Source organism: Actinoplanes lobatus (assembly GCF_014205215.1).
In the GTDB taxonomy this organism is placed as follows: Bacteria; Actinomycetota; Actinomycetes; order Mycobacteriales; family Micromonosporaceae; genus Actinoplanes; species Actinoplanes lobatus.
On sequence record NZ_JACHNC010000001.1, the window covers coordinates 1,379,506 to 1,435,249 of the forward strand.

Below are 55,744 nucleotides of genomic sequence, written 5' to 3' on the forward strand. Positions count from 1 at the left end.
CCGCAGCACCTTGTCGGCGTCACCGCCGGGCGGCAGGTGGGCCTGGAGAAGCAGCGCGGTGGGGTTGCGCACCTGGTACTCGTCGCCCATGAAGCCGATGTAGCCGCCCAGGGTGGTGGCCGTCCGGTCCCGCTGGACCAGGCGCTCCACGAGCCGGGAGGCGTCACCGTCGGTGAGCACCTCGGCGAGCACCACGAACGGCAGGTAGTCGTCGAAGGTGGCGATCGGGTCCGGCACACGCCAGCCGCCGGCCACCGCGGGCAGCGGGGCGATGCGATCGACGTACGACTCCCGGCGCTCCGCCGTCAGGTCCGGCTCGAAGAAGTCGGGCAGCCGCGGGGCGGGACGGGCGGGCACGTCACCGAAGTGCCGCTCGATCATGGCGGTCGCCTCGGCCACGTCGAAGTCGCCGGCCACCGACAGCACCGCGTTGCCGCAGGCGTAGTAGCGGTCGAAGAACCCCCGCGCGTCCTCGACCGTGGCGCTCTCCAGGTCCTCGAACGAGCCGTATCCGTCGTGCGCGTTCGGGAAGGTCTCGAACATCACCGGCGGCAACTTGAGCCACGGGAACCCGCCGTACGGCCGGTTCAGCACGTTGACCCGGATCTCCTCCTTGACCACGTCGACCTGGTTGCGCAGGTTCTCCTCGGTGAGCCGGGGGCCGCGCATGCGGTCGGCCTCGAGGAAGAGCGCGCGCTCGAGGCCGCCGGAGGGCAGCACCTCGAAGTAGTCGGTGTAGTCCAGGTGGGTGGAGCCGTTGAAACTGCCGCCCGCGCCCTGCACGTGGCGGAAGTGCGCCAGCTTCTCCAGGTTCTCCGAGCCCTGGAACATCAGGTGCTCGAAGAGGTGGGCGAACCCGGTGCGGCCTTCCGGCTCGCTGCGGATGCCGACGTCGTAGACGACTGCCACACCGACGACAGGGGCGCTGCGATCCGGGGAGAGGACCACGCGCAGACCGTTGCCGAGGGTGAACCGTTCGACCGGGTATTTCGTCGCGGGGATCTTGATTCTGGGCGCCACGTTACGAATCTAGCGGACGCTGCTCCGTAGTCGAGTGGCGACGCCGGGTAAATACATCAATATCCGTTGCTGATCTTCTGCCGCGAATCGGACGGGTGACGTCACCCTGGGATGGGCTTGACGCATCAACCCCACATGGCCCAGTATTCCCATCCATCAGATAGGTGAACACGGGAAAGGGGGCGCGCGTCGTGTATGTCTCTGCACGCACGGACTACGCCGTACGCGCGATGCTCGCGGTCACCGCGGAACACCCGCACCTGGTCAAGGCCGCCGGACTGGCGGCCGCCCAGGAGATCCCGCTGAGCTTCCTCCAAGGCATCCTGCTCGATCTGCGCCGCGCCGGGCTGCTGCACAGCCATCGCGGGGTGGACGGTGGATACGCGCTGGCCCGCCCGGCCGAGGAGATCACCGTCGGCGACGTCGTACGCGCCGTCGGCGGAGCCCTCACCACGGTTCGCGGCCTGCCCACATCCACGGCGATCTACCACGGTGCGGCGACGGCGCTGCATGACGTGTGGGTCGCCGTCGAGGCGGCCATCGAGGGTGTGGTCGACCACAAGACCCTGGCCGAACTCTCCAGCATCTCAGTGAAACGAAACTAGGAGTGAGCATGAGCTCCCGCACGATACGCGCGCTCGCCTTCGCCACCGCCGCCGTTCTGGCCTCGACCGCTCTCGCCGCCTGCGGTTCGGACGAGGACACCCCAGCCGCGGCCGGCTCCGGCGCCGCCGAGGCCGAAACCATCCGTCTGGGTTACTTCCCGAACATCACCCACGCGCCGGCCCTGGTCGGTGTCAACAAGGGCTTCTTCACCGAGGCCCTGGGCAGCACCAAGCTGGAGGAGAAGACCTTCAACGCCGGCCCGGCCGCGATCGAGGCGCTCTTCTCCGGCGCGATCGACGCGACCTACATCGGCCCGAACCCGGCGATCAACGGCTGGTCCGAGTCCAAGGGCCAGGCGCTGAAGATCGTCGCCGGCAGCACCTCGGGTGGCGCCGGCCTGGTGGTCAAGGAGGGCATCAACACTCCGGCCGACCTCAAGGGCAAGAAGATCGCCACCCCGCAGCTGGGCAACACCCAGGACGTCGCGCTGCGCGCCTGGCTGAAGCAGAACGGCCTGAACGCCGACAAGCAGGGTGGCGGCGACGTCTCGGTGCTGCCGCAGGACAACGCGACCGCGCTCCAGGCCTTCGCCCAGGGCGCGATCGACGGCGCATGGGTGCCCGAGCCCAACCTGAGCCGGCTGATCCTCGAGTCCAAGGGCAAGCTGCTCGTCGACGAGAAGACCCTGTGGCCGAACGGCGAGTTCGTCACCACCCACCTGATCGTCAGCCAGGAGTTCCTGAAGAAGTACCCGGGCACGGTCAAGAAGCTGATCCAGGGCCACGTCAAGTCGGTCAAGTTCATCGGGACCAACAACGCCGAGGCGCAGACCGCCGCGAACGCCCAGATCGAGAAGCTGTCCGGCAAGGCGCTCAAGCCGGAGATCCTCACGGCCGCGTTCAAGAACCTGAAGTTCACCCACGACCCGATCGCCTCCTCGCTGTACACCAGCGCGAAGAACGCCGAGTCGGTGGACCTGCTGGAGCCGGTCGACCTCAAGGGCATCTACGACCTGACTCTGCTCAACGAGGTACTCAAGGCCGAGGGCCAGTCCGCGGTCAGCGACGCCGCAGCCTGACGGACTGACTCCGAGTGATGGGAGGGCGAGCATGAGCACGGTAGTGCGGATCGACGACGTCACCAAACAGTACGGTTCGGGCGGCAATGCGCTGCTCGCCCTCGACCATGTCTCACTCACCGTCGACAAGGGCGAGTTCGTCTGCCTCCTCGGCGCGTCCGGGTGCGGCAAGAGCACGCTGCTGTCCCTGGTCGCGGGCCTGGACAAAATCACCGGCGGGACCCTGGAGATCAACGGCAAGCACGTCGCCCTGATGTTCCAGGAGGCCGCCCTCTTCCCCTGGCTGTCGGTGGCCGGCAACGTCGAGCTGGCGCTGCGCCTACAGGGCGTCGGCCGGGCCGACCGCCGCAAGCGGGCCCAGGAACTGCTGGAGATCGTCCGGCTCGGCGGTTTCGGCGGCAAGCGGCCGCACGAACTCTCCGGCGGCATGCGGCAGCGGGTGGCGCTGGCCCGGGCCCTCGCCCAGAACGCCGACATCCTGCTGATGGACGAGCCGTTCGGCGCCCTGGACGCGATGACCCGCGACATCCTGCACGACGAGCTGGAGCGGATCTGGCGCGAGCAGGAGCTCACCGTCCTCTTCGTGACGCACAACGTCCGGGAGGCGGTCCGGCTCGGGGACCGGGTCGTCCTGCTGAGCAGCCGGCCGGGCCGGGTCCTGGAGGACTTCAAGATCGATCACCCGCGCCCGCGGCGTATCGACTCGACCGAGGTGGCCGCCCAGGCCGCCGAGATCACCGACCGGCTTCGTGCGGAGGTCGCCCGTCATGCCAACTGAGGTCATCACCGCCGACAAGGCGGCCGACGAGGTCAGCGGCCTCGACGCGCTGGAGCTCGCACCACGTCCGGACAAGGGCGACCGCGGCCGGCGGATCTGGAACAGCGCCTGGCCCAAACTGCTGGCCGTCGCCATCGCGATCGCCGTCTGGCAGCTCGTGGTGCTCTCCGAGTGGAAGCCCACCTACGTGCTGCCCGGCCCGGTCGACGTGTTCGCCGATCTGAAGGAGCTGGCCACCACGCCCGACTTCTGGGACGGCGTACGGCTGACCCTGACGCGCGCCTTCACCGGCTTCCTGCTCGCGGTCGCCATCGGCACCGTGATCGGCGCGGCGGTCTCCCGGTTCGCCCCGCTGCGGGCCGCGATCGGCTCGCTCATCACCGGCCTGCAGACCATGCCGTCGATCATGTGGTTCCCGCTGGCCATCCTGCTCTTCCAGCTCAGCGAGAGCGCCATCATGTTCGTGGTGGTCATCGGCGCCGCGCCCTCGGTGGCGAACGGCCTGATCAGCGGCATCGACTACGTGCCGCGGACCTGGCTGCGGGTGGGCCAGGTGCTGGGCATGACGGGCCTGTCCAAATACCGGCACCTGATCCTGCCCGCGTCGCTGCCGTCCTTCATCTCCGGGCTCAAGCAGGGCTGGGCGTTCTCCTGGCGCAGCCTGATGGCCGGTGAGCTGCTGGTCATCGTGCCGGGCGCGCTGTCCGTCGGCGCCCGCATGCAGAACGCGCGGGACCTGCACGAGGCCTCGCTGGTGATCAGCTACATCATCGTCGTACTGATCATCGGCATTCTGATCGACATCCTGTTCAACACGGCGGACAACGCCCTGCGCAAGCGCTGGGGCCTGACCGGCAACTGAGCTGAATGGCTCCGCTTCGCTCCGCGGACGATCACCGCCGGTGAGCGTCAGAGGGGCCGGACCGACTCGAGCACCTCGTCGATGACGTGGTCGAACTGCTTGTGGGTGCCGGGCACCGAGACGTACAGGATCGCGGCCGCCGGTTTTCCGACGTCGATGACCGCCACCGCGGACAGCTCCTCGGTGGCGGTCAGCCCGGCTTCGGAGAAGTGCAGCCGGAACTCGCTCACCCAGGCGGGCCGCCCGCCCAGCGTCGTCACCTCGTCGCGCAGCGGCTCCATCCGGTTCGGCTGCGGGTAGTACTCGGCCCGCACGTCCGCCGCGACCTGCCGCCCGACGCACTCCAGATCCAGCGTGACGGCGTCGTTGTCGGCCGCCGGCACCGCCGCCGACAGGATCGAGGCGTGGTAGCTGCCACCGCGGTAGACCTCGGTCACGAAATGCTGCCCGACCCGGTAGGGCACCCGCAGCGTCCCCGCCTCCCAGACGTCGGTCCAGGTCTCCCAGGGGGCGCCGTACCGCTGGTAGGAGATGCCGGCGACGTCGTCGACGGTGCGCTCCCCGGCGGCCGGCGGCGGCGCGCTCGGCACGGCCGTGGGGGCGGCGCTCGGTGCGACGGTGGGCGCCGGGCAGGCCTGCGCCAGCGGCGGCCGCACATCGGCCGGTGGGCCGGCCTTCGAGCCGAACGGATGGCCGTCGCCGCCGACGATCACGATCAGCAGGACGGTGAGGCCGATCGCCACGATCGCCCCGGCGACGCCACCGAAGATCATCAACTGCCGCCGGCGCCGTCGTGGCCCGTCCGGCGGAGGCGGCGCGGGCGCTTGCGGTGGAGACTGCGCGGGTACGCCGTACGCGGTGACCATCCCCGATGCCCATGGGGACGGATCAGGACGCGCATCGGTCATGACTCCAGTGAACACCACGGGCGCCGACATCCCCCGAGCCGGTAGGCCCGCCGGGTTTGTCCGGCCGACCTACGCCGATCCCGGAAACGTCGGCTACCGTGCTGCCATGGAACTGGTGTATCCCCCGGTCGTCGCCCTTGCCAAGACGATGTTCCGCGCGCTCGACAACAAGATCGAAGTCGAGGGCGCCGAGCACATCCCGACGAGCGGCGGGGCGGTGCTGGCCAGTAACCACTCCAGCTACCTGGACTTCATCTACTGCGGCCTGGGCTGCCAGCCCGCCAAGCGGCTGGTCCGGTTCATGGCGAAGAAGCAGGTCTTCGACCACAAGATCAGTGGTCCGCTGATGCGCGGCATGCGGCACATCCCGGTGGACCGCAAGGCCGGCACCGCCGCCTTCAAGCACGCCATCGAGTCGCTGCGCGGCGGCGAGATCGTCGGCGTCTTCCCGGAGGCGACGATCAGCGAGTCCTTCACCGTGAAGACGCTGAAGTCGGGTGCCGCCCGGATGGCCCAGGAGGCCGGGGTGCCGCTCATCCCGATGGCCGTCTGGGGTCCGCACCGGCTCTGGACCAAGGGCCGCAAGAAGGAGCTGACCAAGCGGCACGTGCCGGTCCTCATCAAGATCGGCGAAGCGATCGAGGTCACCGCGGACGCCAGCCCCGAGGCGATCACCGCGGTCCTGAAGGAGCGGCTCACCGAGCTGCTCGACGCGGTCCAGCGGGCCTACCCGGCGAAGCCCTCCGGCCCGGACGACCGCTGGTGGCTGCCGGCCCACCTGGGCGGCACCGCCCCGCTGCCCAGCGGCACGGCCGCCTGAGCCACCCACCTGGCCGAAAACGACCATCGAGGGCTTCCGGCGCGCCGGGGGCCCTCGATGTGTGAAAGGCCCCGGAACCGCATCGGCGCCGCACCCGAACCGGGTGCGGCGCCGATCTCACTCGGTGCCGGCCGCTATCCGCGGCCAAGGCTCAGCGTGAATCAGACAGAGCGGATGTTGGCCGCCTGCGGACCCTTCTGGCCCTGGGTCACCTCGAACTCCACCCGCTGGTTCTCCTCCAGGGAGCGGTAGCCCGACATCTGGATCGCGGAGAAGTGGGCGAAGACGTCGGCGCCGCCGTCGTCCGGGGTGATGAACCCGAAGCCCTTGTCCGCGTTGAACCACTTCACAACACCGGTAACCATGCTCGTCTCCTCGACGATCGATCATTCCCGACCATTATGGACGGGAACGAGGTAATAAGACCCGCATTCTGTGGGTCTCGTGCTGTCGTACTGATCGCCCGACCGGAGAAACCCGGGTTACGACAAAGAGCGCCTGGGGCAGACTTCCCCACAGGCGCTCCTGAGTACTTGGGAACCAAACTGACAACGTGGGCCAGCGTAGCACGGGAAGAGGGGTCGCGAAGTGCTCGGCGTACAAGTGGCGCGGCAGCTCAAGGCCGCCGGACTGGCCTGGAAGCCACAGCTCGGCGACCGCTTCGCCGTCCCGGACCGGGATCTGGACGACGAGCTGTTCGTGCTGAGCAACATGCTGATCCAGGTGCACGACCGTCCCGAAGGACGAATCATCGCCTTCAACGGCACCACCGAGTGGGCGCTCGACGACGTCGATCTGGGCGAGGCGCTCTGGCTACCGCGCGAGGACCAGCTCCGGGAGCTGCTCGGCGGCGCCTTCCGCGAACTGCGCCGCGAGCCCGGCGGCCACCTGGTCCGCATCGAGCTGCTCGGCCACGAGCACACCTTCACGGCCGCCCGCGCCGAGGAGGCCTACGCGGCCGCCCTCCTGCACGTGCTGGCCGCGGCCCTTTAACCCCTTTTCCGGTACGGACGTGCCCGCACCCACCGAAACCACCCCGTCCCGCCGGCTCCACGCGGCCGCCTGCCCGGGCACGGCCGCGGCGCGCCCATCCGGCGTGTGGCGACGGGTCACCCTCCGGGCCGCCCCGTCCTCACCGCGAGTCGGCCGGGATCTCCTCGATCAGGGCGGCCAGCCCGGCGGCCTCCATCAGGTCGGTGGGACGGACCGTGACCTGCTCCCGGACGTAGTGGAACCCGGCGCGCACCCGGCGCACCGGCACCCCGGCCAGCGATGCCCAGGCGATCCGGTAGGCGGACAGCTGCACCGCCGCCGCCTCGGCCTCCGCACCGCCCGGCCGCCGCCCGGTCTTCCAGTCGATCACGTCGAACCGGCCGCCCGGATCGGCGAAGACCGCGTCCATCCGCCCCCGGATCACCACCCCGGCGACGGTTGTGGCGAACGGCACCTCCACCTCGACCGGCGTCCGCTCCGCCCACTCCCCGGTCAGGAACGCCTCCTGGAGCAGGGCCATCTCGTCGTCGCCGGCCGCGTCGTCGTCGGCCGCACCCGGCAGCTCGTCGATGTCGATCAGCCGCGCCGACCCGAACCGCTGCTCCAGCCAGGCGTGGAAGGCCGTGCCCCGGCGGGCGTGCGGGGCGGGCCGCTGCGGCAACGGACGGCGCAACGAGCGGGCCAGGGCCTGCGGATCCCGGCGCAGCACCACGAGCTGGGACACCGACAGGTGCGGGGGCACCACCACCTCGATCGGGCCCTCCTCGCGGGTGCGCTCGGCCCGCTCGGCCAGCAGCAGCCGCGCCTCGTGCCGCCACCGGGCGATGTCCGGATCCCCGGCCTCCGCCGCCCGGTCGGCCGCCTCCAGGGCGGCCACCACCTCCGCCCGCTCACGCCCGTCCGCCACGGCCCCTTCCGCGCCCGGCCCGGCGCCGTCGGCCCCACTGGCGCTGGGCACGCCGTCGGCCACTTCGGCCGATGCGGCGGCTGACTGATCAATTTCGGTCGCGGCCACTTCCGGGGTCGCCGCACCGGCGCTGTCGTCCGGGTGAGGGCCGGAATCGCCCTCGCTCCGGCGTACCCCCGATTCGGGTTTTTTGTCTGGTGAGCGGGGTGAGGGAGGCGACCAGGCGGCGCCCTCCCCGGCAAGGCCGACGAGGTCGGCCGCCAGGCCGGCCCGGGCCGCGACCTCCGGATCCGCGGCGGCCAGGTCGGCGAACGCCTCGGCCGCGGAGGCGTCCGGGCTCTCGACCATGCGGCGGATCAGGTCGGCGGCGGCCGCCATCGCCGGGCGGCGCAGGCCGAGCGGATCGGCCGGCCACTCGGCGGTCGCCACCACCTGATCGCTCGGATTGGTGTCGCCGGGCGCCGGCTCCGGCGTCCAGACGTCCACCACCCCCGCACCGTCGGCGCAGGCCGCGCGGATCTCGTCGAGGAAGACCGACGGGCCGCGCGGGCGCTTCACCCCGTCACCCCACCAGTAGCCGGAACAGAGAAGCAGGCGTCGCGGCCGGGTCACCGCGACATAGGCCAGACGGCGTTCCTCCCGCTCGTCGTGCTCCCGCCAGGCACGACCGAAATCGGTCACCGCGGCGGCGATGCCCTTCTGCTCCACCGCGTCGCCGAGATCCAGCACCGGAAGCCCCGACGAGTCGCCGCGCAGCGGGAACGGCAGCACCCCGATGCCGCCCAGGTAGTGGTCGGAGGAGCGGACCAGGCCCGGCCAGACACCCCGGCACAGGCCGGCGACCGAGACCACGTCCCACTCCAGGCCCTTCGCCGCGTGCGCGGTCAGGATCTGCACCGCGCCCTCGACCACGTCCACCTGGCCCGGCTCCAGACCGCGTTCCTCCTCCTCGGCGGCCGCCAGGAAAGCCAGGAACCCGGCCGAAGTCCCGGTCTCGTTCTCGGTGATGTAGCGGGTCGCCGCCTCGCCCAGCGCGTCCAGGTGGCCGCGGGCCAGCCCGGCGTCACCGGCCGCCCAGCCGCGCACCGCCACCTCCACGTCCAGGCCGATGGTGCGCTCGATGTCGGCGAGCAGGTCGGGCAGTGGCTGGTCCAGGCGGCGGCGCAGCGCGGCCAGCTCACGGCCGTAGTCCCGCACCCGGCGGTAGCCCTCCTCCGAGTACTGCCGGGGAGAACCCGGGTCGGCCAGCGCCTCCACCAGCGTGGCGTCGTCCAGACGGTCGGTGTTGATCTCCTCGGGGTCGTCGCCGGCCCGCCCCGAGGCGGCCGCCCGTGCCGCCGCGATCGCCCGGGCCCGCCGGTGCAGGGCCACCAGATCACGCGGGCCGATCCGCCAGCGCGCCCCGGTGAGCAGCCGCAACAGCGACGCGCCGTCCGCCGGGTCGGCCAGCACCCGCAGCGTGCAGACCACGTCCCGGACCTCCGGGGTGTCCAGCAGACCGCCCAGGCCGACCACCTCGACCGGCAGGCCCCGGGACCGCAGCGCCTCCTCCAGCACCGGGATCTGGCTGCGCACCCGCACCAGGACGGCGCTGGTCGGGCGCTGTTCCAGCGGGATCTCGGCGGCCGGGACGCTCGGCATCCCGGCGACCAGGCGCCAGGCGGTCAGCATCGAATCGGCGATCCAGGCGGCCTCGTCGGCGTACGTCGGCAGCAGCGCGCACGTCACCGTCCGCCCGCCGACCGCCGCGGCCACCCGGTCGGCCGACTGCAACTGGTGCACGTGGGCGCGCAGCGGGGCGGAGATCGTGTTCGCCACCCGCAGGATCTCCGGCCGGTTGCGCCAGCTCCGGGTCAGCGTGCGCTCCCAGGCCGGCCGGTCCCCGGAATCCCGGAACTCCTCCGGGAACCGCTCCAGCGTCCCCGCGGACGCGCCCCGCCACCCGTAGATCGACTGGCAGGGGTCGCCCACCGCGGTCACCGGATGGCCGCCGCCGAACAGGTTGTTCAACATCGTCACCTGGGCGTGACTGGTGTCCTGGTACTCGTCGAGCAGCACGATCCGGAACCGGCCGCGCTCGATCTCGCCGACCTCCGGATGATCGCGGGCGACCAGTGCGGCACGGGCCATCTGGTCCCCGAAGTCCATCGCCTCCAGGTCGAGTTTGCGCTGTTCGTACGCCCGGACCAGGGGCAGCAGGGTGAGCCGGCCCTGCTGGCGGCGCAGCACCTCGGAGACGTCCTTGTACATCCGGCCGGGGAACTCCTGCACCTCGGCGAAGAACCGGCCGGTCCAGGCCGCCAGGTCGCCCGGCGTGACCAGGTGCTCGGACAGCTCGGCGGAGAGTGCCAGGACGTCGTCGGTGACCGTGCCGGGCGCGCGGTTCAGCCCCGTCATCTCACCGGTGTAGGTGCGCACCAGCGAGTCGACGATCTGCCAGCGGGCCGCCTCGGTGAGCAGGCGCGCGGACGGCTCGTACCCGGCGCGGAGCCCGTGCTCGGTGACGACCCGGGCCGCATAGGCGTGGTACGTCGAGATGGTGGCCTCACCGGCGAACGCGTCGTCCCGGCCCAGCCTGCGGACCAGCTGGCCCAGCCGGGTCCGGACACGGTGCGACAGCTCGCCGGCCGCCTTGCGGGTGAAGGTCAGGCCGAGAATCTCGCCGGGGTGCGCGTACCCGTTCGCGACCAGCCAGACCACCCGCGACGCCATCGTCTCGGTCTTGCCGGAGCCGGCGCCCGCCACCACGAGCAGCGGCTGCACCGGCGCCGCGATGATCGCCTCCTGCTCGGTGGTCGGCTCCGGCAGGCGCAGCAGCCGGGCCAGCTCGCGGGGCGTGTAGCGGGGCCCCGAGTCGGCGGCGCGGCGGCGCGGCGGCGGCCCCTCGGCGAACAGCGTCGGCTGCGTCATCGATCAGTTTCCGGTCGTCTCGAATCCAGCGTCACGGTCAGTGGTCCTCCGGGGTCGGCTCGACGACCTGGCGGCCCTTGCCGGAGATCGGGCAGCTGGTCCGGACCGGGCACACCCGGCAGCGGCTGTTCGCCACCGCGGAGAAGGTGGCGGCGGCCATCGTCTCGGCGGTGCGGCGGACCATCGCGTACGCCCACTGCGGGTCGGCGGCGTCGGTGATCGGCACCTGGAGCTGCTCGCGGGCGTCCTTACCGGGCCCCAGCTGCACCAGCGCCGCCCCGCCGCTGTCCGATCCGTAATCCGCGAAAGCCCCCGCCGCGATCGCCGCCTGATAGCCGCCGAGCTGCGGATTCTCGGCCACGTCAGCGGACGAGACGGCGGTGGTCTTCCCGGTCTTCAAGTCGATGACGACGAGCCGCCCCTCCTCGTCCACCTCGAGCCGGTCCACCCGGCCGGTCAACTGGATCGGCCGGCGCTCGTCCTCCAACCGGACCGTGAACTCGTGCTCGATCGCCAGCAGCCGCCGCGGGTTGACCGCCAGCCAGCGCAGCAGCTTGTCGACCATCGCCTGGGCACGCTCCTGCTCCGAACCGGCCAGCCACTGTGCGGCCAGCTCGATCGAGTCGAACCGGGCCGACACGTACTCGACCAGCTTCTCCCGGTCCGCGTTCGCGTCCTCGGCCAGCATCGCCGCGGCGTGCACCAGGTTGCCGATGCCCTGCGCGGGCCCGGCCGGGGCCGCGCCGCCGTGCCGCTCCAGCAGCCAGCGCAGGCTGCACCGCAGCGCGCTCTCCATCGACGACGGCGTCACCTTGACCGCCTCGCCCTCGTCGACGAGCGGCCGGCCGTCGGAGAGCGGCCGCAGACCCCACCACTCGTCCGGATGCGCCCCCGGCACCCCCGCCGCCGCCAGACGGGCCAGCTCGGCCGCCGCGGCGCGCCGCCGGCTGGGCGTCTCCGCACTGCCCACCACGACGGTACGAAGCTCGGCCACCAGCGAGGCCAGGGTCAGCGCCCGGGGCGGCCGCCCCATCGGGATCTCGACCTCGGCGTCGCCCTCCTCCGGCACCTCTCCGCCGGAGTCGCCGTGCCCCGCGCCCGCACCGCTCTCATCGCCGCCCGCCGGCTCGGTGTCCTTGCCGGCCTGGTCCCCCGCAGCAGGCCGTGCGGCACTTCTCCCCACCGTCCCAGTGGGGTCGCCGGGATCCGGCGACCCACCACGATCGGACGGGCCGGACGGGCCGGACGGGCCGGACGGGCCGGACGGGGGTTGGGGAGGGCCGGTGTCCCAGGGGCCGGGATCGGGTGGGGGATCGCCGCCGCCGAGGCGGCGGACCGGGGTGGCCAGCTCGGCGAGGAAGCGGCTCGGCTGTTCCTCCCCGATGGCACCGCCCACACTCGCCGACGAGACAGCGGTGACGACCAGGCGGCGGCGGGCCCTCGTGACCGCCACGTAGAAGAGCCGCCGCTCCTCGTCGAGCAGGGCCGACGTCTCGGCGATCACCGCGGCCGGGCCCGAGGCGGGGCGGCCGGCCAGCACGTCGACGAGGCGTTCCGAGCCGAGCAGGCTGCCGCGCAGGCGCAGGTCGGGCCAGATGCCCTCCTGCACCCCGGCGAGGATCACGACGTCCCATTCGAGGCCCTTCGCCGCGTGCGCGGTGAGAAGCCGGACGGCCTCGCCACGGTCGGCGCTCGGGGCGATCGAGTCGGCGGGCAGCTCCTGGCCGAGAACGTGGTCGAGGAAGACCGACACCCCCGCGCCGGGCAGCCGGTCCACGAACCGGGCGGCCGCGTCGAAGAGGACCACCATGGCGTCCAGGTCGCGGTCGGCGGCCTCGGAGCGCCACTGCCGGGCACGGCCGGAGTCACGCTGGTCGGGCATCGGGATGTTGCCGGTGCTCATCGCGAACCACCGGTCGTGCAGGCCGCTCTCCCGCCACACGGTCCAGAGCACCTGTTCGGCGGAGACGCCGGGGGTGGCGGCCTCCTCCCGGGCGACGGTGATCAGGCGGGCGATCATCTGTGCCGGGCGGGCCCAGCGCCGCTCGACCAGGTCCAGCCCGGCCGGGTCGCGGATCGCGTCGACCAGCAGCTCACCCGAGGGCCGCCGGTCACCGGCGGCCACGGCCAGCGCCCGCAACCCCTGGCGCAACCGGCGCTCGGCCAGCGGATCGGCCCCGCCGAGCGGCGAGTGCAGCAGAGCGACGGCCGCCTCCTCGTCGAGGGCCGCCGGATCCACCGCACAGCGCAGGAGCAGCAGGAACGGCGCCACCGCCGGTTGCAGGTGCAACGGCAGGTCCTCGGCGTGGATGACGGTCGGCACCCCGGCCGCGGCCAGCGCCCGCTGCACCGACGGCTGTTGCAGCATCGTGGATCGCATCAGCACCGCCATCCGCGACCACGGCACCCCGTGCAGCAGGTGAGCTTCCCGCAGCGCGTGCGCAATGTAGGCCGTCTCCGCGGCGGTGGACCGGAACGTCCGGACCACCGCCTCCGGTCGCGGCCCCCACTCCACTCCGCTCACCGCGGAGACCCCACCATCAACCGGCGACGACTCTCCGCGCCGCGCCGCCGAGGACTCCGCACCCGAAGGCTCCGCGGGCACGCCCAGCGTGGAACCGGACCTGGAGGCGGCCGTGGGCGCGGCAGGCGCCGCGGGCGTGGAGCCGGTGGCGGCGGGAGTGGGGTCGGCCGGGGCGGGTGGGTGCATGGGGCGGTGCCCGATCGGGCCGCGCATGCGGCGGGCGACCCGGCCGGTCGCGCTGAGCAGGGGTGGGGCGGCCCGGTAGTTGGTGTGCAGGACGACCGTCTCGGCCGGGGTGCCGGAGGCGGCACGGAAGGTGGCCGGGAAGGTGCCGACGACGCCGGGGTCGGCGCCCCGGAAGCCGTAGACGGACGAGTCGGGGTCGGCGAAGGCGACCAGCGGCTTGCCGCCGCCGGCGACCAGGTCGAGCAGCTCGATCTGGGCCGGGTCGGTCTCGGCCAGCTCGTCGACGTAGACGAACGCCAGGCGGCGGCGCTCGGCCTCGAGGAGGTCGGGCTCGTCGGAGAGGAGGCCGGCGGCGGCGCGGACCAGTTCGGCCGGATCGTACGCCGCCGATCCCCTGGTGGTGACGTCGCGCAGGGCGAGGACCGCCACATACTCCCGGAGGAAGCGGGCGGCGGCGGGCCAGTCGTCGCGGCCCAGGCGCTCGCCGAGGCGGGCCAGCTCGACCGGGCCGACGCCGCGCTCGGCGGCGCGCTGCATGAGGTCGCGCAGCTGCTGGGCGAAGGCACGGGTGGGCAGCGCCGGGCGGAGAGCCTCGGGCCAGCCGATGTCGCCGGTGGCCTCCGGATCGGCGACGGCGGCCAGCAGCTCCCGGATGATCAGGTCCTGTTCCGGGCCGGTGAGCAGGCGTGGGGACGGTTCGCCACGCTCGGCGGCGGCCCGGCGGAGCAGGCCGAACGCGTACGCATGGAAGGTCCTGACCAGCGGCTCGTGCACGATGCGGCCGGGCTGGTCGGCGATCCGTGCCTCGATGCGGTCGCGCAGCGCGGCCGCCGCGCGGCGGCCGAAGGTGAGCACCAGGATGCGCTCGGGGTCGGCGCCCTCGGCGATCCGGGCGGCGACCGACTCGACCAGCATCGACGTCTTGCCCGTGCCGGGGCCGCCGACGACCAGGAGCGGCCCGGCGGTGTGCTGGATGACGCCGCGCTGCACCGGGTCGGCGGGAAGGGCGGCCGCGACCGGGCGGGGACGCCGGACCAGACGGTAGGTGGACCGGCGCACCGGGGGAAGGGATACCGGCGTGCTCACGGCATCTATGAGAGCACGCCGGTACGACGTTATTCCGGAGCAGGAGGGGTCAGGCGCCTTCGGCGGGGCTGGCCGTCCCGGAGGCCGTGCCGGACGGCGCGTCACGCGGGCCGGCCAGCGCGTTCTCGATCAGGTCGACGGCCTCCGGCACGGTACGCGCGACGAGCAGCAGCTCCATGGCGGCCGGCCGGACGAACTTCTGGTCGACGAGCCCACCGAGCCAGCGGGTCAGCCCGTCGTAGAACCCGTCCGGGTCGAGCAGCACGATCGGCTTGCGGTGCACGTCGAGGGTGGCCGTGGTCCAGACCTCGAACAGCTCGTCGAGGGTGCCGAGCCCGCCGGGCAGCGTGATGAACGCGTCCGACCGGTCGATCATGAGGGTCTTGCGGGTGCCCATGTCCCCGGTGACGAGGAGCTCGTCGGAGTCGTGGTCGGCGACCTCCAGGTCGACGAGGCACTGCGCGATGATGCCGAGGGTGTGCCCGCCGGCGGCCCGGGCGCCGTCGCCGACGGTGCCCATCATGCCGACCGAGCCGCCGCCGGAGACGAGTGTGTGCCCGCGTTCGGCGAGGATCCGGCCGGTCTCGGTGGCGAGGTCGAGCCAGCGTTGTTCGAGGGCGGTGGAGGAGGCGCAGAAGACGCAGATGTTCGCCACGTCAGCAGGGCTCGTGCGTCTCGGCGAGGATCGCCTCGGAGTCGATGATGATCCGGACGGCTTCGGCGACGTCGTCGGTGAGCTGGATGAGATCGAGGTCCATGGTGGATATCTTGCCCTCGCCGAGCATCCGGTCCTTCACCCAGTCGAGAAGCCCGCCCCAGTAGTCGGTGCCCATCAGGATCACCGGGAACCGGGTGACCTTCTTCGTCTGGACCAGGGTGATCGCCTCGAACAGCTCGTCCAGGGTGCCGAAGCCGCCGGGCAGGACCACGAAGGCCTGCGCGTACTTGACGAACATGGTCTTGCGGACGAAGAAGTAGCGGAAGTCGATGCCGACGTCGACCGAGTCGTTGAGGCCCTGTTCGAAGGGCAGCTCGATGCCGAGCCCCACGGACATGCCGCCGGCTTCGGTGGCGCCCCGGTTGGCCGCCTCCATGACGCCCGGCCCACCGCCGGTGATGACCGCGTACCCCGCTTCGGCGAGCGCCGCGCCGAGGCTCTCGGCGAGCTCGCTCTCGTAGCTGCCGGGGGTGCTGCGGGCCGAGCCGAAGACGCTCACCGCGGGCGGCAGGTCGGCCAGGGTGTCGAAGCCCTCGACGAACTCGGAGAGGATCCGCAGCGCCCGCCAGGCGTCCTTGGTCTTCCACTCACCGCGGTGCGGGGAGTCGAGGAGTTTCTGGTCGGCCGTGCTCGGTGGGATGGAGTCGCGGCGCAGGGTGACGGCTCCGCGATGCCGTTCGGGGGCCGGTCGCGGTCGCCCGTTGGTGCTGTCCGTCATGCCACAAAGGTAGTGCGGACGGTCAGCACCCGGTGAATAACCGGGCGCGTTTCGGCAAGAGGATTGCGACCCGCAGACCTTTTTGCCAGATTGAAGCAACCGACAGTGACTCTGACGCGTCTGTACTGTTACCGACCTGGCATCACCGGGCTCCCGGCGAAGGAGCAGCCACCATGACGAACCGACACGAGCGCCTCAGGATGCAGCGCCGGATCCGCCTGGTGCTGGAGGAGCGGCGGGCGGCTTTCGCGGCGCGCGACGCGGAGCCGGCCGTCGACCCGGAGGCGACGATGGAGATCCCGCCACCGCAGCGTGCGGTGGGCCGGGTGACCGTGGAGTACTAACGGGCGAGCCACCGGTAGAGGGTGGCCGCCCCGTCACGGATCTTGCCGATCTCGACGTGCTCGTCCGGCGCGTGGGCCAGCGCCGGATCGCCGGGACCGTAGTTGAGGGCCGGGATGCCGAGGGCCGCGAACCGGGCCACGTCGGTCCAGCCCAGCTTGGCGGCGGGTTCGATGCCGACGGCGGCGAGGAATTCGCGGGCCGGGGCGGCGTCGAGCCCGGGCCGGGCGCCGGGCGCCGAGTCGGTGATCTCCAGCTCAAACCCGTCGAAGACCTCGCGCAGGTGCTCGTGGGCCTGCTTCTCCGAGCGGTCCGGGGCGAACCGCAGGTTGACCTCGACACCGCACTCGTCCGGTACGACGTTGCCGGCCACACCCCCGAAGATCCGCACCGCGTTGAGGCCCTCCCGGTAGGTGCAGCCGTCGATGGTCACGGCCCGCGGGTGGTACGCCTCCAGCCGCCGCAGCACCTCACCGGCCGCGTGGATGGCGTTGACCCCGCGCCAGGCCCGGGCGGTGTGCGCGCGCCGGCCCCGCAGGCTGACCTGCGCCGAGACCGTGCCCTGGCACCCGGCCTCCACCGTCCCGTACGTCGGTTCGAGCAGCACCGCGAGGTCGGCCTGGAGCCATTTGGGGTGCGCTCGGGCGACCAGGTTGAGCCCGTTGTACTCGGACTCGATCTCCTCGGACTCGTAGAACAGGTAGGTGACGTCGTACCGGGGATCGGGCAGGGTGACGGCGAGGTGGAGGGCGAGGGCGACGCCGCCCTTCATGTCCGAGGTGCCGCAGCCGTAGATCAGGTCGTCGACGACGGTGGACGGCAGGTTGTCGTCGACCGGCACGGTGTCGAGGTGCCCGGCGAGGATGACCCGCTGGTCGCGGCCCAGCTTGGTCCGGGCCATCACGGTGTTGCCCACCCGGCGCACGGACAGGTGCCCGGCCTTGCGGAGGGCGTCCTCCACGCAGTCGGCGATCACCTTCTCGTCGCGGGACACCGACTCGACGTCGACCAGTGCACGGGTCAGCACCACCGGGTCGACCAGCACGTCCGGGGTGAGCGGGTTGGCCATGTGCGCACCATACCGGGGTGGCGCGAGGCTCCTGGTGGCTCATGTAGGTCCGGTAGGGTTTCGCTCGTGGAAACCCCGATCTCGACTTCGCCCGCCTGGGGCATCGGCCTCGCCACCGTCACCGCCGAGGGACAGGTTCTGGACACCTGGTTCCCGGCCGGGCACCTGGGTCTCGGCGAGGAGCCGGCCGACGTTCCGAAGCTGCCGGCCGGGCTGACCGGCCCGAAGCTGCTGCCCGGACTGAGCACCGTCGAGGTGCGGGTGGCGGTCAAGTCGCTGGCCGACCCGATCGCCGACGCCTCCGACGCGTACCTGCGACTGCACCTGCTGTCGCACCGGCTGGTCCGGCCCAACGAGCTGAACCTGGACGGCATCTTCGGCAAGCTGGCCAACGTCGCCTGGACCTCGGCCGGCCCGTGCCCGCCGGAGCGGGTGGACGAGCTGCGTTTCCTGGAGCGCGCCGCCGGCCGTCAGCTGACCGTCTTCGGGGTGGACAAGTTCCCGCGGATGACCGACTACGTGGTGCCCTCGGGTGTCCGGATCGCCGACTCCGACCGGGTGCGCCTCGGCGCCCACCTGGCCTCCGGGACGACGATCATGCAGGAGGGTTTCGTCAACTTCAACGCGGGCACGCTCGGGACCTCGATGGTCGAGGGCCGGATCGTGCAGGGCGTGGTGGTCGGCGACGGCTCGGACATCGGCGGCGGTTCGTCGATCATGGGCACGCTCTCCGGTGGCGGCAAGGAGAAGGTGCGGATCGGCGAGCGCAGCCTGCTGGGCGCGAACGCGGGTGTCGGCATCTCGCTCGGTGACGACTGCGTGGTGGAGGCGGGTGTCTACATCACCGCCGCTTCCAAGATCTCGCTGCCCGACGGTCGCGTGGTGAAGGCCATCGAGCTGTCCGGTGTGAACAATCTCCTGTTCTGGCGCAACTCGGTCTCCGGCGCCCTGGAGGCCCGGCCCCGCAAGGGCACCGGCATCGAGCTGAACTCGGCTCTGCACGCCAACGACTAATCGCTGATCAGTGCTTGGGCGGCCGCCGTGTGAACGGCGGCCGTCAGTGTGTCCAGGGCTTTCGAGGAGAGCCGCCAGCACTGCCAGTAGAGCGGGACGTCCAGGTGCCGGCCGGGCCGGACCTCGACCAGGCGGCCCGCGTCGAGGTGCGCCCGTGCCTCCTGCTCGTAGAGCATCCCCCAGCCCAGGCCGAGCAGCAGGGCCTGGTTGAAGCTCGCGGTGGCCGGGATGTAGTGGACCGGTGGGTCGTACCGGGCGGTCAGGAAGCGGTGCTGGCTCCGGTCCTTGCGGTTGAAGGCGAGCAGTGGCGTCCGGTTCAGGTCGGTGGTGTCCAGGCCGGGCGCGGCCACCGCGAGGTACCGCATGATGCCCAGCCTTTCCACCCGGCAGCCCTGGACCGGCTGGTGGTCGGCGGTCACGGCGGCCATCGCGGTGCCGCTGCGCAGCAGGTCGGCGGTGTGCTCCTGGTCGTCGGTGTGCAGTTCGAAGAGCACACCGGGCACCTGTTGGAGCACCGGGAGGAACCAGCTGTCCAGCGAGTCGGCGTTGACCACCACGGAGAGCCGGGTGTCGTCGTGGGCCTGGTCCAGCGCCTCGCGTTCGAGCAGCGCCACCTGGCCGGCGAACCGGACCAGCGCCGCGCCCGCGGTGGTCGCCGTGCACGGTTTGGCGCGGCGCACCAGCACCTGGCCGACGGCCTGCTCCAACGCCTTTATCCGCTGACTGACCGCGGACGGCGTGACGTGCAGCACTCGTGCCGCCGCCTCGAAACTGCCCTGTTCGACCACCGCCAGGAAGGTCGCCAACTGCACCTGATCCACGTCAGGAAGGCTAATCCATCCTCAAAATGATTAGCTGGAGACAGGCGTGGGTGGTGACTTAGCGTCGATACATGCTCGCCTCCGCTCTCGCCGGTTTTGTCGCTTCCGCGGTGCTGATCATCGCGATCGGGGCCCAGAACGCGTTCGTCCTGCGTCAAGGGCTGCGCCGGGAACACGTACTCCCGGTGGTCTTGACCTGCGCCCTCTCCGACCTCGCGCTGATCTCCGCGGGTATCGCCGGGCTCGGCGCGGTCCTGACCGCGCGTCCCGAGCTGATCTCGGCGATCCGCTGGGCCGGCGCCGCGTTCCTGCTCGGCTACGCGGTGCTCGCCGCGCGCCGCGCGATGCGCCCGGAGGTCCTCGATCCGGCCGGGAAGGCGCCGGCCACGCTGCGCGCCACCCTGCTCACCTGCCTCGCCCTGACCTATCTCAACCCGCACGTCTACCTGGACACCGTGCTGCTGCTCGGGTCGGTGGCGCAGCAGCATCCGCACCGGTGGCTGTTCGGCCTGGGCGCGGCCGCCGCCAGCCTGACCTGGTTCGTCGGCCTCGGCCTGGGCGCGCGCCGGCTGGCCCCGGTCCTCGGCCGGCCCGCCTCGTGGCGGGTGCTCGACGGCTCGATCGCGCTGGTCATGGCCACTCTCGGCATCACCCTGATCGTGCAAGCTTGACTCTCCACCAGGTGGAGACACCAGGGTTCAGTGATGTGGAGAGCGACATGCGAGGCATCGGCGAGGCGGCCCGGGCGAGCGGGCTCAGCGTCAGCGCGCTGCGGTTCTACGACGGCGCGGGCGTGCTGGTCCCGGCCGCCGTGGACCCGGTCACCGGCTATCGCCGGTACACCGCGGAGCAGATCAGGGCCGCCCGGCTCATCGCCGGCCTGCGGCGGGTGGGCATGCCCGTCGCCGAGATCGCGAATGCGGTGCGAGACCTCGACGACCCCGCTTCGGTACGGGTGAGGCTGGACGATCACCTGGCCCGCCTGGAAGCCGGTCTCGCCGATGCCAGACGTGAGCTCCTCCGCCTGCACACCCTGCTCGATCTGGAGGAGAACCTGATGACCCGCATCACCCTGTCCGCCGCCGACCTGTCCGCGGCACTCGACGCCGTACTGTTCGCCGCGGTGGGCGCCACCGACCCGATGCCGGCCGGCGTGCTCGCCGAGACCGGCGCCGGCGACGTCACACTGGTCGCCACCGACCGCTACCGGATCGCCGTGGCCACCACCCCCGCCACCGTGGAGGGCTCGGCCGCCCGGCTGTTCCTCCCCCTCGACCTGGCCCGGGACCTGCGCGGCCTCGGCGGCGGTGAGGTCACACTGGACCTGACCGCCGACCGGGTGACCGCGCGCGCCGGCGACCGGACCGTCGAGGGCAAGCCGCTCGACCTGGAGTTCCCGGACTGGCGGCGGCTGATCGCGGCCGGCCCGGAGATGCGCCGGGTCACCGTCGACGTGGCCGAGCTGCGCGGCCTGCTCGACGGCGCCCCGGTGATCGACCGCGAGCACGAGGGCCGGGCGTACCCGGTCTCCGTCCTCACCGTCGACCCGGCCGGCGGCGTGCGGTTCGCCGGCGCCGACGAGTGGGCCGCCGACACCGGGGCGCACGTCGCGGTCAACCGGGAGTTCCTGCTCGAGGCGCTGGACGCGGGCGGGGCCGGGCAACTGGTGCTGGAGCTGGACGGTCCGGTCCGTCCGCTGGCGCTCCGGGGGCGGAGCAGCGAATCCCGATTCTCGCTCCTCATGCCGGTCCGCCACTGAGTCTGGTAACCGTTCAGCCACAGTCCGGCACCGGTCCTGGAAAGGCCGTGGGATCGAGTCGCTGTTCAACAGGGTCTGCGGCTACTTTCTGTCCGTGCGCAGCAACCGGCAGGAGGAAGAGCTCAACGCCGCGACCACCGGCGCCTCCATGACCGGGTGGGAGTTCGCCTGGCTGGACGGCCTGGCCGTGGCGTCGGAGCCGTCCTGGTCGTACCTCGAACTGGTCCGGCCGCTGATGCGCCGCGCCACCAGCGTCCTCGACCTCGACACCGGCGGCGGTGAGCTGCTCGCCGAGCTGGCCCCGCTGCCGCCGCACACCGTCGCGGTGGAGACGTGGGCGCGCAACACTCCGGCCGCCCGCGAGCGGCTCACCCCGTTCGGGGTCGAGGTGCAGACCGAGCTGCCGTCCGAGGAGAACGAGTTCGACCTGGTGCTGAGCCGGCACGGGCGGCTGCCCGTGGCCGACATCGCCCGGCTGCTCAAGCCCGGCGGCGTGCTGCTCACCCAGCAGGTGGGCAGCGCCGACCTGGCCGATCTCAACATCGCCCTCGGCGCCCCGCCCCCGCATCCGCGGCGGTGGGACGCCGAGGTGGCGGTGGCCGCGCTCCAGTCGGCCGGGCTGCGGGTCACCGAGGTGCGGGAGGAGCATCCGCTCCTCACCTTCCGGGACATCGTCGCGGTGGTCCATCATCTGCGCACGGTGCCCTGGCAGATCCGCGACTTCACCCCACATCGGTACGAGCGGGAGCTCGCGCGGTTGTCGGCGCTCATCCGGACCCGGGGCGAATTCGTGGTGCGGGCGCACCGGTTCCTGGTCCGGGCCGAGCGTCCGGCAGAGGCATAGTTCGCAAGTCTCATTCGGGTTCCGGATCGGGAAATCCCTTTCCGGAGAGTGAGTGGTTCCGGCCCGAAACTTCACGTTTCAAGCTTCCATCCATCAACCGGCCGGCGCCGGGGTCGCGGGGGCAGTGGCGCGGCCCGATTCCCTCACCCCGCAGGGGTAAACCGGATGGGCAGACCTGTCCGATTTATGCGCCAGAACGGCGGACGGAAAACCGATCACATCGGACATCTCTATCGGGGAACGTTGTATGAGCGCCGAACCCGGCATCATTCCCACCGGCCTTCGAGGAGGACGAGCCGCATGTCCGACCTGAGCGATCCCCGCGCGGCGGCCGCCACCACCGAGGTTGTTTCGTGAATCGGCGCGACGTCCTGCCCGGTTTTCCCGAGGGTGCCCACCTGGAACTCGACCCGGCCGATCATGAGGAACCCACCTGGGAGGTGCGACAGCCGGGGCCACGGCGCCGGTTCGATCGGCGGGCCCGCACCATCCTCAGCGCCGCGGCGGTCGCCGCGGTGCTCGCCAACGCCGGAGCGGCCTGGGCGTACTGGCGGTTCAGGGGGCCGGAGACCGAACCGCTGCCGCCGGCCGCGACCAGTGTGGAGATAGCGCTGACCGGATCCTCGGACAACAGCCGGCCGCTGCTGCCGGGCGAGACCGGGGATCTGACCGTCACGGTGACGAATCAGTACCCGGTTCCGGTGCACATCACGTCGATCACGGCCGGGGCGGGCCATGTGATGGTCGACTACGCGCACCGGAAGGCGGGCTGCGTCGATCCGCCGGTGGAGATCACCCGGCAGAGTTTCGCGGTGTCGTGGGAGGTGCCGCGGAACACGATCGGGGCGTTCCCGGTGAACGGGGCGCTGGCCATGCGGGCGGACGCTCCGGCGGCCTGTCGTGGGGCCACCTTCACCGTTCCGGTGCGCGCGCAGGCCGTACGCCCCTAGGGAGATGGCAGGGTCGGCTCGGTGATGGTGACCCGCAGCAGCACCCGCGCCTCGACGGTCTGCTGCTCGGGCGACAGATCGAAGCCGCCGGTGTCCTCGGCGGCGCCGCCGGCGAAGGCGGCGCGCATCATCGGGTGCCCGCCGGCCGTGTCGGCGTCGGCGATCTCGACGATCCGGTCCAGTTCGGAGCCGACCGCCGCGGCGTACTCCCGGGCGCGGGTCAGTGCGTCGGTGACCGCCTCCCGGCGCACGTCGGCGCCGGCCCGGCTGCCCGGCCGCAGCTGCCACCAGGGGCCGGAGATGGAGATCAGCTCCTCGCCGGCGAGCTGGTAGAGCAGCTCGCCGAGGGGCTCGAAGTCGGTGACGGTCACGGTCGTGGCGATCGATCCCTGGTACGCCTCGGCGCGCCGGCCGCGCCGGTTGTACTCCGGGTGCATGTGCAGGCCGGTGGTCTCCCGGCGTTCGACGGCCTGGGCGTACCGGTCGAGGAGGGTCGACATCTCGGTCGCCCGCTGGTTGATGCGGGCGACCAGGGCGGCCTTGTCCCGGTCCACCGCGGAGACCGTCACGGTGAAGACGGCCTGCTCCGGCGGGACCTCACGGCGCGCCTCGCCGTGGACGGTGACGATCGTCTTCTCCACGGCGGGGCGCCCCTCTCAGTCGGTGAACGGCTCCGCGAGGCGGTCGGCCGCGGCCGCCACCCGCTCGTCGGTCGCGGTCATGGCGATCCGCACGTGGCGTGCGGCCGCCGGACCGTAGAAGGCGCCGGGCGCGGCGAGGATGCCGCGCCGGGCGAGCCGGTCCACGGTCGCCCAGCAGTCCTCGTCGCGGGTCGCCCACAGGTAGAGGCCCGCCTCCGAGTGGCTGATCTCGAAGCCGGCCTTGGTGAGGGCGGTCCGCAGGGTGTCGCGGCGGGCCGCGTAGCGGGCACGCTGGTCGGCGAGGTGCGTCTCGTCGGTCAGCGCCGCGATCATGGCCGCCTGCACCGGCGCCGGGACGATCATGCCGGCGTGCTTGCGCACCGCGAGCAGCTCGGCGACCAGCGCCGGGTCGCCGCCGACGAACCCGGCGCGGTAGCCGGCCAGGTTGGAGCGCTTGGAGAGCGAGTGCACGGCCAGCACGCCGGTGTGGTCGCCGCCGGTCACCTCGTCGGCGAGCACCGAGACCGGGGTGGTCTCCCAGCCCAGCGACAGGTAGCACTCGTCGCTGACCACGGTGACCCCGCGCTCGCGCGCCCAGTCGACCACCTTGCGCAGGTGCTCGACGGGGAGCACCCGGCCGGTCGGGTTGGACGGCGAGTTGATCCAGATCAGCTTGACCCGGCGGTCCGGGCCGACCGCGGTGAGCGAGTCGGACCGGATCACCTCGGCGCCGGCCAGCCGGGCGCCCACCTCGTACGTCGGGTAGCAGACCGAGGGGATGACCACCACGTCGCCGGGGCGGACCCCGAGCAGGGTGGGCAGCCAGGCGACCAGCTCCTTGGAGCCGATCGTGGGCAGCACACCCGGCTCACCGGTCGTGCCGCACGCACGGGCCAGCCAGCCCGCGATGGCGGCGCGCAACGCCGGCGTGCCCGCGGTCAGCGGGTAGCCGGGCGAGTCCGAGGCGGCGGACAGCGCCTCCTGGACGGCCGGCGGGACCGGGTCGACGGGGGTGCCGACCGACAGGTCCACGATGCCGTCCGGGTGGGCGGCCGCGAGGGTCTTTGCCGGCTCCAGAAGGTCCCAGGGGAAGTCCGGCAGAGCCGACGAGAGGGCGCTCAGTGTGCGTCCCCGCGCGGCGGCTGGGCGGCCACGAACGTCGCGTCCTTCTCGATCTTGCCGACCTTGGAGGCGCCACCGGGCGAACCGAGATCCTCGAAGAACTCGTAGTTCGCGTTCGTGTAGTCCTTCCACTGCTCCGGGACGTCGTCCTCGTAGAAGATCGCCTCGACCGGGCAGACCGGCTCGCAGGCCCCGCAGTCGACGCACTCATCGGGGTGGATGTAGAGCATCCGGTTGCCCTCGTAGATGCAGTCGACCGGGCACTCCTCGATGCATGCCTTGTCGAGAACATCGAGGCAGGGCTCAGCGATGATGTAGGTCACTGGTCTTTCCCTTCAAAGCCACGCCGCGGAACCGCCGACGACAAATTGCAGAGCCTAGTATTCCTGCCGAAGGGGGTAATGCGTGCTCCGACAGCAGGATGTGGGACACCGGGTGGTGGTACGGCGAATTGTAGGCGTAACCGGGGACCGCACGCTCTTCACGGATGCGCTCGGTGAACTCGTCGACCTCACCGAGACCGATCTCACACTGGCGACGGCCAAGGGCACGCTCCGGGTGCCGCTGCGCGAGGTGCACCGGGCCAAGCGGGTGCCACCGGCGCGCCGTCCGCACGCGGCCGCGGTGATCGCCCTGGAGACGGCCGCCGACGAGGCGTGGCCCGCTCCGGTCCGGTCCCGGCTGGGCGGCTGGATCCTGCGCGCCGCGGACAACTGGACCGGCCGGGCCAACTCGGCGCTCCCGGTCGGCGACCCGGACCGCCCGCTGGAGGCGGCCATCGACGCGGTGGTGAAGTGGTACCACGACCACGGTCAGCAGCCCCTGATCAACGCGCCGATGCCGCTCGCCGCGCCGGTGAACTCGGCGCTCGACGAGCGCGGCTGGACGAGCCGGCCGCTGACCCTGGTGCAGACCGCGCCGCTGGCGCCGCTGCTCGCCACGCCGGCCGCCGCCGGGCTGCCGCCGGTGGAGCTGGCCGACGCGGCCGGTGACGACTGGTACGCGATGGTCGCGGAGCACAAGGGCACTCTGCCGGCGGCCGCGATCCGCGTTCTGAACGGCGTACCGGAAAGGGTCTTCGCTCAGATCCGCGACGCGGAGGGTGACCTGGTCGCGGTGGCCCGGGGTGCGGTGACCGGCCCGGATCGCTGGCTCGGCGTGTCACTGGTGCAGACCGCGCCGGCCGCCCGCCGGCAGGGCCTGGGGCGGCACGTGATGCGCGGGCTGGCGCAGTGGGCCGCGCAGCGTGGCGCGACCCGCGCGTATCTCCAGGTGGAGGAGCGGAACACGGCGGCCGTGGCGCTCTACGGGCGGCTCGGGTTCAGCACCCACCACACCTATCTGACCCGGGAAGCGCCGGACTAGCGGCCGACGACCCGGCGGGGGCGGCTCTTGCGGGCCTCGGTGAAGGCCTTCAGCGCCCGGGAGCGGTAGTCGCGGCCCAGCATGACGGCGGTCCAGTAGCCGAGCAGTGTCCCGGCGATGGCACAGGCGCCGTAGATCCAGATCTGGGCGAAGAAGTCGCCGGCGCCGTCGGCGAACGGGCCGTGGCCGCTCAGGAACGGTCCCACCAGAACGGTCAGGAGCATGCCGCCGAGCGCCCCGAAGGCCACGTCGGGCAGCCAGCCGGACGGCTTCTCCCGCTGCGAGCGGACGAAGGTGAGAACCGCGAGGGCCAGCGCGATCACGATGAACATGACGATCGTGGCCGTGCCCTGGGCGGAGTCGTCGCCGTCGAACGCGAAGCGGATCACCAGCCGGGCCACCGCGTTGATCGCGAACAGGCCGAGCGCCAGCGCCGTGATCCTGAACCAGCGCTGCTGCCTCATCTCGTCCTCCATGGGGAATCGCACCGTGTGAATGTTCCGCCGGACATCTTCGCGGATGGCACCCGGTGATTCCTAGAGGGTGCCTGAGAGTCCGCTGTCAGTCGCCGCCGGAACGGGCGGCGGTTTCAGGATCAATCGGTACGAGAACATGGCGAACGTCAGGCTGCCGGCCACCATCGTCACGAGGAACACCCAGTTCGCCCCGCCGACCAGGTAGTCGCCGCCGTCCGTGCGGACGCCCGAGGCGGCCAGCATGACCAGCGTCCACAGGGCCCAGGGAAGGCCCACCGCCCAGCGGCCGACCGTGGTGAGGGCGAACCAGGCGAGCGCCAGGTTGGCCCCGACCGCCAGCGGGACGGCCAACGGCAGTGCGAAGCCGCTCCCCTCGTACGGAGAGTCGCCGGCCAGCAGCGAGCCGACCGCACCCACCCGCAGGGCGCTGAGCTGTATCTCGAGGAACGCGGTGACCAGCGTGGCGACGAGCACCACGGTGATGCCGGCGGCCCGGGTCGCGGTGGAGATCATCTGTCGCCCGTGTCGATGCCGGCGAACAGGTCGCCCTCCCAGCCGTGCGGGCCGGAGCCGGGGCCGCGCTCGCCCTTGACCAGCGTGTAGTACTCCACGCCCATGAACTCGCCGCCGAAGTCGCCGGCGATCCCGTACAGCCAGGAGTTGTCCGGGATCTGGGTGGCGTGGGCGCGCATCGCCGCGGTCTTCTTGGCGTAGTGGTCGGTGCCGTCGATGCGGGCCGCGATCTCCGCGTCCGGCGTGCCGAACGGCAGGTCCTCGGGCTTCTCCACCTCGGCGAACGGGTTGCTGTCCGCGCCGCGGAACGCCTCCATGCCGTCGACCAGCACGCTCAGCGGCATGGCGGTCCAGTAGATCTTCTCCGGGCCGTCCGGGCCCGCCAGCTCGGCGGCGCGCATCGCGACCCGGTGGGCCTGGATGTGGTCCGGGTGGCCGTAGAAGCCGTTCTCGTCGTAGGTGATCATGACCTGCGGGCGGATCTCCCGCATGATCTCGACCAGGTGGGCGGCCGCCTCGTCCAGGTCGGCGCCCCAGAACGCCCGGGGGTGCTGGTTCGTCGGCAGGCCCATCATCCCGGAGTCCCGGTACCGCCCCGGACCGCCCAGGATCCGGTGGTCCGTGACGCCGAGCGCGGTACAGGCCCGCTCCCACTCGACCAGGCGATAACCGCCCAGCTGGTCCGCGTGCGCCGCGCCGAGCCGGGCCAGATCCGGCACGTGGATCTCGCCCTCCTCACCGAGGGTGCAGGTGACCAGGGTCACGTGGGCGCCGGCGGAGACGTAGTGCGCCATGGTCGCGCCGGTACCGATGACCTCGTCGTCAGGGTGGGCGTGCACCAGCAGCAGACGGCGGGCTGGAAGGTCAGTCACGGCGGATACTGTACGCGCGACCAGCGCCGAACTCGCTTCACCAGCCCGCGGTTTGCCCGGCGCGAGTCGCCCTTGATCGGCGATGCTGGGAAACGTGGAGTACCCGTACGCCGTGACCGTCGGTGCAGACGGCGCCCGAGTCGTGTTCCTCCGGTCCGCCGAGTTGTGGCTGCTGGACGTGGCCTCCGGTACGGAACGCCGGGTCACCGCGGGGCCGGTCGGCTCGTACGCGGCGGATCGCGACGCCCGTACCGCCGCGATCCTGCGTGACGGTGAGCTGTTCCGTGCCGACCTGATCGAGGGCACGGTCACCGCGGTGCCGACCGCCGGGCCCGCCCACCACGCCCGGCCCGACCCGCAGGGCCTGCGGATCGGGTACGTCACCGACCTCACCGGCGCGGCGTCGCTGCACGTCACCGGGCCGGAGGGGGACCGGCTGCTGGCCGGTGAGCCGGGCAACGCGTGGCGGGAGCACGGTGACACCATCGCCTGGGGTGTGCCCGGCCCGGCGTCGGCCGAGTTCGGGCGGGACCGGGGCTGGTGGTGGTCACCGGACGGGACCCAGATCCTGGCGGTGCGCAGCGCCCGTGCCGCCAGCCTGCACCTGCTCGACCTGGACTACGGGTGGGTGGACGTGCACTGGGACCGGGAGACGTACCCGTACCTGGCCCAGGTGCGCTGGTTCGGCGGCGGTCCGCTGATCACCGTGCTGCGCCGGACACAGCAGCACGGGCTGATCCTCTCGATCGACCCGCGTACCGGGGAGACCCAGGTGCACGCGGAGCTGGCCGACGCCCGCTGGGTGGAACCCATCCCGGGCACCCCGCGCCACCTGCCGGACGGCCGGGTGCTGGTCGGCGGCGAACTGGCCCACGACGGCTTCGACGCCCGCTGCCTGTTCGCCGACGGCAGCCTGCTCACCCCGCCCGGACTCTACGTACGGCGGGTCGCCGGGACGCTGCCGCACGACGGCGGGACGGCCGGGGCGCCGGACCTGATCGTCGAGGGCAGCCTCGGGGAGCCGTCGGTCCGGGAGGTGTTCCGGGTCCGCACGTCGCTGGGCAGCGGCGGGCCGGAGGTGAGCCGGCTGGCCGTGCTGGGCGGCGCGGACCGGGTCACCGTGGGCGGGGACGTGCTGGTCGTCGGGGCGCAGGTGTGGCGCGGGGACCGGCGGGTGGCGACGTTGCGCACGCCGGGGCCGCACGTGCCGTACCGCCCGGATCCGGCTCTGGAGCGGGTCACCGACCGGCGGTTGCCGGCCACCGTGCTGTATCCCACCGGCTTCGTCGCCGGGACCCGGCTTCCGGTCCTGGTCACCCTGGGCGAGGGGCCCGGGCACCAGCAGGTGGTCACGGACCGCGCGGCCTGGCAGGAGCGCCGGCGCTGGGCCGACTCCGGCTTCGCCGTCGTCAGCATCGATTCCCGGGGTACGCCGGGAGTGGCGCCCAGTTTCGAGAAGGCGGTGCACCGCCGGCTCGCCGAGGTGGTCCTCGCCGACCAGGCCGACGGCCTGCGCGCGCTGCACGGCAAGCACCCGGACCTGGACCTGAGCCGGGTCGCGGTGCGCGGGCACGGGCTGGGCGGCTGGCTGGCCGCGCTGGCCGTGCTGCGCCGCCCCGAGGTGTTCCACCGCGCGGTGGCCCGGGAGCCGGTCACCGACTGGGCCGACCTGCCGGTCCCGGTGGCCGAGCGCTACCTGGGCGACCGGGCCGACTCCGCCGACGTCTACGCCCAGCACGCCCTGAGCGGCGCCTCCCCGGACGTGCTGTTGGTCGGCGCGGAGCTGCCGGGCTTCCGGTCGGTCCCGGAGGCCGGTTTCGACGAGGAGCGCGCCTTCCTGCTGGACCACTGAAAGTGTCGCACCCGGCAAATAGGGTCGGGTTCATGAGCCACTTCGATGAGGCGGGTGCGGCGGTGCAGGCCGCACTCGACGCCGGTGCCCGGTATGCGGACGCACGCGTCATGGTGCGGCGGACCGAGGCCATGTCGGCACGTGACGGCGATGTGGAGGATCTGAGCTTCGACGAGAGCGCCGGCCTGGGCGTCCGTGCTCTGGTCGGGTCGAGCTGGGGCTTCTACGCCGTCCCGGATCTGTCCGGGCCCTCCGCCCGCGCGGCCGGCGAGCGCGCCGCGCGGATCGCCGCGGCCGGCGCCCTGGTCCGCGGTCCGGCCACCGAGCTGACGCCGGCTCAGCCGGTCACGGCGAGCTGGGCCGCCGACTGCGTGATCGACCCGCTCGGCGTCCCGCTGTCCGACAAGGGTGACCTGCTGGTCCGGGCCACCGCCGCGGCGCGGGCGGCGGGCGCCGACGTGGCCGAGGCCAACTACGCGATCTGGGACACCCGCAAGTGGTTCGCCTCCAGCGAGGGCCACCGCATCGACCAGCACATCCGGGAGTGCGGCGCGGGCGTCACGGCGATCGCGATCGGTGACGGCGAGGTGCAGCGGCGGTCCTGGCCGTCGCACCGCGGCCAGTTCGGCACCCGTGGGTGGGAGCTGGTCGAGGAACTCGACCTGGTCGGCAACGCGCCCCGGATGGCCGAGGAGGCGCGGGCGCTGCTGACCGCGCCGCTCTGCCCGTCCGGCGAGACCACCCTGGTGCTCGGCGGCGAGCAGCTGGCCCTCCAGATCCACGAGTCGGTGGGGCACGCCATCGAGCTGGACCGGATCCTCGGCTGGGAGGCCGCCTTCGCCGGCACCAGCTGGCTGGATCTGAGCCGGCTCGGCTCGCTGCGCTACGGCTCCGAGCTGATGAACATCACGATCGACCCCACCTTCCCCGGCGCGCTGGGCAGTTTCGGCTTCGACGACGAGGGCACCCCGGCCGCCAAGCGGCACGCGGTTCGCGACGGCGTCTGGGTGGGCGTGCTGGCCGGGCGGGACTCGGCGGCGGTCGCCGGGCTGGACTACGCGGGCAGCGTCCGCTCCGACGGCTGGTCCCGGCTGCCCATGGTGCGGATGACGAACGTCGGGCTGGAGCCCGGTCCGCACACCCTCGACGAGATCATCGCGGCCACCGGCGACGGCGTGTTCATGGACGTCAACCGCTCCTGGTCGATCGACGACCGCCGGCTGAACTTCCAGTTCGGGTGCGAGATCGGCTACGAGATCAAGAACGGGAGGCTGGGGCGGATGCTGCGCAATCCGACCTACACCGGGATCGGCCCCCGGTTCTGGCAGTCGATGGACATGCTCTCCGGCGAGACCGTCGCCTGGGGCACACCCAACTGCGGCAAGGGGCAACCCGGCCAGATCGGCCACACCGGGCATCCGGCGGCGCCGGCCCGGTTCACGAACGTGCGGGTGGGGGTGCGCGCATGAGCGAGACGGATCTCGCCGCCCGGGTCTTGGACCTGGTGCGGGAACTGGCCGGGGGAAGTTGCGAGGCCGAGGTCAACGTGCGGCGCGAGGCCGAGGCGCTGACCCGGTTCGCCAACTCGGCGATCCATCAGAACGTGGCCTCGGCCACCACCGGGGTCCGGCTGCGCCTGCACACCGACGGGCGGACAGCTGGCGGCTCCACCACCCTGACCAGCGACGACGGGCTGCGCACCCTGGTCGAGCGGACCCTCGCGGCGGCCCGGGTGAGCCCGGCCGACCGGTCCTGGCCGGGTCTCGCCCCGCCGGCCCCGCTGTGGCTGTCGCCCGGTCATCCCGGCTCGGACGAGTGGTCCGGGTACCCCTTCGGTTTCGATGAGGCGACCGCCCGGGCCGACCCGGCCGAGCGCGCCGGCCGGGTCCGCGACTTCGTCGACGCGGCCGGCGGCATGGAGACGGCCGGCTACTGCCGGACACTGTCCGTGTCGGCCGCTTTCGCCAACACCGCCGGGCAGGCCGTCGAAGGGCGGACAGCGGAGGCCGCGATGGACGGCATCGCCCGCGCGGACGGCGCGGACGGGGTGGCCCGGCTGGCCGCGGCCCGGCTCGCCGACCTGGACGGGGCGGTGCTCGGCGCCCGCGCCGCCGCCAAGGCCCGTGCCGCCCGCAACCCGGTCGAGCTGCCCCCCGGTGAGTACGAAGTGGTCCTCGAACCGGACGCGGTCTCCGACCTGCTGGAGAACCTCGCGGTCTTCGGCTTCGACGGCAAGGCGCACCACCAGCAGCAGAGCTTCGCCGAGCTGGGCAAGGAGCAGTTCGACCCATCGGTGACCATCGTGGACGAGCCGCTCGGCGGCCGCGAGGAGCAGGCCGCCGACCTGCCGTTCGACGACGAGGGCACGCCCCGGCGCACGCTGGTGCTGGTGCGCGACGGGGTGACCACGGCGGTGACCCATGACCGCACCTCGGCCGCGCGGGCGGGCGCCGAGTCGACCGGGCACGCGTCGCCGGCGTCCCGCTCGTGGGGGCCGCACGCCACGCACCTGCGCCTGGAGGCGGAGCCCCTTTCCGGTCACGGCCCGGCGGCCGGCGGCCCGGAGTTGATCGCCGATTCGGCCCGCCCGCTGGTCGCCCGGATGCGCCGGGGCCTGCTGGTGACCGATCTCTGGTACACGCGGGTCCTCGACCCGAAGACTCTCGTGATCACCGGGCTGACCCGTAACGGCGTCTGGCTCGTTGAGGACGGTGAGGTCACCGCGCCGGTGAGCAATCTTCGTTTCACCCAGTCCTACCCGCAGGCGCTGGCCCCGGGCCGGGTGCTGGGGATCGGCCCGTCGACGGTGCTGTTGCCGGAGCGGTGGGGCCGGTCCCGGTACGGCGCTCCCGCCCTGCACCTGGCGACGTGGAACGTGACGGGGAACGCCTCCGGATAGATCCATTAACTTATCGGTTCCGATCTCTGCGATCCGGGATGGTGTTTTTGTGACCCGCCCCGCACAAGATGTCGGACCTTGGGCGTAACGTGTGCCCCACATCACCGTCACGGCGCGACGGCGGAGTGGGGCACCACTGTGTCCGTCCACCGTCGCCCGCGACCCTGCACACGGCACTGTCCAGGGAGATGGAATGACGACGACGGCAACGCGGCCGGGCGGCGGCACGGAACGCGCGGCGATCTCCGCGCGCACCCTGCGCACCGACCGGTGGTGGCTTGCGCCGCTGGTGACCTTTATCGGACTCGGCGCGTGGGTCACCTACGCGACCGTCCGGGTTTTCATGCACAAGTGGTTCTGGGTGGAGGAGTTCCACTACCTCACACCTTTCTATTCACCGTGTCTGACCGACCGGTGCGGTGACGCGGCCCTGTTCGGCACCCCGCTGCCGAACTTCTTCCTCATCCCGGAGGCGGCGTTCACTCTGCCGTTCCTGCTGCTCTTCCGGTTGACCTGCTACTACTACCGGAAGGCCTACTACCGGGCGTTCTGGTTGTCGCCGCCGGCCTGCGCCGTGCCGGACGGGCACAAGAGCTACTCCGGCGAGACCCGGTTCCCGCTGATCTTCCAGAACGCGCACCGGTACGCGTTCTACGCCGCCGGGATCATCTCGGTGATCAACACATGGGACGCGATCCTGGCGCAGAGCACCGGGCTCGGGCTGGGCAACGTGATCCTCTGGGTCAACGTGATCATGCTGTGGGCGTACACATTGTCCTGCCACTCCTGCCGGCACATCGCCGGTGGCCGGCTCAAGCACTTCTCGAAGCATCCGGTGCGCTACCGCTTCTGGACCTTCGTCTCCAAGCTCAACACCCGGCACATGCAGCTGGCCTGGATCACGCTCGGCACCCTGGCGCTGACCGACTTCTACATCATGGGTCTCGCCGCCGAGTGGTTCTCCGACCTGCGCATCATCAACTGAAGGGCCCCCCAATGAGCGAGCTTGCGAGCGAATCGCCGCGCGGCCGGAGCGCGGCGGAGGCAAGGCGATGAGCACCAAGATCGAACGACACCTGTACGACGTCGTCGTGATCGGCGCCGGTGGGGCCGGACTCCGCGCGGCGATCGAGGCCCGGCTCGCCGGGAAACGCACCGCGATCATCTCGAAGTCGCTGTTCGGCAAGGCCCACACGGTGATGGCCGAGGGTGGCGCCGCCGCCGCGATGGGCAACGTCAACTCGAACGACAACTGGATGGTCCACTTCCGCGACACCATGCGCGGCGGCAAGTTCCTGAACAACTTCCGGATGGCCGAGCTGCACGCCAAGGAGGCCCCGGAGCGGATCTGGGAGCTGGAGACGTACGGCGCGCTCTTCGACCGTACGAAAGACGGAAAGATCTCCCAGCGGAACTTCGGCGGCCACGAGTACCCGCGCCTCGCCCACGTCGGCGACCGCACCGGCCTGGAACTGATCCGCACCCTGCAACAGAAGATCGTCTCGCTCCAGCAGGAGGACTTCGCCGAGACCGGCAGCTACGAGTCCCGGATCCGGGTCTTCCAGGAGACCACGATCACCGAGCTGATGCTGGACGGCGACCGGGTGGCCGGGGCGTTCGGCTACTACCGCGAGTCCGGCGAGTTCCTGCTCTTCGAGACTCCGGCCGTGGTGCTGGCCACCGGCGGGGTGGGCCGCAGCTACAAGGTCACGTCGAACTCCTGGGAGTACACGGGCGACGGCCACGCGCTGGCCCTGCGCTCCGGGGCGACGCTGATCAACATGGAGTTCCTCCAGTTCCACCCGACCGGCATGGTGTGGCCGCCCAGCGTGAAGGGCATCCTGGTCACCGAGTCGGTCCGGGGCGACGGCGGGGTGCTGCGCAACTCCGACGGCAAGCGGTTCATGTTCGACTACGTCCCCGACGTCTTCCGCAAGCAGTACGCGGAGACCGAGGAGGAGGGCGACCGCTGGTACACCGACCCCGACAACAACCGCCGCCCACCCGAGCTGCTGCCCCGCGACGAGGTGGCCCGGGCCATCAACAGCGAGGTCAAGGCGGGGCGCGGCAGTCCGGCCGGCGGCGTCTTCCTGGACGTGTCCACCCGGCTGCCGGCCGAGCAGATCATCAAGCGTCTCCCGTCGATGCACCACCAGTTCAAGGAGCTGGCCGACGTCGACATCACCAAGGAGCCGATGGAGGTCGGGCCGACCTGTCACTACGTGATGGGCGGGGTCGAGGTCGATCCGGACACCGGCGCGGCCTTCGGCACGGTTCAGGGGCTGTTCGCGGCCGGCGAGGTGTCCGGCGGCATGCACGGGTCCAACCGGCTGGGCGGCAACTCGCTCTCCGACCTGCTGGTCTTCGGCAAGCGGGCGGGTGAGCACGCTTCCGCCTATGTGGACACGCTCGGCGTACGCCCGAAGCCCGCGAAGATCGACGTGGCCGCCGCGGCCGAGGTGGCACTCGCCCCTCTGGCCCGCTCCGGCGGGGAGAACCCGTACACGTTGCAGCAGGACCTCCAGGCGGTGATGGGCGATCTGGTCGGCATCATCCGCCGTGCGGGCGAGCTGACCGACGCGCTCAAGCGCCTCCAGGAGCTGAAGGCCCGGGTGGCGAACGTGAGCGCCGACGGCGGCCGGCTCTACAACCCCGGCTGGCATCTGGCCCTCGACCTGCGCAACATGCTGGTCGTCTCGGAGTGCACGGCCAAGGCGGCGCTGGAGCGGGAGGAGTCGCGGGGCGGCCACACCCGCGAGGACTTCCCGGTGATGAGCCCGGAGTGGCGGCGCGTCAACCTGGTCTGCTCGCTCGACGAGGCCGGCGAGGTGCACCTGGAACGCAAACCGGTCCCGCGGATGCGGACCGAGCTGATCGACCTGTTCGACCGCAGTGAGCTGGCCAAATACATGACCGATGAGGAACTCGCCGAGGTGGAGGCAGAGTGAAACGCCACTTTCGTGTCTGGCGCGGCGACGCATCCGGCGGCGACCTGCGCGACTTCGACGTCGAGGTGAACGAGGGCGAGGTCGTCCTCGACATCATCCACCGGTTGCAGGCCACCCAGGCGCCCGACCTGGCCTGCCGGTGGAACTGCAAGGCCGGCAAGTGCGGCTCCTGCTCGATGGAGATCAACGGCATGCCGCGGCTCGGCTGCATGACCCGGATGTCGACGTTCACCGAGGACGAGACCATCACGATCACCCCGATCCGGACCTTCCCGGTGATCCGCGACCTGGTCACCGACGTCTCCTTCAACTACGAGAAGGCGCGGGAGACGCCCGCGTTCGCCCCGCCGCCCGGCGTCGCCCCCGGCGACTACCGGATGCAGCAGGTCGACGTGGAACGCAGCCAGGAGTTCCGGAAGTGCATCGAGTGCTTCCTCTGCCAGAACACCTGCCACGTGATCCGCGACCACGACGAGAACAAGCCGGCCTTCTCCGGCCCGCGCTTCTTCATCCGGGCCGCCGAGCTGGACATGCACCCGCTCGACGATCGTGCGGACCGCAAGGAGTACGCGCAGGCCAGCCAGGGTCTCGGCTACTGCAACATCACCAAGTGCTGCACCGAGGTCTGCCCCGAACACATCAAGATCACCGACAACGCGATCATCCCGATGAAGGAGCGCGTGGTCGACCGCCGCTACGACCCCCTGGTCTGGCTGGGCCGCAAGATCTTCCGCCGCGACGAGCTGGAGTCGGCGCCCGGCAATCCGTCGGCGCCCAATCCGCGGACCGCCAATCCCCAGACGGCCAATCCGCGGACGGCCAATCCACGGACGGTCAGTCCGCCGACGGTCAATCCGCCGATGTCCAGCGCCCGCCTCCCGCAGACGGCGCCGGTCGGCCCCGACGGCCACATGGACATCGCCGAACTTGTCGCCCCGCAGCAGGGCGGCCTCTCGCCCTTCGGCGAGGACGTCGAGTTCCCGCTCCCACCGGAGCAGATCTCCTACCATCACCCCGACCCGGACAAAACCCCCGACCATTGACCGGCGCGAGCGAGGCGGCGGGCTCCCCCTCGCCGTCTCGCTCCAACCCTTCTCCGGTACGCGTGACATCGCCCCGTCCCTTTGGGACCGTTCCGCCTGCTCGGCGCCGGCCGACTGCCCGCTCCGGGCCGTGCCGCGCCCGCCGGGCTTGAGCGGGTGGTCCCGCTGGCCGGCCTCGACCCCACTCCCCCTCCTGCCGCCGCTCCCGGCCGGCGAGTGCCCGTCCTGTGGCCGGAGGACCTAGAGTCGCTGGGTGCCTCTTCTCACCACGCCGGCGCTTCCGCCGGGTTCGCTGTCCACATCGGCGCAGCCCGTCATCGACGGTGAAGGGCTGCGGCTACGGCCGTGGCGGGACACCGACGTGGATGCGGTCGTGGCGGGTTTCGCCGACCCGGCGATCCAGCGATGGCACTGCCGAAGCCTGAGCCGGGACGAGGCACTCGACTGGATCGCGCAGTGGCCGCCCCGCTGGCGGGCGGAGACGGACGCGGGTTGGGCGATCGTCGAGAACGACCAGGTCGTGGGCCAGACCGGCCTGCGGCACATCAGTCTCGCCGAGGGTCTCGGGCACGTCTCCTACTGGGTTCTCCCGTCAGCCCGCGGACAGCGGATCGCACCCCGCGCCCTGACCGCCCTGACCCGCTGGAGCATCGGTGAACTCGGCCTGCACCGCCTGGAACTGAGCCACTCCACCCACAACGCCGCCTCCTGCCGGGTCGCTCAGCGCTCCGGCTACCTCCTGGAGGGCACCAAACGCAGCGAGGCCCGCCACACCGACGGCTGGCACGACATGCATCTGCACGCCCACCTCGCCACCGACTGATCCCACCCGCCCCACTGAGCGGCTGATCCCCCCGCCCCACTGAGCGGCTGATCCCACCCGCCGCACTAAGCGGATGAGGTGTTGCCGGTGTTGTTGACCCGCCAGAGTTCGAGGCCGTCGAGGATCCGCTCCAGGCCGAAGGCGAAGCTCTGGTCCCAGACCTGGTCCGGATCCATCTCGGTGACCCCGCTCTCCTGCCGCCAGCGCGCGTAGTCGGGGTAGTCGCCGGCGGTCTTCTCCATGAACGGCTCCAACTGCTCGCGGATCTCGGCCGCCGACTGCCCGGATCGCTGGACCGCGGCGGCGACCGCGGCCTCGGTGGTGGCCGCGCCGATCACGTGCGCGGTGATCAGCGAGTGCACGTGCGACAGCGCGGGCCCGGTGAACCCGGCCGCCGAGAGCAGGGCGACGCTGCGGTTGCTCGTCCGCATCACGTTGGGCCCGATGGTGGGCCGCACCCCGAGCAGCCCGATCACCCAGGTGTGACGCAGCAGCATGGCCCGCATGCCGTCGGCCATCACCGACACACCCACCCGCCAGGGGGTGTCACCCGGCTCCGGCACGTAGACCTCTCCCATCACCTGGTCGACGGCCAGTTCGAGCAGGTCGTCCTTGTTCGCCACGTGCCAGTAGAGCGAGGTGGCGCCGGAACCGAGGTGGGCCCCGAGCCTGCGCATGCTCAGGCCGGCCGCTCCCTCGGCATCGAGGAGCTCGATCGCCGCGCGCACGATCTGCTCCCGGCTGAGGGTCGGCTGACCGGTGCGCGGGCGGGCCGGGCGGGTCCACACCGAGTCGGTGAATTCGGGCATGAGGTCATCATAAAGTGACTCGCACAGTGTTCGAGTCCACTGGTACGGTGTTCGAGTCCACCCGAACATCGTACGAGAGAGGCATGTCAATGCCAGACCGTCACCCCCGCCGCTGGCTGATCCTGGGCGTGCTCTGCCTGAGCCTGCTCGTGGCCGTCGTGGACAACATGGTGCTCAACATCGCCATCCCGGCCCTGATCCGCGACCTCGGCGCGAGCACCGCGGACATTCAGTGGATCATCGACGCCTACATCCTGGTCTTCGCCGGCGCGCTGCTCACCGCGGGCAGCCTCTCCGACCGGCATGGTCGCCGCCTCGGCCTCGTCACTGGTCTCGCAATCTTCGGCGGGGCGTCCGCACTGGCCACGATCTGCCAGACCCCCGGCCAGCTAATCGCGGTCCGTGGCCTGATGGGACTGGGCGCCGCCTTCCTCATGCCGGGCACCCTGGCCATCCTCACCACGGTCTTCGCGGAGGACGAGCGGAAGAAGGCGATCGCGATCTGGAGCTCCGTGCTGATGCTCGGCGCGATCGGCGGCCCGACCCTGGGCGGCCTCCTGCTGGAGCACTTCTGGTGGGGCTCGGTCTTCCTGCTCAACATCCCGATCGTGGTGCTCGGCATCGTGGCCGCGGTGCTGATCATCCCGGAGTCCCGGGGCCCGGCCACCCGGCCCGACACGCTCGGCGCCCTGCTCTCCACCATCGGCATGACCGCCCTGATCTGGGGCGTCATCTCCGCACCCGAGCACGGCTGGCAGTCGGCACGGACCGTCGGCGGTTTCCTCATCGCCCTGGTCGCACTGACCGGTTTCATCCTCTGGGAGCGCCGGGTCGCCGAGCCGATGCTGCCGCTGTCGCTCTTCGGGGACCGCAATTTCCGGGGCGCCAGCCTCTCGCTCGTGCTGCTCTCCTTCTCCGCCGGTGGCGTGATGCTGGCGATCACGCAATATCTCCAGTTCGTCCTCGGATACGAGCCGCTGCGGGCGGGCTCGGCCTTCATCCCGATGATCGTGACGACGATGGCCTTCAACGGTGTCGGCGTGGTGATGGACAAGCGGTTCGGCGCGCGGGTGGCGCTGTCGGCCGGCCTGCTGCTGGTGGCCGGCGGCTTCGCGATCCTCTCGTCGCTCGACCCGGCCGATGGGTATCCGAAGCTCGCCGCGGCCCTGGTCGTCATCGGCATGGGCAGTGGCGTGGCGGCGCCGGCCGCGGTGGGAACGCTGCTCGGGGCGCTGCCGCCGGAGCGGGCCGGGGTCGGCTCGGCGGTCAACGACACGGTCCAGCAGGTGGGCACGGCGCTGAGCGTGGCGATTCTGGGAAGCGTGCTGACCACGGCATATCGCGCGTCGATGCCGGCGGACGTCACCGGACCGGCGCGGGACTCGCTCGGTGATGCACTCGGGGTGGCGACGGCGACCGGAGACACGGGCCTGGCCGAGGCCGCGCGGGCCGCCTTCGTGGACGCCATCGCGGTCACCTCTCTCATCGGCGTGGTGGGCGGGATCGCCGCGGCGGTCCTGGCCGCCACGGTGTTGCGCCCGAAGCCTGCCACGGTTGAGGCGGAGACCGGCCCGTTGTCCACAGAAGCCGAAGCGGTGAATCCGTTGTCCACAGGCCCGGAGATGAAGGCCGCCGGAATCGAACGCCAGTACTAACATGGCGGCATGACCAGCGCCTACCAGCCTTCGATGCTCGATCTGCTGTCCGGGCCGACTGAGGTCCGGGTCGGGTCACTGACCGGCCGCCTCACCCGCCGGCACCTCACCGCGGGCGCCTGGGTGGACATCCTGCCCGGCTGGCTGCCCGGCTCCGACGCCGTCTTCGAGACGCTGCTCGGCATCGACTGGCGCGCCGAGCGCCGCCGGATGTATGACGACGTCGTCGACGTTCCACGGCTCCTCCGCTGGTTCTCAGCGGAGGAGCCGCTGCCGCATCCCGCCCTGACCGCCGCCCGCGCCGAACTGAACAGGCACTACGCCGATGAGCTCGGCGAGGAGTTCATGACCGCCGGGATGTGCCTCTACCGCGACGGGCGTGACAGCGTGGCCTGGCACGGCGACACCATCGGCCGCTCCGCCACGCAGGACACGATGGTCGCGATCGTCTCGGTCGGCTCCCCACGAAACCTGCTGCTACGACCACGCGCCGGCGGGCACGACACGCTGCGCCTGCCCCTCGGCCACGGCGATCTGATCGTGATGGGCGGCTCCTGTCAGCGCACCTGGGAGCACGCCGTGCCCAAGACCGCGAAGCCCGCCGGACCCCGGATCAGCGTGCAGTTCCGGCCCGCCGGCGTGGCCTGAGGTAACAGGGTCATCGCAAGTGGTTGACGAGTCCGCCGAGAAAGTTACACTCCAAGTGTAAATAGTTGATGCTCCATCTCCACCTAGGATCTCCACCGGTCCGGCGAGGCGGCCATGTCAACAGATCCCCCGCTCAAGGAGCTCGCGCTCCACAACATCACGGTCCGCTTCGGCGGCTTGACCGCACTCGATGACGTCTCCCTGCGCGTGGCGCCGGGGCGGATCGTGGGCGTCATCGGGCCGAACGGCGCGGGCAAGACCACCCTTTTCAATGTCATCTGCGGCTTCGTGAACCCGACATCCGGGTCACTCACGCTGGACGGGCAGCCCTGGCGGCCCCGGCCGCACCATTTGAACCGTCTCGGTATCGCACGGACCCTCCAGGGTGTCGGCCAGTTCGCCGGCATGACCGTCCTGGAGAACGTGATGGTCGGTGCGCGCAACCGGCATGCCGAGCGGGAGGCGCTCACCGCCCTGGAGCGGTGTGGCGTCGCCCGGTACGCGGGCGCCCATCCCGGCGCGCTGCCGTACGCGATTCGTAAACGCATCGAGCTGGCACGGGCGCTGGTCGCCAAGCCACGCATCCTGATGCTCGACGAGCCGGCCGGCGGGCTGGACCCGGATGAGATCCGCTGGCTCGGCACCCTGATCAAAGAGGTCGGCACCACCGTCCTGCTGGTCGAACACCACATGGACCTGGTGATGTCGGTCTGCGACGAGATCCTGGTGCTCGATTTCGGTAGGTCGATCGCGCTCGGCACCCCGGGCGAGATCAGCGAGAACCCACGGGTGACCGAGGCCTATCTCGGCGCTCCGGCCTGACCCGGGGCGCCGTTTCCCTTCCGGGCTGACAACTCGGCACGCCTTTTTCATAACACGGGGCCGGACCGGCCTCTCATTTCGCATATCCGGAAAGCCAGGCATGACCCGGCTCTCCTCGGCATACCCACCGAGCGGCCCCGAAGGAGGAGCGCCGATGATCACCCGTACCCCGGCACCGGCCGGAGCTATTGAATGACCGGGGCGTTGCTACAGGTCGACGGCCTGACCGCCGGGTACGGCGCGGCACCGGTCCTGCACGACGTCGGCCTCACCGTCCGACCCGGAGAGATCGTCGCCGTGCTCGGGGCGAACGGCGCTGGCAAGACCACTCTCCTGCGCGCCCTCTCGGGCCTGGTCCGCAGTTCGCGTGGCCGGGTCGTCTTCGACGGCGCGGACCTCGCCGGCACCAAAGTGGAGCATCTGGTGCGGAGGGGCATCGCGCACGTTCCGGAGGGACGCGGCGTGGTCACCGAACTGACCGTGGACGAGAACCTGCGGCTCGGCGGGCTCTGGCGGCGCGACCGGGCCGATGCCCGGAAGGCGCTCGACGAGGTCTACGACCTGTTCCCGTCGCTGGCGCAACGTCGCACCTTCGCCGGCCATCAACTGTCCGGCGGTGAGCGGCAGATGCTGGCCCTGGGCCGGGCGCTGGTCGGGCGGCCGAGGCTGCTGCTGCTCGACGAGCCGTCGCTGGGCCTCGCGCCGAAGGTGACCGGCCAGATCATGGCGCTGCTTCGTGACCTGCGGGAACGCACCGGGCTGGCGGTCCTGCTGGTCGAACAGAACGTACGCAGCGCGCTCTCCATCGCCGATGAGGGCGTGGTGCTCGCGCTGGGCCGGGTGGTGGCCCGTAACAAGGCGTCGGTGTTGCGCGACGACGCCGACCTCCGTCACGCCTACCTGGGGTTCTAGCGATGGACCGATTCATCTATCTGACCTTCGACGGGCTCAGCCGCGGACTGGTCTACGCGGCGTTCGCGCTGGCCCTCGTCCTGATCTGGCGCGCCGCCCGGATCGTCAACTTCGCGCAGGGCTCGATGGCGGTGGCCGCCGTCTACGTCGCCTATTCGGTGACGAACGCGACCGGGTCCTACTGGCTCGGGTTCGTGGTGGCCCTGCTGGCCGGGCTCCTGCTCGGTGTCCTGGTCGAGCGGGTGGTGATGCGGTTCGTCGACCACTCGTCACCGCTCAACGGGGTGGTGGTGGCGCTCGGCCTGGTCCTGGTTCTGCAGGGCACGCTCGGCATCGTCTACGGCAACGAGTACCAGCCGGTGGAGACGCCGTTCAGCCGGGACGCGTTCGAGGTGGGCGGGATCGCGATGCTGTCGCGGTACGACCTGTTCGTCTTCGCCGCGGTGGGCACGGTGGTCGTCGTTCTCACGCTGCTCTTCACCCGTACGGCGATCGGCCTGCGGATGCGGGCCGCGGCCTTCGCGCCGGACGTGTCCCGCCTGCTCGGCGTCTCGGTGGGCGGCATGTTGACGCTCGGCTGGGCGCTGGCGGCGGCGGTCGGATCGCTCGCCGGGATGCTGGTGGTCCCCACCGAACTGGGCGTCCACCCGACCGCCATGGACGTCGTCTTCGTCTCGGCGTTCACGGCCGCGGTGGTCGGCGGTCTGGACAGCCCGATCGGTGCGGTCGTCGGCGGCCTGGTCGTGGGCCTGCTGCTGTCGTACGTCAGCGGATACATCGACGTCACGGTCGCCCCGATGGCGATCCTCGCCCTGCTCGTGCTGGTGCTGCTCGGCAAGCCGGGTGGCCTGTTCTCCAGTTCGAAAGCGAGGGTGGCATGACCGCGGCTCACGGGCGATCCCCTGGCGGACATGTCCAGGGAGGCGCAGCATGACCGACGTCCAGCAGAAGGCGAACGCGGCGCCCGTACCGGATGTGGGGTCGGCCGTCCCGAAGCGCCGGCGGCGCCTGCACCCGGCTCTCGTGATCGCGGCCGGCGCGGTCCTGGTGGTGGCGCTGACGTACATGCTGCCGCCGTTCCGGAACTATCAGCTCGCCACCATGGGCGCCTACTTCTGTGTCACCGCGGGCCTGACCGTCCTCACCGGACTGAACGGCCAGTTGTCCCTGGGGCACGGCGCACTGATGGCGACCGGCGCCTACACCCTGGCGCTGACGCAGAACAAGTGGGTGAATCTGCCGCTCAGCTTCGCCGTGGCGGTCGTGGTGACGACCGTCGCCGGCGCGGTGATCGGCCTGGCCGCGGCCCGGTTGCGCGGCCCCTACCTGGCCGGCCTCACCCTGGCCGTGGCGATCGTGGTCCCATCGGTGACCAGCACGTTCGACGAGACGTTCAACAGCGACCAGGGCCTGTCGGTGATCCTGAACCCACCGCCGGAGACGATCCCGATGGAGCGCTGGCAGGCCTGGCTGTGCTGGGGTGCGGCTCTGGCCGTGGTGCTGCTGCTGGCACTGCTGATCCGCGGCCGGTTCGGGCGTGACCTGCGGGCCGTCCGCGACGACGAGACCGCCGCCAAGCTGGCCGGGATCAACATCGCGCGGACCCAGGTGCTGGCGTTCGTGGTGAGCGCCGTCTGCGCCGGTGTCTCCGGCGCGCTGTTCGCCGTGCTCGCGCAGAGCGTCTCACCCGGCGCGTTCCCGCTGACGCTCTCCCTGTTCCTGGTCATGGCCATCGTGATCGGCGGGCTGGGGAGCCTGTTCGGCGCCCTGTGGGGCGCGGTTCTGCTGGTGGTGCTTCCCACGCTTGCCCAGTCCGTCGGTGAGCAGACCGGATCGCAGCAGCTCGAGGGCAATCTCGCGCTCGTCGTCTTCGGTGTGGTGCTCGTCGTCGTCATGCTCGCCGCCCCCGGCGGCCTCGCATCCATCCCATCCCGAATTTCACGTCTTATCAGGAGGAATCGATGAAACGTACGGCGACGGCGGCCCTGGCCGTCGTGCTGCTCGCCACCGCGGGCTGCACGAACGAGGGCGGCGGCAGCGGTTCCAGCGGCGCTAGCGTGCCGGGTGTGACCGACAGCGAGATCGTGGTCGGCACCCACATGCCGCTGACCGGCCCGGCCGCGGCCGGCTATTCGAAGATCGCGCCGGCCACCAAGGCGTACTTCGACTACGTGAACGCCAACGGCGGCGTGCACGGCCGGAAGATCAGCTACAAGATCAAGGACGACGGCTACAACCCGGCCAACACCCAGACCGTGGTGCGCGAGCTGGTGCTGCAGGACAAGGTCTTCGCGATCCTCAACGGACTGGGCACCCCGACGCACACCGGCGTACTCGACTTCCTCAAGACCAACCGGGTGCCGGACCTCTTCGTGGCCAGCGGCAGCCGCAGCTGGAACCAGCCGGACAAGTACCCGGGCACTTTCGGCTTCAACCCGGACTACACGGTCGAGGGCAAGATCCTCGGCACGTACGTGAAGGAGAACCTGGCCGGCAAGAAGACCTGCTTCCTGGGCCAGGACGACGACTTCGGCCGGGACAGTCTGGCCGGCATCGAGAAGGTTCTCGGCCCGGTGGCGGCCAAGGAGAGCTACGTGACCAGCAACCCGAACGTGGGCCCGCAGATGGGCGCTCTGAAGGCGGCCGGCTGCGAGGTCGTGGTATTGGCGACTGTGCCCGGTTTCACTGCCCTCTCGATCGGCACGGCTGCGAAGATTGCGTTCAAGCCGCAGTTCGTGGTCAGCAACGTCGGCGCCGACCCGACCACCGTCGGAAAGACGCTGGGTGCCGCCGCGCCTCTGATGGAGGGCCTGGTGGCAACCAACTACCTGCCGCTGAACAACGACGATGCCAACCCGTGGATCCAGCTGTTCAAGAAGGTGAACGCGGCGCACAACGGCAACGCCGAATTCGACAACAACATCGTCTACGGCATGTCGGTCGGCTACCTGTTCGTGCAGGCGCTCCAGGCCGCCGGCAAGGACCTGACCCGCGAAAAGATCATCGAGGCCGTGCAGAAGAACGGCTTCCAGGGCCCGGGCACGGTGCCGCTGCGCTTCTCCGCACAGGACCACTCGGGGTACGGCGGAGAGCAGCTCACCAAGATCCAGGGCGGTAAGGCGGTGTACTTCGGTACGCCGTACACGACCGACGACAAGGACGGCCCGGTCGCGCCGTACACGGGCCAGGCCGTGGCTCCGCCGCAGAGTGGCGTACCGGCCGCGTAATATCTGCACTCGGACTGCAAAAACACGACTTCAGGAGGTTTGAGCGATGGCGGACCAGATAGCGATCGTGACCGGGGCAAGCCGCGGAATCGGGTTCGCCATCGCCCAGCGATTCGTCGCACAGGGAGCGAGAGTCGCGATCACCGGCCGCGACGCCGACGCCCTCGAGGCCGCGGTGAAGGAGCTCGGCGGCCCCGAGGTCGCCCTCGGCGTGGCCGGCAAGGGCGACGACCCGGCGCACCGGGCGGCCGTGGTCGACGCGGTGCGGGAGCGGTTCGGGCCGGTCACCACACTGATCAACAACATCGGCATCAACCCGGCGTACGGGCCGCTGGCCAGCCTCGATCTGAACGCGGCCCGCAAGATGGCCGAGGTGAACCTGATCGGCACGCTCGGCTGGATCCAGGAGGCGCTGCGCGGTGGGCTGGCCGACACCGGCGGCTCGGTGGTCAACATCAGCTCGGTCTCCGGCGTGCGCCCCGCGCCCGGGATCGCCTTCTACGGCACCACCAAGGCCGCTCTGATCCACCTCACCGAAGAGCTCGCGGTCGAGCTGGCCCCGAAGATCCGGGTCAACGCCGTCGCGCCCGCGGTCGTGAAGACCCGGTTCGCGTCTGCCCTCTACGAGGGGCGGGAGGCGGAGGTGGCGGCCACGTATCCGCTCAAGCGGCTCGGCAACACCGATGACGTGGCCGGCACCGTGGCGTTCCTCTGCTCGCCGGACGCCGCCTGGATCACCGGGCAGACGATCGTGATCGACGGCGGCCTCACCCTCACCGGAGCCGTCCAGTGAAACGGGTCGTCGTCACCGGCGCCGGCGGCGGGATCGGGGCGGCGCTGGCTCGCCGGTTCGCCGCCGACGGCGCCCGGGTCGTGGTCAACGACCTGAACGGCGACGCCGCCCGCTCGGTGGCCGGGGAGATCGGCGGCATCGCGGTGCCCGGCGACGCGGCGAGCGAGGCCGACGTCCAGCACCTGATCGACACCGCCTGGACCGAGCTGGGCGGCATCGACCTGTTCTGCTCCAACGCCGGGGTGCTGTCGTCCGGTGACGAGACGACGCCGGACGCGCAGTGGCAGCGCGACTTCGGGGTCAACGTGATGTCGCACGTCTACGTGAGCCGGGCGCTGCTGCCGCGCTGGCTGGACAGCGGCGAGCCGAAGCGACTGTTGATCACGGTGAGCGCGGCCGGGCTGCTGACCCTGCTGGGGAGCGCCACCTACTCGGTGACGAAGCACGCGGCGCTGGCCTACGCCGAGTGGCTGCGAGCGACGTACGCCCATCGGGGTCTGATCGTGCAGGCGCTCTGCCCGCAGGGCGTGCGCACCGACATGCTGGCCCGCGGCAACGACAGCGGCAGCGGATCCGCGTCGCTGCTCGCCGAGGGGGCGCTGGCCCCGGAGACGGTCGCCGACCTGGTCGCCGATTCGCTGGACGGCGAGGGTTTCCTGATCCTCCCGCACGCGGAAGTCGAGGGCTACTACCGCTTGCGTGCGAGCGATCCGGACCGTTGGCTGGGTGGCATGAACAAACTTCAGCGCGGTTTCGAGCGGCAGGCGTCCTCATGAAGGGCCTCGACCTGGAAAAACTCCAGGCCTATCTGGACAGCCCGCCGCTTTCCGGGACGATGTTCGCGGGTGGCAGGTCGAACCTGACGTACGCGGTCACCGACGGCGTCAACCGGTGGGTGCTGCGCCGCCCGCCGCTGGGGCACGTGCTGCCGACCGCCCATGACATGGCGCGCGAGCACAAGGTTCTCGACGCCCTCTCCAAGGCCGGTTTCCCGGTGCCGAAGCCGGTGCTGCTCTGCACCGACACCGAGGTGATCGGGGCGCCGTTCTACCTCATGGAGCACGTCGACGGCACCATCCACCGGGACCCCGCCGGCCTCTCCCCCACCGAGTTCCGGGAGCTGACGTTCACGCTCGTGGACACCCTCGCCGACCTGCACGCACTGGACCCGCAGGCGATCGGGCTCGGTGACTTCGGCAAGCCGGAGGGCTTCAACGCCCGGCAGGTGCGCCGCTGGAAGCAGCAGCTCGACGCGTCCCGCAGCCGGGAGCTCTCCGGCATCGACGAGCTGCACGCCCGCCTCGCCACCGACATCCCGGACGGCGCCGGCGCCGTGGTGCACGGCGACTTCCGCCTCGACAACGTGCTGGTCAGCGACAAGCTGACGGTGAACGCGGTGCTGGACTGGGAGATGTCCACACTGGGCGACCCGCTCAGCGACCTGGCGCTGATGCTGATCTACGCCGGGCGCCCGATGCTGGAGCGCGACGGTGTGCCGGTGGCCCCGATCGACGTCCCGGGCCATCCCACCCTCGACGAGATCTCCGCCCGGTACGCCGAACGGAGCAAGCGGGACGTCAGCGACCTGCACTGGTACGTGGGCTTCGCCGCCTTCAAGCTCGCCGTCATCCTCGAGGGCGTGCACTACCGCTACACCAAGGGTCAGACGGTCGGCCCCGGCTTCGACACCGTCGGGGCGATGGTTCCCGCCCTGGTCGAGCAGGGCCACCGAGCGCTGGAAGGAAACTGATGGACTTCGAGTACGACGCGAAGACCGAGGACTACCGCAAGAGACTGCTCGCCTTCATGGACGAGCACGTCTACCCCGCCGAGTCCTCGTTCCACACCGACGGCTGGGAGCCGCCCGCGATCCTGGCGAGCCTGAAGGAGGCCGCCAAGGAGGCCGGGCTGTGGAATCTCTTCCTTCCCGGTGAGCACGGCGCCGGCCTGACGAACCTCCAGTACGCGCCGCTCGCCGAGATCACCGGCCGCAGCCCGGCGGTGGCGCCGGCGGCCCTCAACTGCGCCGCCCCGGACACCGGCAACATGGAGGTGCTCGCCGAGTTCGGCACTCCGGAGCAGCAGGAACGCTGGCTCAAGCCGCTGCTGGCCGGGGAGATCCGGTCCGCCTTCGCGATGACCGAGCCGCAGGTCGCCTCGTCCGATGCCACCAACATCGGGACCCGGATCGAGCGGGACGGCGACGACTACGTCATCAACGGGCGCAAGTTCTACATCACCGGCGCGATGAACCCGAACTGCAAGGTCTTCATCGTGATGGGCAAGACCGATCCGGACGCCGCCCGGCACGTGCAGCAGAGCCAGATCCTGGTGCCCCGGGACACGCCCGGCCTGACCGTCAAGCGCGGCATGACGGTCATGGGCTACACCGACGGCGACCACGGCGGTCACGCCGAGCTGATCTTCGAGAACGTACGGGTGCCGGCCACCAACCTGATCGGCGTCGAGGGCGGCGGCTTCGCCATCTCCCAGGCCCGGCTCGGGCCCGGCCGGATCCACCACTGCATGCGGCTGATCGGCATGGCCGAGCGGGCGCTGGAACTGATGTGCACCCGGGCGCTGGCCCGCACCACCTTCGGCAAGACCCTCGCCGAGCAGGGCGTCATCCAGGACTGGATCGCCGAGTCGCGGGTCCGTGTCGAGCAGGCCCGCCTGCTGGTGCTCAAGGCCGCTTGGCTGATGGACACGGTCGGCAACAAGGGCGCGCACACCGAGATCCAGGCCATCAAGATCGTGGTGCCGTCCGCCGTGGAGTGGATCCTCGACAAGGCGATCCAGACGCACGGCGCGGCCGGGCTCAGCCAGGACACCCCGCTCGCCGGGCTGTGGGCGAGCGCCCGCATGCTGCGCCTGGCCGACGGCCCGGACGAGGTGCACAAGCGTTCCCTGGCCCACCGGGAGCTGAAGCGTTACCGGAGCGGTTCGTGACCACACCGCCCACCCGCGTCGACGGTCGCACCGCACGGTCCGAACGGACCCGCAACGCGATCGTCGACGCGCACCTCCGGCTGATCGGTGAGGGGGACATGCGCCCCACCGCCGACCGGGTGGCCAAGCTGGCCGGGGTGTCGCTACGCGCCCTGTGGAGCCACTTCGCCGACATGGAGGCGCTGATGGCCGCCAGTGGTCAGCGTGTCCTGGAGCAGCGCGACGCGGCGTACCGGCCGATTCCGGCGGATCTTCCGCTGGCCGAGCGGATCGAGGCGTTCAGCCACCAGCGGGCCCGCCTGCTGGAGGAGATCGGGCCCGCCGCGCGGGCTTCCGCGCTCAAGGAGCCGTTCTCGGCCGGATTGCAGCGCTATCGCAAGTTGCACACCGCACGGGTACGGGACGAGCTGACCACCACGTTCGCCCACGAGATCGGCAGCGACGAGGACCTGCTCAACGCTCTCACCGCGGTCAGCCTCTGGCCGACGTGGGCCTCGTGGCGCGACGGCATGGAGCTGTCGGTCGAGTCGGCCCGGTCCGCCCTGGCCCGCACGGTGGCGGCACTGATCAACCCGGCTTCGGCAGCCCGCACCTGAAGATCGCGCTGGTCAAGCCGGCCGGCGCCGTGCGTTGCGCAGCCGGATGCCGCTGAAACCCACGGTGCCGGCGGTGACCTGGTCCCAGAACGGCCACAGGTTGTCGAGGATCCGCAGCTGGATCCCGGCCGCCGCGTGGCAGGCGATCAGGTCGCCGACCGGTTCGGGCGGGCCCAGCGGCTCGACCGGATCGGTCGCCACCCACGCGTGCGGGTCGGGCTCCCCGAACGGGCGGAACCGGTCGGCGGGCAGGCGGTAGGCGTACAGGGTGGTGGTGCGCACGGCGTCCAGCCAGGCGTACTCGATGGCGTGCACGCGGGTCCCGCAGCCTGCGCCGATGATCCGGTCCCGGTCCGCGCCGGTCGTGACGCCGGGCCGCACCCAGGCCATCGCGCGCGGGCACTGCCGTGGGAACCAGTAGGCGGGCGCCTGCTCGTGATCGACGGCCCAGACGTACGCCTCAGGCTGTCGCGCCGTCGCCGCCACGTGCGGCACGAAGGTCCGGATTCCGGGGTCCTCCGAGAAGTGCAAGACCTGTCCCGCTTCTGGACGCATCCGACCTTTGTATCGCACAGTCAGTCCGCCTCGCAGGTATAGAACTACCTAACCTCCGTCGGCGTGGAGGAGTGGGAGATCCGAGTCACGCATGAATTCCTGGCCTGGGCCGAAACCCTGGACGCGGGTTCATACGACCAGATAACAGCGGCCATCGACCGGCTCGCCGAGGACGGGCAAGAACGCCAAGACGAGGAGCGAAACCGATGACCGAATTCCCGCTGTGGAAGGACGTTCGCGCCGAGATCGTCGCCGAACTCGGTGGCGAGCAGCGGATCGCCGTGGCTCGCCGCCGCCAGCAGGCTTACATCGACGGCTACCGCCTCGCCGAACGTCGTAAGGCCTTCGGGCTCACCCAGGCGGAGGTGGCCGAACGGATGGGTGTCACCAAGGGCCGGGTCTCGCAGATCGAGAACGGCGACGTGTCCACCGTCGATGCCATCGCACGCTATGTTCAGGCGCTCGGAGGCCATCTTCAGATCGCCGCCGTCTTCGGCGACGACCACTACATTCTGTGCAGCACCGAGACCGACGAGACCACCCGGTCCGACGCGGATCATCCGACCAGGGCTTCCACCGGTTGACCGGTGATCGTGGCGATGAGCTCGAAATCCTTGTCCACCGCGAGCACGGTCAGGCCAACCTTCTCAGCGGTCGCCGCGACGAGCAGGTCCGGAATCGACGGGGCCCGGTGCTGGCCACGGTCGGCGAGGATCATCTGCACCTCCAGGGCCCGGTCCTCGATGGCGGGCGTCAGGTATTCGACCGGCATGTAGGACAGCGGTGGGCGTGCGAACTGCTGCCGGCCGGCCTCGCCCGAGCGCGCCGAGTAGCCGAGCTCGAGCCGGGTGATCGTGGAGAGCCGCACCAGTCCACGGCCGATCCGGGTGCTCCAGTCGTCCCGGTTCGCTACCTGGCCGGTTTGCAGCCGGACGTAGGCGGACTTGTCGATCAACCAGCTCGTCACCGCCACGCCGACTCCATCACGTCGGGATCGTCCAGGTCCGCGAAGACCTCGGCGGATCGGTCCCAGTCCGCTGCGGTCACCGTGCGTTCGGCCGGAGGGATACCTTCCTCGAACTTGCGGCGAAGGTATTCGTTTCGCGACAGTCCGAGCCGCGCCGCGGCGGCGTCGATCCGGTCGACAGCTTCCTGGCTCAGGTCCCGGATGAGGATGTTCGGCATGGTGACCTCCGGCATGCAGGCAGTGATATCACGATATCAATCAGCCTTGGCCGATGTTCCCCCGAAAGGGTGAGCCACCGAGTGGCGGCCCACCCTTTCGGCGGTCAGAGGAGGGCTACGGAGCGGGCGCCCTCGCCGCGGGACATGCGGTCGAAAGCGGCCGGGACCTCGGCCAGGGTGATCCGGTCGGTGATCAGGTGGTCCAGGTTGAGCTTGCCGTCGAGGACGTCGCGGGCCAGGGCCGGAACCTCGATGTCGGTGTCCGCCTGCCCGTACACCGAAGCCTTGAGGGTCCGCGCCGACGAGAAGATGTCGAGCGCGCCCAGCTGGACCATGTCGTCGGCCGCGCCCATGCCGACCACGGTGACCTGGCCGCCGCGCCGGGTGGCGCGCCACGCGGCGCGGATGGTCGACGCCCGGCCGACGCATTCGATGGCGTGATCGGTGCCGAGCCTGCCGGTCAGGTTGCGGATCTCCTTGGACAGGTTGTCCGAGGAGACCACGAAGTCGGTGGCGCCGGCCGCCTCGGCCAGGCCCTTCTTCGCCTCGGTGACGTCGACGGCGATGACCTTGCCGGCGCCGGCCGCGCGGGCCGCGGCGACCGCCGACAGCCCGACCCCGCCGAGGCCGATGACCAGCACCGATTCGCCCGGCTTGACCTGGGCGGTGTTGCGGACCGCGCCGCTGCCGGTGAGCACCGAGCACCCGAGCAGGGCCGCCAGTTCGAAATTCAGTTCCTTCGGTACGCGGATGACCGCGTTCTCCGGGGCCACCACCTGTTCCGCGAAGGCGCCCAGCCCGAGGGTGACGTGGACCGGCGCACCGTCCAGGGTGAGCCCGTTCTCCAGGGCCGCGACGCCGGACGAGGTGCTGCACAGCCACGGCTGGCCGTGCTCGCAGAACCAGCAGCTCCGGCAGGCCGGCTGCCAGTTGAGGACCACGTGATCGCCCACCCGGGCGCGGGTGACGTGTTCGCCGACCTCGACCACCTCGCCGGCCGCCTCGTGACCGAGCACGAGCGGGTGCGGCGGGCGCAGCGTACCGTTGATCATGGAAAGGTCGGAGTGGCAGACACCGGCCGCACGGACCTTGACCCGCACCTGGCCCGGCCCGATCTCGGGCAGCCGCAGCTCGACAAGCTCAGCCGGCACGCCCGCACTGCGAACGACCAGGCCCCGCATGTAATGGCTCATCGCGCCCCCTCCGCTTCGCTCCGGCGTCGCGCCGAGCCGAATGATCCGCTCATCGTTGGATCGCCTTCACCTGCTGGAATTCGGCCAGGCCGTACGCGCCCAGCTCACGACCGATACCGGACTGCTTGTAACCGCCGAACGGGGCGAACGGGTTGAACGCCCCGCCGTTGACGTCGACCGCGCCGGTCCGCAGCCGTCGCGCCACGGCCAGGGCCCGCTCGTCGCTGCCCCAGACGGCGCCGGCCAGGCCGTACCTCGAATTGTTGGCGATCGCGACGGCCTCGTCGTCGGAATCGAAGCCGATGATCGACAGGACCGGGCCGAAGATCTCCTCCTGGGCCAGTTCGCTGTCCGGGTCGACGTCGGCGAAGACGGTCGGCGCGACGAAGTGGCCGGTGGCGGGCACCGGCGCGTCCAGTCCACCGGCGACGAGGCGGGCGGAGGCCCGTTCGATGAACCCGCGGACCCGGTCCCGCTGGCCGGCCGAGGCGAGCGGGCCGAGCCGGGTGGCCGCGTCGAACGGGTCGCCGAGGGTGTAGCCGGCGGCCGTCTTGGCGGCGAGTTCGACGGCCTCGTCGTAGTGGGACCGGTGGACCAGCATGCGGGTCCACGCCGTACAGGTCTGGCCGGAGTTGAGGAAGGCGTTGCCGACGCCGACCTTGACCGCCTTCACCAGGTCGGCGTCCTCCAGGATGACGTTGGCGGACTTGCCGCCCAGCTCCAGTGAGACCCGGGCGACACGGTCGGCGGCGGCGTGGCTGATCGCCCGGCCGGTCGCCGTGGAGCCGGTGAACGACACCATGTCGATGTCCGGGTGCCTGGCGATGGCCGCGCCGACCACCGGGCCGGTGCCGCTGACCAGGTTGAACACGCTGGGCGGCAGGTCCGCCTCGGCGGCCGCGTCGGCGAGCAGGAAAGCCACGAGCGGGGTCATCTCGCTGGGCTTGAGCACCACCGTGTTCCCGGCCGCCAGGGCCGCGCCGACCTTGGCGATGACCTGGTGCAGCGGGTAGTTCCACGGGGTGATGGCGCCGATCACGCCGACCGGCTCGTGCACCACCAGGGAGTTGCCGACGGTCTCCTGCACCCACGGCTGGGCGGCGAGTTCGGCGTACCCGGCGAGGACGGTGAGCGGCAGGCCCGCCTGGACCGCCTTGGCGATCTTGAGCGGTGTGCCCAGTTCCAGGCCGACGGTCCGGGCGATCTCGTCGGCGCGGGCCGCGAGCGCCCGGTGCAGGCGCCCGAGGGCCGCGCCGCGCTCGGCTGCCGGCAGGTCCGCCCAGCCGGGCAGGGCGGCCCGGGCCGCCGAGACGGCGAGGTTGACGTCCTCGGCCGTGCCGGCCGGCACGTGCCCGAACACCTCCTCGGTGTACGGGTTCTCCACTCCGATCCGTTCGCTGGATTCCGGGGGCACCCACGCGCCCCCGATCCAGAGCTCGTCACGGTGGACCGGCGTCATCGGCGTACCCCCAGGTCGTAGCGGTCGGACAGGCTGGTGATCAGGAGGTCCAGCCCGAGTTCGAAGGCGCCCTCGTCGACCGCGTCCCGGTGGGCCGCGAGTTCGTGGGCGCGGTGCAGGTGTGGATAGTGGTCGTACAGCTCCGGGTCGGCGTCGAAGCCGAGGGCGAAGGAGCCCAGCGCGGAGCCGGTGATCAGGTAGCGCATCAGGGCTCCGATGTGGGTGGCCCGGGCCCGTGACCAGCCGGCGTCGATCAGCGCGCCGTAGACCGCCTCGGCCATGGCCAGCCCGGCCGGGCGGCGGCCGGGACCGGTGGCCAGCACCGGCACGACGTTCGGGTGCGCGGCGAGGACCGCGTGGTAGGACTTCGCCCACAGCCGCAGCGCCGCACGCCAGTCGTTGCCGTGGAACACCGAGATGTCGACCTGAGCGACCACCGCCTCGGCGACGGCGTCGACGATCTCCGCCTTGGTGGCGAAGTGGTTGTACAGCGACGGGCCCTGCACTCCCAGTTCGGTGGCGAGGCGCCGCATCGAGCACGCGTCCAGCCCTTCGGCGTCGATCAGGGCGGCCGCCGCCTCGACGATGCGCTCCTTGGTGAGCAGCGCCTGCCGGGGCCGGGCCATGAGTACTCCCTGCGAGAAAACCGAAATCAGCACTGGACGTGTAAAAACTTACGCCGCTAGTTTAAGCACAGCTGCGACGTACATCACCAAGGGAGATCAGCATGACGACGCTATCCCTCGCCACCGTTCTGGCCGAGGCCGCACGCCGATACCCCGAAAAGGTAGCGATCGTCGACGCCGGCGGAGAGCGCATCACCTATCGCGAACTGTGGGCGCAGACCCGCGCGTACGCGGCGGGCCTGCGGGAACTGGGCGTCGGGCCGGGCGACACCGTAGCGATCATGATCCCCAACGTGGGCGACTTCCCCCGGGTCTACTTCGCCGCGCTGGCCGTCGGCGCCCGGATCGTGCCGGTCTCGCTGCTGCTCAACGCCGAGGAGGTCGGCTACGTGCTGGCCGACAGCGGCGCGAAGCTGCTGGTCACCCATTCGGCGTTCCTGGCGGCGGGCGCTCCGGCGGCGGCCGCGAGCGGCACCAAGCTGGTCAACGTCGGCCCGCTCCCGGCCGATCTGCCGCAGTACCCGCCGCGCCTGGAGGAGATCTCGGCGACGGTGGAACCGCTGCGGACCTACGTGACCCGCGAGGCCGAGGACGTCGCGGTGATCCTCTACACCAGCGGGACGACGGGCAAGCCCAAGGGCGCCATGCTGACGCACCTCAACCTGGTCATGAACGCGGCCGTGAACGTGTTCGACGTCCACCCGCTGACCGGCGACGACGTGGTGCTCGGCTGTCTGCCGCTGTTCCACACGTTCGGCCAGACGGTCGGGATGAACGCGACCTTCCGGCTCGGCGGGACGCTGGTGCTGCTGCCCCGGTTCACCGGTGAGGCGGCGATCGAGCTGATG

At 71.3% G+C, this 55,744-nt stretch carries 56 protein-coding genes and 1 pseudogene (2 of these 57 running past the window's edge); 35 read left to right on the forward strand and 22 right to left on the reverse strand.

All coding sequences use genetic code 11. The features are described from left to right. A protein-coding gene (locus tag BJ964_RS05980; RefSeq protein ID WP_188119741.1) for a M16 family metallopeptidase crosses the window boundary here: on the reverse strand, nucleotides 1-1,020 show its 5' portion. The gene continues 288 nt to the left of window position 1, outside the view; 1,020 of the gene's 1,308 nt are visible here — the first part of the coding sequence; its start codon is at nucleotides 1,018-1,020; its stop codon lies off the left edge, out of view. Between the two features lie 191 nt (nucleotides 1,021-1,211). On the opposite strand from BJ964_RS05980, the gene BJ964_RS05985 reads away from it, so the two are divergent. From BJ964_RS05985 to BJ964_RS06000, 4 genes are read left to right on the forward strand one after another with little or no spacing between them, the layout of a single operon-like run. Beyond that, nucleotides 1,212-1,625 carry an RrF2 family transcriptional regulator gene (locus BJ964_RS05985; RefSeq protein ID WP_188119742.1) on the forward strand — a complete coding sequence of 138 codons (414 nt, stop codon included), beginning with the start codon at nucleotides 1,212-1,214 and terminating at the stop codon, nucleotides 1,623-1,625. Nucleotides 1,626-1,633: 8 nt separating this feature from the next. Then, complete coding sequence (locus BJ964_RS05990; protein WP_188119743.1) at nucleotides 1,634-2,704, forward strand: ABC transporter substrate-binding protein; 1,071 nt, start codon at nucleotides 1,634-1,636, stop codon at nucleotides 2,702-2,704. 31 nt (nucleotides 2,705-2,735) lie between these two features. Next, nucleotides 2,736-3,482, forward strand: a complete 747-nt coding sequence (locus tag BJ964_RS05995; RefSeq protein ID WP_188119744.1) for an ABC transporter ATP-binding protein — start codon at nucleotides 2,736-2,738, stop codon at nucleotides 3,480-3,482. Next, entirely contained in the window at nucleotides 3,472-4,344 is an 873-nt protein-coding gene (locus BJ964_RS06000; RefSeq protein ID WP_188119745.1) for an ABC transporter permease, read from the forward strand. The genes BJ964_RS05995 and BJ964_RS06000 overlap by 11 nt, the downstream gene beginning before the upstream one ends. A gap of 47 nt (nucleotides 4,345-4,391) precedes the next feature. Here BJ964_RS06000 and BJ964_RS06005 read toward each other — a convergent pair whose 3' ends face one another. Beyond that, complete coding sequence (locus BJ964_RS06005; RefSeq protein WP_188119746.1) at nucleotides 4,392-5,252, reverse strand: hypothetical protein; 861 nt, start codon at nucleotides 5,250-5,252, stop codon at nucleotides 4,392-4,394. 106 nt (nucleotides 5,253-5,358) lie between these two features. Between BJ964_RS06005 and BJ964_RS06010 the strand changes: the two genes are divergently transcribed. Then, complete coding sequence (locus BJ964_RS06010; RefSeq protein WP_188119747.1) at nucleotides 5,359-6,072, forward strand: lysophospholipid acyltransferase family protein; 714 nt, start codon at nucleotides 5,359-5,361, stop codon at nucleotides 6,070-6,072. A 161-nt stretch (nucleotides 6,073-6,233) separates the two neighbouring features. Here the strand turns inward: BJ964_RS06010 and cspE are convergent, their stop codons facing one another. Next, a complete protein-coding gene (cspE, locus tag BJ964_RS06015; RefSeq protein ID WP_014447450.1) occupies nucleotides 6,234-6,437 on the reverse strand; it encodes a transcription antiterminator/RNA stability regulator CspE in 204 nt (67 codons plus the stop codon). Between the two features lie 223 nt (nucleotides 6,438-6,660). Here cspE and BJ964_RS06020 point away from each other — a divergent pair, with 223 nt between their 5' ends. Then, a complete protein-coding gene (locus tag BJ964_RS06020) occupies nucleotides 6,661-7,065 on the forward strand; it encodes a pilus assembly protein CpaE (protein ID WP_188119748.1) in 405 nt (134 codons plus the stop codon). 139 nt (nucleotides 7,066-7,204) lie between these two features. On the opposite strand, the gene BJ964_RS06025 is transcribed toward BJ964_RS06020, so the two are convergent. The 4 genes from BJ964_RS06025 to BJ964_RS06040 are packed head-to-tail and all read right to left on the reverse strand — an operon-like array spanning nucleotide 7,205 to nucleotide 16,114. Further along, nucleotides 7,205-10,882, reverse strand: coding sequence for an ATP-dependent DNA helicase (locus BJ964_RS06025; RefSeq protein WP_188119749.1), 3,678 nt, complete (start codon nucleotides 10,880-10,882; stop codon nucleotides 7,205-7,207). A 37-nt stretch (nucleotides 10,883-10,919) separates the two neighbouring features. Beyond that, nucleotides 10,920-14,678 (reverse strand): ATP-dependent helicase, encoded by a 3,759-nt coding sequence (locus tag BJ964_RS06030; protein ID WP_188119750.1) that lies wholly within the window; start codon nucleotides 14,676-14,678, stop codon nucleotides 10,920-10,922. Between the two features lie 49 nt (nucleotides 14,679-14,727). Continuing rightward, nucleotides 14,728-15,333, reverse strand: a complete 606-nt coding sequence (locus BJ964_RS06035; RefSeq protein ID WP_188119751.1) for an LOG family protein — start codon at nucleotides 15,331-15,333, stop codon at nucleotides 14,728-14,730. 1 nt (nucleotide 15,334) lies between these two features. After that, nucleotides 15,335-16,114 (reverse strand): LOG family protein, encoded by a 780-nt coding sequence (locus BJ964_RS06040; protein ID WP_188119752.1) that lies wholly within the window; start codon nucleotides 16,112-16,114, stop codon nucleotides 15,335-15,337. Nucleotides 16,115-16,287: 173 nt separating this feature from the next. Here BJ964_RS06040 and BJ964_RS06045 point away from each other — a divergent pair, with 173 nt between their 5' ends. Next, on the forward strand, nucleotides 16,288-16,458 hold the full coding sequence (locus BJ964_RS06045; RefSeq protein WP_183222737.1) for a hypothetical protein: 171 nt from the start codon (nucleotides 16,288-16,290) through the stop codon (nucleotides 16,456-16,458). Here the strand turns inward: BJ964_RS06045 and dapE are convergent. Continuing rightward, complete coding sequence (dapE, locus tag BJ964_RS06050) at nucleotides 16,455-17,525, reverse strand: succinyl-diaminopimelate desuccinylase (protein ID WP_188119753.1); 1,071 nt, start codon at nucleotides 17,523-17,525, stop codon at nucleotides 16,455-16,457. The two genes, BJ964_RS06045 and dapE, sit on opposite strands and share 4 nt — an antisense overlap. A gap of 66 nt (nucleotides 17,526-17,591) precedes the next feature. On the opposite strand from dapE, the gene dapD reads away from it, so the two are divergent. Then, a complete protein-coding gene (gene dapD, locus BJ964_RS06055) occupies nucleotides 17,592-18,539 on the forward strand; it encodes a 2,3,4,5-tetrahydropyridine-2,6-dicarboxylate N-succinyltransferase (RefSeq protein WP_188119754.1) in 948 nt (315 codons plus the stop codon). Here the strand turns inward: dapD and BJ964_RS06060 are convergent. After that, on the reverse strand, nucleotides 18,536-19,360 hold the full coding sequence (locus tag BJ964_RS06060) for a LysR family transcriptional regulator ArgP (protein ID WP_188119755.1): 825 nt from the start codon (nucleotides 19,358-19,360) through the stop codon (nucleotides 18,536-18,538). The genes dapD and BJ964_RS06060 overlap by 4 nt on opposite strands. A 71-nt stretch (nucleotides 19,361-19,431) precedes the next feature. Here BJ964_RS06060 and BJ964_RS06065 point away from each other — a divergent pair, with 71 nt between their 5' ends. From BJ964_RS06065 to BJ964_RS06080, 4 genes are all read left to right on the forward strand, one after another. Continuing rightward, nucleotides 19,432-20,031, forward strand: a complete 600-nt coding sequence (locus BJ964_RS06065) for a LysE/ArgO family amino acid transporter (protein WP_188119756.1) — start codon at nucleotides 19,432-19,434, stop codon at nucleotides 20,029-20,031. 47 nt (nucleotides 20,032-20,078) lie between these two features. Continuing rightward, complete coding sequence (locus tag BJ964_RS06070) at nucleotides 20,079-21,119, forward strand: DNA polymerase III subunit beta family protein (RefSeq protein WP_188126812.1); 1,041 nt, start codon at nucleotides 20,079-20,081, stop codon at nucleotides 21,117-21,119. A gap of 94 nt (nucleotides 21,120-21,213) precedes the next feature. Continuing rightward, the gene (locus tag BJ964_RS06075; protein WP_229806587.1) at nucleotides 21,214-21,963 is read left to right on the forward strand and encodes a class I SAM-dependent methyltransferase; all 750 of its coding nucleotides are present in this window, start codon (nucleotides 21,214-21,216) and stop codon (nucleotides 21,961-21,963) included. A 353-nt stretch (nucleotides 21,964-22,316) separates the two neighbouring features. Beyond that, nucleotides 22,317-22,913, forward strand: coding sequence for a hypothetical protein (locus BJ964_RS06080; protein ID WP_188119757.1), 597 nt, complete (start codon nucleotides 22,317-22,319; stop codon nucleotides 22,911-22,913). Here the strand turns inward: BJ964_RS06080 and BJ964_RS06085 are convergent. Genes BJ964_RS06085 through fdxA form a run of 3 tightly spaced genes read right to left on the reverse strand, consistent with a single transcriptional unit; the run spans nucleotide 22,910 to nucleotide 24,999 of the window. After that, entirely contained in the window at nucleotides 22,910-23,554 is a 645-nt protein-coding gene (locus BJ964_RS06085) for an SIMPL domain-containing protein (RefSeq protein ID WP_188119758.1), read from the reverse strand. The two genes, BJ964_RS06080 and BJ964_RS06085, sit on opposite strands and share 4 nt — an antisense overlap. Before the next feature lie 15 nt (nucleotides 23,555-23,569). Next, a complete protein-coding gene (gene dapC / locus BJ964_RS06090) occupies nucleotides 23,570-24,676 on the reverse strand; it encodes a succinyldiaminopimelate transaminase (protein ID WP_223149932.1) in 1,107 nt (368 codons plus the stop codon). Then, the gene (gene fdxA / locus BJ964_RS47290; RefSeq protein WP_220142767.1) at nucleotides 24,673-24,999 is read right to left on the reverse strand and encodes a ferredoxin; all 327 of its coding nucleotides are present in this window, start codon (nucleotides 24,997-24,999) and stop codon (nucleotides 24,673-24,675) included. The genes dapC and fdxA overlap by 4 nt, the downstream gene beginning before the upstream one ends. Before the next feature lie 82 nt (nucleotides 25,000-25,081). Here fdxA and BJ964_RS06095 point away from each other — a divergent pair, with 82 nt between their 5' ends. Then, nucleotides 25,082-26,041, forward strand: coding sequence for a GNAT family N-acetyltransferase (locus BJ964_RS06095; protein ID WP_188119760.1), 960 nt, complete (start codon nucleotides 25,082-25,084; stop codon nucleotides 26,039-26,041). Here the strand turns inward: BJ964_RS06095 and BJ964_RS06100 are convergent. Genes BJ964_RS06100 through mshB form a run of 3 tightly spaced genes read right to left on the reverse strand, consistent with a single transcriptional unit; the run spans nucleotide 26,038 to nucleotide 27,902 of the window. Then, on the reverse strand, nucleotides 26,038-26,529 hold the full coding sequence (locus BJ964_RS06100; RefSeq protein WP_307838018.1) for a hypothetical protein: 492 nt from the start codon (nucleotides 26,527-26,529) through the stop codon (nucleotides 26,038-26,040). The two genes, BJ964_RS06095 and BJ964_RS06100, sit on opposite strands and share 4 nt — an antisense overlap. Nucleotides 26,530-26,577: 48 nt before the next feature. Continuing rightward, entirely contained in the window at nucleotides 26,578-27,030 is a 453-nt protein-coding gene (locus BJ964_RS06105; RefSeq protein ID WP_188119761.1) for a hypothetical protein, read from the reverse strand. Further along, complete coding sequence (mshB, locus tag BJ964_RS06110; protein ID WP_188119762.1) at nucleotides 27,027-27,902, reverse strand: N-acetyl-1-D-myo-inositol-2-amino-2-deoxy-alpha-D-glucopyranoside deacetylase; 876 nt, start codon at nucleotides 27,900-27,902, stop codon at nucleotides 27,027-27,029. The genes BJ964_RS06105 and mshB overlap by 4 nt, the downstream gene beginning before the upstream one ends. A gap of 94 nt (nucleotides 27,903-27,996) precedes the next feature. Here mshB and BJ964_RS06115 point away from each other — a divergent pair, with 94 nt between their 5' ends. The 7 genes from BJ964_RS06115 (at nucleotide 27,997) to BJ964_RS06145 (ending at nucleotide 37,467) form a co-directional block, all read left to right on the forward strand. Next, nucleotides 27,997-29,754 carry an alpha/beta hydrolase family protein gene (locus tag BJ964_RS06115; RefSeq protein WP_229806588.1) on the forward strand — a complete coding sequence of 586 codons (1,758 nt, stop codon included), beginning with the start codon at nucleotides 27,997-27,999 and terminating at the stop codon, nucleotides 29,752-29,754. Nucleotides 29,755-29,786: 32 nt separating this feature from the next. Next, nucleotides 29,787-31,223, forward strand: a complete 1,437-nt coding sequence (locus BJ964_RS06120; RefSeq protein ID WP_188119764.1) for a TldD/PmbA family protein — start codon at nucleotides 29,787-29,789, stop codon at nucleotides 31,221-31,223. Then, nucleotides 31,220-32,653: a TldD/PmbA family protein gene (locus BJ964_RS06125; RefSeq protein ID WP_188119765.1), complete on the forward strand. Its 1,434-nt coding sequence runs from the start codon at nucleotides 31,220-31,222 to the stop codon at nucleotides 32,651-32,653. Before BJ964_RS06120 ends, BJ964_RS06125 begins: the two co-directional genes overlap by 4 nt. A gap of 193 nt (nucleotides 32,654-32,846) precedes the next feature. Beyond that, nucleotides 32,847-33,638 (forward strand): hypothetical protein, encoded by a 792-nt coding sequence (locus BJ964_RS06130; protein WP_188119766.1) that lies wholly within the window; start codon nucleotides 32,847-32,849, stop codon nucleotides 33,636-33,638. A gap of 67 nt (nucleotides 33,639-33,705) precedes the next feature. Then, nucleotides 33,706-35,601, forward strand: coding sequence for a fumarate reductase/succinate dehydrogenase flavoprotein subunit (locus BJ964_RS06135; protein WP_188119767.1), 1,896 nt, complete (start codon nucleotides 33,706-33,708; stop codon nucleotides 35,599-35,601). Beyond that, the gene (locus tag BJ964_RS06140; protein ID WP_188119768.1) at nucleotides 35,598-36,644 is read left to right on the forward strand and encodes a succinate dehydrogenase/fumarate reductase iron-sulfur subunit; all 1,047 of its coding nucleotides are present in this window, start codon (nucleotides 35,598-35,600) and stop codon (nucleotides 36,642-36,644) included. The genes BJ964_RS06135 and BJ964_RS06140 overlap by 4 nt, the downstream gene beginning before the upstream one ends. 253 nt (nucleotides 36,645-36,897) lie before the next feature. Then, nucleotides 36,898-37,467: a GNAT family N-acetyltransferase gene (locus BJ964_RS06145; protein WP_188119769.1), complete on the forward strand. Its 570-nt coding sequence runs from the start codon at nucleotides 36,898-36,900 to the stop codon at nucleotides 37,465-37,467. A 65-nt stretch (nucleotides 37,468-37,532) separates the two neighbouring features. Here BJ964_RS06145 and BJ964_RS06150 read toward each other — a convergent pair whose 3' ends face one another. Further along, entirely contained in the window at nucleotides 37,533-38,276 is a 744-nt protein-coding gene (locus tag BJ964_RS06150; protein ID WP_188119770.1) for a TetR/AcrR family transcriptional regulator, read from the reverse strand. An 83-nt stretch (nucleotides 38,277-38,359) separates the two neighbouring features. Between BJ964_RS06150 and BJ964_RS06155 the strand changes: the two genes are divergently transcribed. From BJ964_RS06155 to BJ964_RS06210, 12 genes are all read left to right on the forward strand, one after another. Beyond that, a complete protein-coding gene (locus tag BJ964_RS06155) occupies nucleotides 38,360-39,931 on the forward strand; it encodes an MFS transporter (RefSeq protein ID WP_229806589.1) in 1,572 nt (523 codons plus the stop codon). A 9-nt stretch (nucleotides 39,932-39,940) separates the two neighbouring features. Continuing rightward, nucleotides 39,941-40,579: an alpha-ketoglutarate-dependent dioxygenase AlkB gene (locus tag BJ964_RS06160; RefSeq protein WP_188119771.1), complete on the forward strand. Its 639-nt coding sequence runs from the start codon at nucleotides 39,941-39,943 to the stop codon at nucleotides 40,577-40,579. A gap of 114 nt (nucleotides 40,580-40,693) precedes the next feature. Beyond that, the gene (locus BJ964_RS06165) at nucleotides 40,694-41,401 is read left to right on the forward strand and encodes an ABC transporter ATP-binding protein (RefSeq protein WP_188119772.1); all 708 of its coding nucleotides are present in this window, start codon (nucleotides 40,694-40,696) and stop codon (nucleotides 41,399-41,401) included. Between the two features lie 192 nt (nucleotides 41,402-41,593). Further along, complete coding sequence (locus BJ964_RS06170) at nucleotides 41,594-42,313, forward strand: ABC transporter ATP-binding protein (RefSeq protein ID WP_188119773.1); 720 nt, start codon at nucleotides 41,594-41,596, stop codon at nucleotides 42,311-42,313. Between the two features lie 2 nt (nucleotides 42,314-42,315). Then, complete coding sequence (locus BJ964_RS06175; RefSeq protein ID WP_188119774.1) at nucleotides 42,316-43,194, forward strand: branched-chain amino acid ABC transporter permease; 879 nt, start codon at nucleotides 42,316-42,318, stop codon at nucleotides 43,192-43,194. A 49-nt stretch (nucleotides 43,195-43,243) separates the two neighbouring features. Then, nucleotides 43,244-44,278: a branched-chain amino acid ABC transporter permease gene (locus tag BJ964_RS06180; protein ID WP_188119775.1), complete on the forward strand. Its 1,035-nt coding sequence runs from the start codon at nucleotides 43,244-43,246 to the stop codon at nucleotides 44,276-44,278. Beyond that, nucleotides 44,275-45,540, forward strand: a complete 1,266-nt coding sequence (locus tag BJ964_RS06185; RefSeq protein WP_188119776.1) for an ABC transporter substrate-binding protein — start codon at nucleotides 44,275-44,277, stop codon at nucleotides 45,538-45,540. Before BJ964_RS06180 ends, BJ964_RS06185 begins: the two co-directional genes overlap by 4 nt. A gap of 46 nt (nucleotides 45,541-45,586) precedes the next feature. After that, nucleotides 45,587-46,333 (forward strand): SDR family oxidoreductase, encoded by a 747-nt coding sequence (locus BJ964_RS06190; RefSeq protein ID WP_188119777.1) that lies wholly within the window; start codon nucleotides 45,587-45,589, stop codon nucleotides 46,331-46,333. Next, nucleotides 46,330-47,109, forward strand: coding sequence for an SDR family oxidoreductase (locus BJ964_RS06195; protein WP_188119778.1), 780 nt, complete (start codon nucleotides 46,330-46,332; stop codon nucleotides 47,107-47,109). Before BJ964_RS06190 ends, BJ964_RS06195 begins: the two co-directional genes overlap by 4 nt. Next, entirely contained in the window at nucleotides 47,106-48,083 is a 978-nt protein-coding gene (locus tag BJ964_RS06200; RefSeq protein WP_188119779.1) for a phosphotransferase family protein, read from the forward strand. Before BJ964_RS06195 ends, BJ964_RS06200 begins: the two co-directional genes overlap by 4 nt. Beyond that, complete coding sequence (locus BJ964_RS06205; protein ID WP_188119780.1) at nucleotides 48,083-49,282, forward strand: acyl-CoA dehydrogenase family protein; 1,200 nt, start codon at nucleotides 48,083-48,085, stop codon at nucleotides 49,280-49,282. Before BJ964_RS06200 ends, BJ964_RS06205 begins: the two co-directional genes overlap by 1 nt. After that, nucleotides 49,279-49,878 (forward strand): TetR/AcrR family transcriptional regulator, encoded by a 600-nt coding sequence (locus BJ964_RS06210; RefSeq protein WP_188119781.1) that lies wholly within the window; start codon nucleotides 49,279-49,281, stop codon nucleotides 49,876-49,878. Before BJ964_RS06205 ends, BJ964_RS06210 begins: the two co-directional genes overlap by 4 nt. Before the next feature lie 12 nt (nucleotides 49,879-49,890). On the opposite strand, the gene BJ964_RS06215 is transcribed toward BJ964_RS06210, so the two are convergent. Beyond that, the gene (locus BJ964_RS06215; protein ID WP_188119782.1) at nucleotides 49,891-50,433 is read right to left on the reverse strand and encodes a DUF6886 family protein; all 543 of its coding nucleotides are present in this window, start codon (nucleotides 50,431-50,433) and stop codon (nucleotides 49,891-49,893) included. A 63-nt stretch (nucleotides 50,434-50,496) separates the two neighbouring features. Here BJ964_RS06215 and BJ964_RS06220 point away from each other — a divergent pair, with 63 nt between their 5' ends. Both BJ964_RS06220 and BJ964_RS06225 read left to right on the forward strand, forming a co-directional pair. After that, entirely contained in the window at nucleotides 50,497-50,643 is a 147-nt protein-coding gene (locus BJ964_RS06220) for a hypothetical protein (RefSeq protein ID WP_188119783.1), read from the forward strand. Next, a pseudogene (locus BJ964_RS06225) lies at nucleotides 50,640-50,933 on the forward strand (helix-turn-helix domain-containing protein); the annotation flags it as partial. The gene BJ964_RS06220 and the pseudogene BJ964_RS06225, both read left to right, overlap by 4 nt. A 56-nt stretch (nucleotides 50,934-50,989) precedes the next feature. On the opposite strand, the gene BJ964_RS06230 reads toward BJ964_RS06225, so the two are convergent. The 5 genes from BJ964_RS06230 to BJ964_RS06250 all read right to left on the reverse strand — a co-directional run bounded on the left by BJ964_RS06230 (nucleotide 50,990) and on the right by BJ964_RS06250 (nucleotide 54,896). Beyond that, nucleotides 50,990-51,400, reverse strand: coding sequence for a PIN domain nuclease (locus tag BJ964_RS06230; RefSeq protein ID WP_229806590.1), 411 nt, complete (start codon nucleotides 51,398-51,400; stop codon nucleotides 50,990-50,992). Next, on the reverse strand, nucleotides 51,397-51,633 hold the full coding sequence (gene vapB, locus BJ964_RS06235) for a type II toxin-antitoxin system VapB family antitoxin (RefSeq protein ID WP_229806591.1): 237 nt from the start codon (nucleotides 51,631-51,633) through the stop codon (nucleotides 51,397-51,399). Before vapB ends, BJ964_RS06230 begins: the two co-directional genes overlap by 4 nt. 89 nt (nucleotides 51,634-51,722) lie before the next feature. Beyond that, nucleotides 51,723-52,811 carry an alcohol dehydrogenase catalytic domain-containing protein gene (locus BJ964_RS06240; protein WP_188119786.1) on the reverse strand — a complete coding sequence of 363 codons (1,089 nt, stop codon included), beginning with the start codon at nucleotides 52,809-52,811 and terminating at the stop codon, nucleotides 51,723-51,725. A gap of 49 nt (nucleotides 52,812-52,860) precedes the next feature. Next, the gene (locus BJ964_RS06245) at nucleotides 52,861-54,270 is read right to left on the reverse strand and encodes an aldehyde dehydrogenase family protein (RefSeq protein ID WP_188119787.1); all 1,410 of its coding nucleotides are present in this window, start codon (nucleotides 54,268-54,270) and stop codon (nucleotides 52,861-52,863) included. Next, nucleotides 54,267-54,896 carry a TetR/AcrR family transcriptional regulator gene (locus BJ964_RS06250; RefSeq protein WP_188119788.1) on the reverse strand — a complete coding sequence of 210 codons (630 nt, stop codon included), beginning with the start codon at nucleotides 54,894-54,896 and terminating at the stop codon, nucleotides 54,267-54,269. The genes BJ964_RS06245 and BJ964_RS06250 overlap by 4 nt, the downstream gene beginning before the upstream one ends. 101 nt (nucleotides 54,897-54,997) lie before the next feature. Here BJ964_RS06250 and BJ964_RS06255 point away from each other — a divergent pair, with 101 nt between their 5' ends. After that, nucleotides 54,998-55,744, forward strand: the start of a protein-coding gene (locus tag BJ964_RS06255; RefSeq protein ID WP_188119789.1) for a long-chain-fatty-acid--CoA ligase. It continues 804 nt past the right edge of the window; 747 of the gene's 1,551 nt are visible here — the first part of the coding sequence; the start codon lies at nucleotides 54,998-55,000; its stop codon lies beyond the right edge, outside the window.

Coding starts and splice junctions, on each gene's coding strand:
- BJ964_RS05990 (WP_188119743.1), top strand. CDS start 1,634: ATGAGCTCCCGCACGATACGCGCGCTCGCCTTCGCCACCGCCGCCGTT.
- BJ964_RS05995 (WP_188119744.1), top strand. CDS start 2,736: ATGAGCACGGTAGTGCGGATCGACGACGTCACCAAACAGTACGGTTCG.
- BJ964_RS06000 (WP_188119745.1), top strand. CDS start 3,472: ATGCCAACTGAGGTCATCACCGCCGACAAGGCGGCCGACGAGGTCAGC.
- BJ964_RS06005 (WP_188119746.1), bottom strand. CDS start 5,252: ATGACCGATGCGCGTCCTGATCCGTCCCCATGGGCATCGGGGATGGTC.
- BJ964_RS06010 (WP_188119747.1), top strand. CDS start 5,359: ATGGAACTGGTGTATCCCCCGGTCGTCGCCCTTGCCAAGACGATGTTC.
- cspE (WP_014447450.1), bottom strand. CDS start 6,437: ATGGTTACCGGTGTTGTGAAGTGGTTCAACGCGGACAAGGGCTTCGGG.
- BJ964_RS06025 (WP_188119749.1), bottom strand. CDS start 10,882: ATGACGCAGCCGACGCTGTTCGCCGAGGGGCCGCCGCCGCGCCGCCGC.
- BJ964_RS06040 (WP_188119752.1), bottom strand. CDS start 16,114: ATGACGGACAGCACCAACGGGCGACCGCGACCGGCCCCCGAACGGCAT.
- BJ964_RS06045 (WP_183222737.1), top strand. CDS start 16,288: ATGACGAACCGACACGAGCGCCTCAGGATGCAGCGCCGGATCCGCCTG.
- dapE (WP_188119753.1), bottom strand. CDS start 17,525: ATGGCCAACCCGCTCACCCCGGACGTGCTGGTCGACCCGGTGGTGCTG.
- BJ964_RS06065 (WP_188119756.1), top strand. CDS start 19,432: ATGCTCGCCTCCGCTCTCGCCGGTTTTGTCGCTTCCGCGGTGCTGATC.
- BJ964_RS06070 (WP_188126812.1), top strand. CDS start 20,079: ATGCGAGGCATCGGCGAGGCGGCCCGGGCGAGCGGGCTCAGCGTCAGC.
- BJ964_RS06105 (WP_188119761.1), bottom strand. CDS start 27,030: ATGATCTCCACCGCGACCCGGGCCGCCGGCATCACCGTGGTGCTCGTC.
- BJ964_RS06120 (WP_188119764.1), top strand. CDS start 29,787: ATGAGCCACTTCGATGAGGCGGGTGCGGCGGTGCAGGCCGCACTCGAC.
- BJ964_RS06125 (WP_188119765.1), top strand. CDS start 31,220: ATGAGCGAGACGGATCTCGCCGCCCGGGTCTTGGACCTGGTGCGGGAA.
- BJ964_RS06130 (WP_188119766.1), top strand. CDS start 32,847: ATGACGACGACGGCAACGCGGCCGGGCGGCGGCACGGAACGCGCGGCG.
- BJ964_RS06135 (WP_188119767.1), top strand. CDS start 33,706: ATGAGCACCAAGATCGAACGACACCTGTACGACGTCGTCGTGATCGGC.
- BJ964_RS06150 (WP_188119770.1), bottom strand. CDS start 38,276: ATGCCCGAATTCACCGACTCGGTGTGGACCCGCCCGGCCCGCCCGCGC.
- BJ964_RS06155 (WP_229806589.1), top strand. CDS start 38,360: ATGTCAATGCCAGACCGTCACCCCCGCCGCTGGCTGATCCTGGGCGTG.
- BJ964_RS06160 (WP_188119771.1), top strand. CDS start 39,941: ATGACCAGCGCCTACCAGCCTTCGATGCTCGATCTGCTGTCCGGGCCG.
- BJ964_RS06165 (WP_188119772.1), top strand. CDS start 40,694: ATGTCAACAGATCCCCCGCTCAAGGAGCTCGCGCTCCACAACATCACG.
- BJ964_RS06170 (WP_188119773.1), top strand. CDS start 41,594: ATGACCGGGGCGTTGCTACAGGTCGACGGCCTGACCGCCGGGTACGGC.
- BJ964_RS06175 (WP_188119774.1), top strand. CDS start 42,316: ATGGACCGATTCATCTATCTGACCTTCGACGGGCTCAGCCGCGGACTG.
- BJ964_RS06180 (WP_188119775.1), top strand. CDS start 43,244: ATGACCGACGTCCAGCAGAAGGCGAACGCGGCGCCCGTACCGGATGTG.
- BJ964_RS06185 (WP_188119776.1), top strand. CDS start 44,275: ATGAAACGTACGGCGACGGCGGCCCTGGCCGTCGTGCTGCTCGCCACC.
- BJ964_RS06190 (WP_188119777.1), top strand. CDS start 45,587: ATGGCGGACCAGATAGCGATCGTGACCGGGGCAAGCCGCGGAATCGGG.
- BJ964_RS06200 (WP_188119779.1), top strand. CDS start 47,106: ATGAAGGGCCTCGACCTGGAAAAACTCCAGGCCTATCTGGACAGCCCG.
- BJ964_RS06205 (WP_188119780.1), top strand. CDS start 48,083: ATGGACTTCGAGTACGACGCGAAGACCGAGGACTACCGCAAGAGACTG.
- BJ964_RS06215 (WP_188119782.1), bottom strand. CDS start 50,433: ATGCGTCCAGAAGCGGGACAGGTCTTGCACTTCTCGGAGGACCCCGGA.
- vapB (WP_229806591.1), bottom strand. CDS start 51,633: ATGCCGGAGGTCACCATGCCGAACATCCTCATCCGGGACCTGAGCCAG.
- BJ964_RS06240 (WP_188119786.1), bottom strand. CDS start 52,811: ATGAGCCATTACATGCGGGGCCTGGTCGTTCGCAGTGCGGGCGTGCCG.
- BJ964_RS06245 (WP_188119787.1), bottom strand. CDS start 54,270: ATGACGCCGGTCCACCGTGACGAGCTCTGGATCGGGGGCGCGTGGGTG.
- BJ964_RS06250 (WP_188119788.1), bottom strand. CDS start 54,896: ATGGCCCGGCCCCGGCAGGCGCTGCTCACCAAGGAGCGCATCGTCGAG.